The sequence below is a fragment of the Actinoplanes aureus genome, assembly GCF_015704865.1.
GTDB lineage: Bacteria > Actinomycetota > Actinomycetes > Mycobacteriales > Micromonosporaceae > Actinoplanes > Actinoplanes aureus.
Genome location: NZ_JADQTO010000013.1, coordinates 57,672 through 98,636, shown reverse-complemented (window position 1 = coordinate 98,636; position 40,965 = coordinate 57,672). Strand labels below are relative to the sequence as shown.

Below are 40,965 nucleotides of genomic sequence, written 5' to 3'. Positions count from 1 at the left end.
CGCGCGCGGGGCGCCTGCTGGGCGCCCACGGGCGGGCGCGCCCTGTCGGCCCCCACGTCGGTCTCCTCCTGGTGGTCGCCGCGGGCCTCGACGATGTGGTCCATGCCGGCGGCCATCAGCAGGCCGCTCCGGCGGGTACGGTGCAGCAGCACCGCCCCGTGCTGCTCGGCGTCCTGCTCCACCGCCTCGAGCGGGTGTTCGAGGGCGGCCGCGACCCGCGGGTCGTCGGAGACCTTCACCTGCTCCTCGCCGGCTTCCAGACCGGACTGCACGGTGACGCGCACCTGCCGGTCGACCGCCTCCACCTCGTAGACGACGGCGGCGACCGAGCGCTGCGTGAACGAGACGAGCCGCCGGATCAGCTTGCCGTCGATGACGTTGACGACCGTCTGACCCTGCTCGGGGTAGCCGTAGCCGCCCTCCGGGTAGGGCAGCGGCCGCTCCTCGAAGAAGGAGTTGAGATAGGTGCCTGGGATGCCGTACGGCTCGCCCTCGTCGAGGTTGCCGCGCAGGCCGAGATAGCCGTTCGGCAGGGCGAAGACCGACTCGGTCTGTGCGAGCAGGTCCGGGTCCAGGCGGGTCTCCCGCACCTGCCACGGCTCGGCCGGGCAGATCTCCTCACTGATCATGCGGAGACGGTTGCCGGAAACGCCGCGCCTTCAGTACGAGTGGTGGTTCTGCCAGTAGGTCCAGGCGCCGCACGGCGACTTGTAGCGGCCCTTGATGTAGCCGAGTCCCCAGGTGATCTGAGTGGCCGCGTTGATCCGCCAATCCGCACCGGCCGAGGCCATCTTGGTGCCGGGGAAGGCCTGCGGGATGCCGTAGGCGCCGGAGTTCGGGTTCTCGGCCAGGTGGTTCCAGCCGCTCTCGTGATCCCACAGCCGGTCCAGGCAGCCGAACTCGGCGATCGCGAAGCCCTTCTTCAGCATGAGCGCGCAGCCGGTGGCGCGGTTGCCCTTGAACTCGCCGCAGGACTCCGGGATCTTGCCGGTGTAGGGCACCGATCCGGTCGGCTTCGCCTGTTCCGCGACCTTGTCCTTGCGCTTCTGCTCCAGTGCCCGAGCCTGCCCGGCCGCCACCTTGACCTGGCCGGCCGCCTTGACCGCCGCCTGCGCCTCGGCCTGCGCCCGGTACGCCCGGGCCGCGATGTTGCGGTTGTGCCGGTCCTTGAGCAGCGCGTCCTCGACCGCTGCCGCGCTCTGCGTCCGCGGCACGTCCCGCATGTCGCCGAGGTGGACACCGGCGGCCGCTCCAGCCACCAGGAGCGCCGCCGAGGCCACCCGCACACCGAACTTCACCATGCTGTGTATGACGGTCGCGCGGAGCTCCTTGTGTAGAACACCGGGCGCAGTTTTCCGCGCCCGGTGTTCCCTGTCAATGATCGTTGATCTCGATGGAGACGCGGTGCTCGCTGGACTTCCAGTTCGGCACCGGCATTGCACTGAAACCGCCACCACGCTGCCTTGACACGATCTTGACCGTGCCGAGCCGCTGCTGCGCCGCCGGGATGAACACGTCCATTCCGGTCATGAACGTCACCGCGAAGAACTCCGGCAACGGCGCGGTGAGGTCGGTCACGCCGTCGCTGCCGTCGTCGAAGACGAAGACGCCGATGACCCGCTTGTTCCGGGGCGCGTTCGCGCCGTTCAGGATGTTCCTACCGTTGATCCACAGTTCGTCACCCTGGTCGCCCCACCACTCCTTCTGCCGCTGGAAGGTCAGCGCGGTGTGCCGGTCGCTGGTGTCGACGAGCGCGCCGATGCCCTCACCGGGCCGGCTGGTCAGCAGCCGTACGAAGGAGTCCGACCGGAGGAACGGCTCGAAGTAGAAGTGATGGGTCGCCTGCCCGGTCCGGACCAGCGCGAACTCGTACCGCGCGTAGGGCAGGACCGGTAGCGGGCCGAATGAGCCGTCGGCTCGTACCGGCTGCACCCGGGCCGGCCGGCTGGTCAGGCGCCGCCCGGTCAGCGGGCTCACCGGGTACAGCTCGACGACCGCCTCACCCACCCCGGCGTTGCTGGGGAACAGCACCGCCCGGCCGGAGACCCGCACGTCACGTTGCGGCACGATGCTGGTGGTACGCGGCTCCCGGCCGTTCAGGAAGCGGTAGATCTCCCGGAACGACTCCTCCGACGACACGGTCTGGGTGTGCGACTGGTCGGGGAAGTGGACGTTCGTCGCGCCGGCCACCGTACGCGCCGGATCGCCCTCACCCCAGATTGCCAGGGTCGGCACGCCACCCGGCAGAGCGGCGGCCGGCCGCCCGTCGAGGTTGACGTAGTGCGCCACCCGCGCGGCACGGGCCGGCGAGCTGTTCAGGTAGCCCTGGGTCACGAAGGTGCCCAGCGAATGGGCGAGCAGGTCGACCCGGTCCGCGCCGCTGGCGGCCAGCAGCCGGGTGATCCGGGAGTCGAGGTCCGCGTAGACCGAGGTGATGATCGTGGCGATGTTGGGCGAGTCGTACTCGTGCGCCTCGATCACGTCGATCGGGTAGCCGTTGCTCGCCAGGCGCTTGGCCTGCGTGCGGAACTGCATCGCGGATCCGGCGCTGCCATGAATGAAGATGGCCGGGCGCGGTTCGGCGCCGGCCGGCACGGGCTCAGCGGCGGCCGGTGCGGCGAGTCCGGTGGCGGCGAGCGCCACCCCGGTGATCAGTGAGAGCACCCTTCGGCGAGTAATCCACATCGACCCTCCCGATTGACGACGGTAATTTTGCACTCGCAGTGTGGATACTGCCCGGGAGGTCTCCGTCGCACAACGCCGAGGGCGAATGTCGCTTAACATTGCCGCGTCTTTTCCGTGCGGCTGAAACGAGACGTCCATGCGGTGGTTGCGGTTCGGTCCGGCCAAGCGGCAGGTCCAGCAGGATCCGGTCCGGCAGCGGGAGCTGCTGCGTGAGGTCCGGCAGAACTTCGGCGCGCACGTGCAGACCCCGTTCGCCGATCAGGCCGAGGCGGTCGCCCGGCTGATCGCCGGCGACGACGGCCTCGCCGTGGCCGTCACCGTCCTCCGCGAGTTCGCCGACTCGGCCTACGCGCAGATGTACGCCCAGGCCGCCAACCTCCGGCTGGCCATCGACCGCACGAACTACCGACCGCTCTGGCAGACCGCCGGCACGCACCTGCAGTGGCCGCTGTTCGCCCTACCCTGCGGTCTGCACCCGTACATCCAGGTCACCGCCGCGGTCGAGGGTCTCGGCAGCCGGGCCCGCGAGGCCGTGCGGATCACCGACCCGGAGCCACTGCTCGACCAGGTCTTCGAAATCCTCGACCTGACCATCGACGGCTGGGAGTTCGGCCGTGTCCGGGTCGACATCGACGCCGCCACGCTCGCCACCCGCCTCATCGTCACCGCCCGCGAGCTGCGCGCCGCCATGGGCAACCCGCCGCCACTGCCGGTTCCGGTCCGCGAGCTGATGCGCCGCAACAACACCGTCACCGTCCTGGACGCCGCCGGCACCCGCGCGGCCGGCACCCTCAATCCCGGCAAGGAGATGCGGGAGAACCTGCTCGCCTGACTTCGCGCGTCGTTTTCCTTCAGTCCGGTTCCGGCCAGCCGATGTTCGCGACACTCGCCCCGAGGATCGCGCTGTCTACGGAAGGACGCCCCGCTATGACCAAACCCTCCGACCGTGGGGTTCCGGTACGCGGCGACATGTGGCGCCCGGAAGACGAGGTGCTCGACAGTGCCATCCGCAAGTCGATCGACGAGGCGCACCGCGGAGCGCCCGGCACCGGGGGCAGCCCGGTGCTGGTGGCCGGCGCGCTGGTGGTGATGGCCTTCGCGGTCGTCGTGGCGGCCGGCACCGGCAACCCGATGCTCGCGCTCACCGTCGCGGTCCTGGCCGCCGTCGCCGGTCTCGCCTACATCGGACTCAAGGCCGCGCCGCTGCGGGTGGACCGCCTCCAGATCCTCAGCATCATCGGCGGTCCGGGCAACCTGCCCGCCGGCTACGTGGTGCACCCGCTGGCGTGGCAGGCCGGCATGCAGGAGTACATGGCGCCCATCTCGGACCGGTACCTGCGGGCCGCGGTCCGGCTGTGCCGGGACTACCCGGGTTCGGTGTCGGACCTGCTGCGGCTGATCCGGCGGGCGGAGAAGCACTTCATCAACCACCACGACGGCCGGGAACCCACCGACGCGGAGCTGGCCAAGGTGGCGACGCGGATGATGGCGCCCGCGCTCACCTGACCGGTTCGCGGCTGCGCGACGGCGACTGAGTCACAGCAAGGGTTGCGGCAGCCGGCGGACGGTGTGCCCGGCGATCAGCTCCAGCTTGGCCCACGGCTCCCAGTCGCAGTCGAACACGATCTCGGACGGAGTCCACTGCGCGATGACCAGGTCGCCGTTGAACAGCAGCACCCCACGGCAGGTGTAGCGGGTGACGAGGTCGAGGACGGACCGGACCATGAGCTCGGTGTTGCGGGCATCCGTCATCTCGTCGGCCAGGTCGGAGAGGTGGAAGGTGGCGGTGATGCGGTGCTCGAAGCCGAACAGCTCCGCGAGCTTGCTCCACTCCGCGCTCCGCTCCTCGTCCGCGACACGGTGAGCCGTCACGTACATGCCGTGGCAGAACGCCGTCCCGCGATGACCGAAGTCCCCGCGGATCTCCGCCGTGAAGAACGCCTGCACCTCGGCGGTGTCGCAGTCGGCATCGCCGAGCAGGAGGTACTCGATGGCCATGGCGGGTGTCCCCCAGTCGGCCTTGCCGTCATCGGTGCCAGTCTATTGCGGTCCGGCCCGGACCGGCCCTGGGAGCGACGGCCCAAAAAATCTGTGCCGGAGGTACTAGATTTCTTGCTCGTCGGCGGTTAGGGTTTCTCTCGTTGACAGCAGAGATCGTTGAAGACGCAGACGATTGAGCCGAGCGTCAAGCAGGGCCCGGAAACACGTCGTGGCTCGCTCGGCCAGGCAAGTGGCAGGTAAGACCTTGACGTAGTTCCAGGTCAGGGCCACCAGGCGGGGCCAATGCAGGTTCAGGGCTCCGCCTGGTGAAAAGGTTCGCCGCACGTGTGCGGGGCCATGAAGTCGCGTGGGGCTCCGACAACGGCGAGTAACAGGATCAGTTTCGGTAAGCAGAGGAAAGGGAGGGCCCAAACACCGTTGGATCGCCCGCCACCCGACCGCGTTTGAGGTCCTGGGGCGGACACCGCAGTTCCCATCGAACGAGAGGTGGTCTCCGGTCACGCTTATGCGATCCTCGCACCCGAAGCCGTCAATGACGGCCGGTGCGGATACGACAACCCGACGAACCTGTCGGTAGATGGTGTTTCTGACCCGCAAACCCTGGGCCCCGGCGCTTCCGCGCCGGGGCCCTCGTCACGGAGGTGTAGATGACCCAATCCGACGACATGTTCGGCGACGAAGACTATCCCGCCTACACGATGGGCCGTGCCGCGGAAATCGTCGGCACTTCGCAGGAGTTCCTGCGCCGGCTCGATGAGGCGAAACTGTTCACCCCGTTCCGATCCGCCGGCGGGCACCGCCGCTACTCCCGCTACCAGTTGCGCCTCGCCGCGCGGGCCCGGGAGATGGTCGACCAGGGCACCGCCCTGGAATCCGCCTGCCGGATCATCATTCTCGAGGACCAACTCGAGGAAGCCCTCGAGCAGAACCGGAAACTCCAGCGCGAGAAATCAACGGACGCCGTCTGACCCCCGGCAAAGCCACGGTCCTTCTCCATCACGAGGGGGACCGTTCGTCGTACCGGGACACTCATCCCTTGAGGCCGGTATGCGCCAGGCCCTCGATGAACTGGCGCTGGGCGATCACGAAGACGATCAGCACCGGGATCGCGGTCATCGACGCCGCGGACAGCTGCACGTTCCACAACTGCCCCTGATAGGCGTCGGTGAACTGGGTCAGCGCCTGCGGCAGCGTGTACTTCTCCTGCGACGAGATGTAGACGACCGGCTCCAGGTACAGATTCCAGCTGTGCAGGAACGTGAAGATGGCGACCGCGCCCAGGGCCGGCCGGGCCAGCGGCAACGCGATCTTCCGGAAGATCGCCGGTCGGCCCAGGCCGTCCATCCGCGCCGCCTCCTCCAGCTCCCCGGGCAGGGTGATGAAGAACTGCCGCATGATGAACGTCGCGAGCACGCTCGGCGGCCCCAGCATCGGCACCAGGATCAGCGGCCAGTGGGTGTCCACCAGCCCCAGGCTGTTGAAGATCCGGAACAGCGGGACGATCGTCACTTCGCTCGGGATCAGCAGGCCGGTGAGCACGATCAGGAACAGCGCGTTCTGCCCGGGGAAGCGGATGCGCGCGAACGCGTACCCCGCCATGGCGGCCACCGCGAGCGTGCCGGCGGTGACCACCACGGCGATGTAGGCGCTGTTGAAGTACTGCTGGGCGAACGGCTGCATGGTGAACACCTGCCGCCACGGCTCCACCGTCCAGTCGGACGGCCACAGCGACGGCGAGAAGATCTCCGCGTTCGGCTTGAACGAGCTGGTGATCATCCACCAGGTCGGGAAGACGAAGGGCACGCAGAGGACGAGCAGCAGCCCGTACAGGAAGATCTTGCTTCTATGACTCATGGAAGACCCACCTCTTGCGCATCTGCCACTGGAGCACGGTGAGTGCCAGGACGATGAGGAACAGCAGGACGGACAGGGTGGCGCCGTAACCGAAGGCGTGGAACTGGAAGGCCTGCTGGTACAGGTAGTAGACGAGCACCGTGGTGGAGGTGCCCGGGCCGCCCTGGGTGAGGACGCTGATCTGCGCGAAGACCTGCAGTGAGCCGACCACGGTGATGATCGAGGTGAGCAGGATGGTCGGGCTGATCAGCGGCAGGGTGATGCGCCGGAAGACGGTCCAGGCCGACGCGCCGTCGGTGCGGGCGGCCTCGTAGAGCTCCTGCGGGACGCCCTGGAGGGCGGCGAGGAACAGCACCATGTTGAGGCCGACGTTCTTGAAGACCTGTACCACCACGACCGAGGCCATGGCGGTGCCGCCGGAGCGCAGCCAGTTCGGCCCGTCGACGCCGATCGCGTCGAGGAGGCCGTTGATGCCGCCGTTGTCCTGGAGCAGGAAGCCCCACACGATGGTCCAGGCCAGCAGCGACACCACGACCGGCGAGAAGAACAGCACCCGGAAGACCGTGGTGCCACGCAGCTTCTGGTTCAGCAGGACGGCGAGCAGCAGGGCCAGGGCGAGGTTGAACACGACCAGGCCGACGGAGAACAGGCCGGTGGCTCGCAGGACCGCCGGCACGTTCGGGTCGTCGGCGAGTTTGCGGTAGTTCTCGGCGCCGACGAAGGTGAACGTGTCGGCCAGGACGTTCCACTCGTGCAGGCTGTACCAGACCACCAGCACGAGCGGCAGGAAGACGAAGGCGACCGCTCCGGCCAGGGCCGGGGTGATGAAGAGATAGCCGGTGAGCTGGTCGCGGCGGCGGGTGGTCCAGAACGACCGCGGACCGGAGGGGGCGGACCGGGCCTTGGCGGCCCGGTCCATGACGACCGTCATTTGGCGAGCAGCGGCTGGATCGCCGTGCAGACACCACGCAGCACGCCGGGTACGTCGGCGCCCGGCTTCCACATCGGGTCGAGCGCCGAGCGGACCGCCTGGCTGATCTCGGCGCTACCGGTGTGGCTGGGCTTGACCACGCCGTTCGCGATGCCGTCGATCACCACATCCTGCAACTGCTCGGGCTTGAGCAGCGGGTTGGCCTTGGCCAGGGTGCCGGCGTTGAGCTGGGACTGCCGCGGCGGCGGGAAGAACTGGGCGAGCTTCTCGGAGTTGGCCGGGCTGGTGAAGAACTTGACGAACTCCTGCGCGGCGGCGGCGTTCTTGCCCTTCTTCAGTACGCCGAGCCCGCCCTGCCCGATCACCGAGTAGGCACCGCTGGGCCCGGCCGGCAGCGGCACCAGCGTCCAGCCGAACTTGCCGTCCTTCAGCAGGGAGGCCCGCGAGATCTGGGCGATGGTCATGGCCGACTCACCGGCGAAGAAGTCGGCGGCCACGCCGGGGGCGGGCAGCGCCTTGCCGGTGAAGATCGCCTTGTGCAGGAAGGTCATCGCGTCGACCATCGGCTGCTGGTCGAAGCCGCAGGTCTTGCCGTCGGCGGTCCAGGCCTCGGCACCCCAGCCGCGGAAGACGGTGGCCAGGTTGCTCCAGTCCTTGTAGTCGAAGTCGCGGATCACCAGGCCCTGCTTGCCGGTCTTGGCGGCGGTCGCGGCGGCTACGGCGACGGCGTTGTCCCAGGTCCATTTGTCGCCGGTGGGCAGGGTCTGCCCCGCCTGCCGCAGCATGTCGGTGTTGACGAATACGCCGAACGGCGAGGTGGAGAACGGGTAGCCCATGAGCTTGCCGTCCTGCTTCCACAGCGCGGTGGCGGCGGGCGCCAGGTCGGCGGTGTTCTCGATGCTGTCGTCAAGCGCGGTGAGCGCACCGGACGCGACGAAGTCGGGGGCGGAGCCTTCGAGGATCCAGGCGATGTCGGGTGCGTTGCCGCCGGCGATCTGGGTGGTGACCGTGGTGGTGTAGTTCTCCAGGGGCAGCGCCTCGAAGGTGACGGTGACGTCCGGCTCGGTCTTCCGGTAGTCGGCGGCGATCGCGTTGAAGAGCTCGACGTGGGCGGGGTTCGCCGACCAGGTGGTCATCCGCAGGGTGACCGGGCCGCCGGACTCGCTCTCGCCACCGCCGCCGCAGGCGGTCAACGCGCCGAGCAGGGCGATCGCGGCTATCGAAACGGTCTTTCGCATATCTCTCTTCAGATCCTTTCTCAGTAACCGCTGATGTCGGGCCAGCGCAGCTCGACGCCGTCGGCGCTCAGGTGGTCCTGGAACTCGGTGAGAAGGCCGGGGGTGTTGCGTACGGCTCGCGGGGACACGCCGCGGGTGACGCAGAAGGCGGCGAGCGCCCCGGCCACCTCTCCGGCGTTCCACTCGACCGGGTGCAGCCGGTACGAGCCGTTGGTGATGTGGGTGGTGCCGATGTTCTTGCCGGCCGCCAGCAGGTTCTCCACGCGTTGCGGGATCAGCGCGCCGAGCGGGATCTCGAACGGGCAGGAGGCGACGTCGATGTAGTTGTCGCCGCCGGTCGAGGGGTGCAGGTCGATGCGGTACATGCCGACACCGACCGAGTCCGGGTACGAGACGGCGCCCTTGTCACCGCGTACCGCCAGCGACAGATCCTGCTCGACGACGGTGTACTCGGCGCGGATGCGCCGGCCCTCACGGACGTACGGCGCCATGGCCAGCCCGTCGGCGCCGCCGGTGACGTCGCCACGCAGCCGCAGCCCGCGCCAGCCGGTGCCGCCGTCCGGCCGGGGAGCCTCGGTCTGCAGCCAGTAGAGCACCGAGAACGACAGCTCCCGGGCCGCGCGTTCGACAGCCGCCGGGTCTGGCACGTCGACGTACGGCTCCTCGAAGTAGTCGATCATCGGCCAGTTCACCAGGCAGATGTCGCTGGGGTAGAAGCCGTCGGTGAAGTTGCGGCGGGCGGCGATCCGGCGGAAGGTCCACAGGTTTCCGTCGCCGGGATTGACCCGCTGATCGGCGTTGACCAGCCAGGGATCGTCGTCGGGGTTGGGGGTGAACGAGCGGGTCGAGGTCTCCAGGGTTCGCGGGTTCGGCGTCTGCCAGGACAGCATCGGCGCGCCCCAGAACGGTGGCTGATAGGAACGCCAGAAGTCGTAGGTGGCGGGCCGGTCGATGGTGTGATCGCCGTCGAGATGGTCGATCGCGAAGCAGACCGAGAGCGCCTGCGTGTTCGCCGGGTCGCCGGTCTCGGGTGCGCTGGGCTCGCCGGTTTCGCCCTGCGACTCCGCGCCGGTCACGTACTCGGTGCCGGTCATCGGCAGCAGCTCGCCGGTCTCGGTCGCGTCCAGCACGTACGGCGCCGTCAGCACGACCTCCTCGCCGGAGTGCCGCACGATCACCGCGGTGACCCGATCGCCGTCGGTCCGCGCTCCGACCGGAACCGCCGGTTGCAGCACCGTGAGCCGCCCCGACCCGCGGTAGGGGGCCAGCATCGCCTCGATCACGGCCACCGCGACCCGCGGCTCGTGACACAGCCGGCTCACATGCCCGGCGCCCGGATTCAGATCCCGGGTGTTCCGCGCCCGATCGGTCAGCGGGTAGTGCGCACGGTAGTGGTCGCGGATCCCGTTGCGCAGCGCCCGATAGCTGGCGGTGACACCGAACATCTCCACCCAGCTGTGCTCGTCCGGCGGCACGGCCTGGCTGGTCAGCTGGCCGCCGAGCCACGCGTACTGCTCGGTCAGGAGCACCGAGCGCCCGGCCCGCAGCGCGGCCAGGGCCGCCGCCACCCCACCGAGCCCGCCACCGACGACCAGGACGTCGGCATGCAACTCACGCATTGGCCACCGCCAGCGTCGCCCCGGCCACCGGCTCGCACGGCAGCAAGCGCTGGGTCTCCCCACCGGTGCCATCCAAGATCGCGGACAGCACCTCCACCGCCTGCCAGCCCATCTCCCGGCGTGGAATCCGGTATCCGGTGAAGTCCAGGTCGGTACTGGCCGGCCGGGTGGGATCGCCAAGAGCAACCAAAGAAAGATCATCGGGTACGCGCAGAGCACGGCGACCCGCCTCCTCGGCGAGAACCGCCCCGTCTGCGAACTCCTCCACGAAAATCGCCGTCACCCCGTGTTCTCGCAGTTGGTCCATGACGTCCGCGGCCTCGGTGAACCGCACGTGCACGCCGGTGATCCCGGCTTCCCGGACGGCGGTCGTGAAGCCGCGCAGCCGGTCGGCGTGCGACTCGGCTCCCGCCCCCTCACCCACGTACGCGATCCGCCGGTGGCCGAGCTCGACCGCCTTGCGTACCTGCGCCACGGTCGCCGTCGGATAGTCGGCGCCGACATACGGCACCGGCCCGCCCGCGTCGTCGCGGCGGCCCACGCTCACGAACGGCTGCCCCTCGGCGATGAGCCGGGCCAGCTCGTCCGGGTCGAGCCAGCGACCGAGCAGTATGCAGCCGTCGGCCAGCCGCAGCCGGTTGTCCTGGTGAAAGATCCGCCGCCGGCCGTCGACGACCGGTGCGCTGGTGAACAGCAGCAGGTCGCAGCCGATGCGTTCGGCGCACTCCTCGATGCCGACCAGGAACGGGTGGTAGAAGTCGCCGAGCCCGGCCGGGAACACCGGCTCGTAGGTGAACACGCCGAGGAACCGGTTGCGCTGGTCGGCCAGGCGGCGGGCGATCGGATCGGCCACGTACCCGGTCTTGCGGATCGCCTGGAGCACCCGCTCCCGTGTCTCCGGCGCGATGCGGACCGCCGCGTCGTCGCGCTCGTTCAGCACGATCGAGACGGTGGTCTGGCTGACGCCGGTCATCCGGGCGATGTCCTGCTGCGTCACCCGTCTGTTGCTGGATGGCACGTTCGGGTCCCCTCTGTTACGGCGTTAATACGCATTAGCAAGCGGTGGAGCGATCGTGGGGCACCACATCGGCGCACGTCAAGGGCTCGGAGCGAGAAAGCCCAGTACTAATAGGTATTAGTACCTTGACCGGTGCGGTTAACAGTGGCGAAACTTCGATGCATCATCGGCGTCGAGCTGCGTAGAAGATCCCGGTTGGTCCGCTGCGTTGACGCATCCCCGCCCCGGACGGGCCGCCCGTCACGTTCCGTCACTTTCGTCGCCGCTCACGCGGATCCCGTACCCCTCGAAGGAGGCCGCTTCAATGGATCGCCGTTCTTTGCTTCGCGGCGCTGCCGCGCTCGGCGCGGCAGGCGTCGCCGGGCTCAGCGCACCGCGCGCCGCCCAGGCCGCCGGCCCAGCCGGTATGCCCACCTACACCTACCTGCGCGACGCGCTCAAGCTGCCGCTGAGCTACAACCCGACCGGCGAGTTCATCTTCCCGTGCGTCCGCGGCGTCTACGACAAGATCAGCGGAGCTCGCGGCCGCTACTACCTGTACTACGCCCCGCACGAGAAGCCCGGCGGCATCTGCGTGGCCTGGGCGGACTCCCTCGCCGGCCCGTTCACCTCGAACCCCGGCAACCCGATCATCGACAATGTCCTGCCCACCACGACCGTGTCGCACGTGTCCTCACCGCACGTCACCTGGGACGCCGCCACCCGCCAGTTCTTCCTCTACTACCACGGCGAGAACACCACGACGCGGGTCGCGCGCTCCGCCGACGGGATCAACTTCCGGGACGAAACACCCATTTTGAGTACGCGTCTCGTGCCCGGACTGACCGAGACCTCGTACGCCCGCGTCTTCGCCCACGGCGGCCGATACGTCATGGTCTACATGGGTGTGCTGTCCGGCCGCCGGCGCATCTACCACGGCTGGTCCCCGAACGGCTGGGACCAGTGGCAGTTCGCCCAGACCCCGCTGGTCAACCCCGAACCCGACGGCCTGACCGACATCTCCGGCCCGTCGCTGGTGGCCCGAAACGGAACGACGTACGTCGCCTACCACGGCAACGACGGCAAGATGCGCATCACCGAGGTGGGCAACGCCTTCGACCGCGAGAACCATCTGGGCGTCTTCTACTCCCCCGCTGCCAGCGACAACGGCCGCGCAGCCGCACCGTCGTTCGGTACCGACGGCGGCGTGCAGTACATGTTCTACGAGGCCGGGCCCCGGCTGAGCGCCCGCATCTGCATCGCCCGAGCCGCCTGATCTTGTTGCCCCGCGGCGCTACGTTGCCGGTATGGCATCCGCTTCCTACCCGCGCGCCATCGCGATGGCCGCCCTGCAAGCAGCGCTCACCAGCACCTGGATCGCGGCCCGGGAACTGTCACCGCCCCGGCGCCGCCTGGCCCGGCTCGGCATCGTCGCCGCCGTGGGCGGAGTCAGCTACCTGGCTTCGCCCCGTTCGGCCGACCCTGAACCCGAGCTCGTCGTCGGCGCCCGGCCGATGCTGGTCGCCGAGGGCGGGCCGGTGGTCGACCCGGACGCGTTCCCCGAGTTCGCCTTCGACAAGCGCAAGGCCGCACTGACCGCCGCCGTCCTGGGCGCCTCCGCGGCGGCGATGTTCGGCCGCCGGCAGGTGGAGAAGCGGTGGCTGGCCAGGCTCACCCGCAACGGCCATCCGCACCCGACGCGCGCTCTCGCGGTGCGGATGGCCGGGCTGGAGTTCGCAGGGCAGCTGGCGCTGCAACTCGCCGAAGCACGCAAGGCGGCGGCGCAGCGCTGATCCCGGCCAAACACTGCCGCCGCCGTCGGCCCAGCCCGGCGGGCACTGCCGCCGCCGTCGGCCCAGCCGCGCACCGTGGCCGCCGTCAGCCGCAGGCAGGTGGTGTTGGCCGCGCTACGGCTTCCGGGCCACTCCGCACGCCACAGCGAGAGCGCCGAGCTCGGCGGACTCGGGGTCGTGCCGCCACCGGGACGTGGTCACGACCCCCGGATCCAGTAGCTCCAGGCCGTCGAAGAAGCGGGCGAGCAGGGCCGGGCTGCGCAGACAGTACGGATCGCCGGCGTCCCCACGGATGCGGGCGCCCTCGACTCCCCGATCGTTGCCGTCCGTGCCGTCATTGATCACCAGGTAGCTTCCGGACGGCACCGCTGATATCAGCCGATCCACGATCGATCGGGCCTCGCCATCGTCCATCACGTTGCCGAGGATGCCCAGCATCATGACCGCCACCGGCTGGCTGAAGTCCAGCGTCCGAGCCGCCTCGGCGAGGATCTTCTCCGGGTCGCGCACGTCGGCGTTGATGAAGTCGGTGGCTCCCTCCGGGCTGCTGGTGAGCAAGGCCCGTGCATGGGTCAGGACCAGCGGATCGTTGTCGACATAGACGACCCGGGAATCGGCTGCGACCTTCTGCGCCACCTCGTGGGTGTTGTCGGCGGTGGGCAATCCGGTGCCGAGATCCAGGAACTGGCGGACACCGGCCTCGCCGGCGAGGAACCGCACCGCACGGCCCAGGAACGCACGGGACTCCCGCGCGATCAGCGCGATCTCCGGGTAGACGGACCTGACCTGCTCGCCCACGACCCGGTCGATCTCGAAGTTGTCCTTACCGCCCAGCCAGTAATTCCACACCCGCGCGCTGTGCGGTGTGCTGGCGTCGAGTTTGAGGCCGTGGTCGCCGCTCATCAAGGTACCCCTCGGTCACGCCGGTGCAGGGAAGTAAAGGGCAGCTTAGTCTCGATCCGGCATCCCGGCCGCCCCCGTCCACAGTGGATCTTAGACCCGCCGTGCAGCGGCATGCTCAGGCTGGTTTGCCGCGCCGGGCGGGCAGGCCCGAAAGGAGCGCGTCGAGCGTTTCGATGTCGGCCCAGCCGTTGACCGACACGGCGCCGGAGGCGGTGACCGTGACCTCGAGCCGATCGGGGGTGACGGCCACATCGATCGGAACGTCCTCGATGCGATCGCTCAACCGGATGAACCGCTGATTCGTCGACCCGACCCAGGGCCGGTCGTGGTCCAGCAGATCCTGCCGGAACAGGCCGGCGACCAGCAGGTCGGTGGCATCCAGCAGGGCGGCGACGTCGTCGCGGCCGCTCGCGGCCTGCTCCCGCAGCTGGTCGTACTCGTAACCGGTGAACGTCATGACCGAGCGGCCGGCCCGCCGCACGCCGGTGGCGACCGCCGCGAGCCCGGCGGCCTGCTCGAACGGCTCACCGCCGAGCAGGGTGAGCCCCGGCGTGCCGGTGGCGAGCACCCGGGCCACCAGATCCGCGGGCGGAGTCGGGACGCCGCCGCGCACGCCGAACAGGTGTGGGTTGAAGCAGCCCGCACACCGGATGGTGCAGCCCTGCACCCAGATGGCGGTCCGCTCCCCCGGGCCTTCGGCCGTCGTCCGGTCCAGGAAGCGGGCCACCCGCACGAGGGGCGGCTCAGACATCGACGATCCGGCCGTAGGGCGGCGGATCGGTCGGGTTCCGTGGTGGTGGCGGATCGCAGGACAGCCGATCCCGGACCGCGACGAACTCGTGCGGTGCGAACCCGGCCACCGCGGCGAACTCGGTCAAGCTGCTGAAACCGCCCCGCGCCTGCCGCGCCGCGACGATCCGCGCGGCCCGTTCGGCGTTCCAGCCGGGCAGCGCCGCGAACTGCCGCTCATCGGCGGTGTTGACGTCGAGCCGGTCGGGCTCGGGCACGAAGGCCGGCAGCGGGCTGGAGTTGAAGGCCGGGGTGGACGGCGGCACCGAGCCCGACGCCGGGGCGGGCGGCAGCACCGAGCCCGACGCCGGCGCAGGTGGCGAGACCGGATCGGGCGTCGGTTCCGATACCGCGCCGTAGAACTGCTGCGGCGGTGGGACGACGTCCTGCAGCTGCGGCGGCAGCGGAGTCGCGGCCGGTGTGGGTGCGCCGGTCCAGGCGACCGGCTGTGGCCGCGAATACCACGGCACGTGCCCGGCACGCCAGCGCAGCCAGGCCCCGTTGACGACGAACGCGTGACCGATGCTGATCGGCCAGAGCAGGAACATGATCGTGAAGGCGACGTTCTGCTGGGTCGAGTCGTCCGCGCCCTCGCCGCCGACGAAGAAGCAGACGTTGGCGACGACGCTGTAGAAGATGCCGGCGATCCACCACGCCGTCCGCCGCGCGCGGACGCCGACGTAGATGAAGCCGACCGCCGAGAAGCAGCTGAACGGCAGCAGCACGGTCACCAGCCAGGCGCTGTGCGCCAGACGCCAGGACAGCCGCGCCGGGCCGGTCCGCTTGCCCTGCGACGGCGACGGCGAATAACCCGGCTGGGCCGGATGCTGCTGGCCATCCGCAGGCGGGAAGGGCGGCGGCTGCTGGTAGCCGGAAGCAGGTGGGAAGGGCGGCGGCTGCTGATAGCCGGCGGCCGGCGGGAAGGGCGCCTTGTATCCGGCGCCCGGCGGGTAGGGCTGCGAGCCGGGCGGGTGCGGCGGGGATCCGGAATACGGGTCCTGACCTGGATCAGGCGGGGTCCACGTCACGATTCACGTTCCGTTCCTGCGTGGCCTGGGTCTGGCGGTGGTAGTCGTCGGTGAAGGCACTCTGCCGGACCTGCCCACCGATCAGGTCCTCCAGCACAGCGATGTAGTCCAGGCAGCGCTCACCGACGATGTCGACGGTCTCGGCACGCACCTGGCCGTCGGCGCCGACGGTCACGACGATGCGGGGCTTGTCCGTCATGCCCGCTCGCTCTCCACCTCGAAGACCAGGCGCACACTGGCGTCCTGCTCCACCGACTCCGACTCCAGCCGCAGCCCGGCCGCCGGCGCCTGATCGCGCAACCGCTCCAGGACGGCTTGCTGGACGCGTCGCCCATAAGCCCCGTCGACCGTCGTCATCAGCTCCACGGCCCCGGCCTGGTCCACCCCGGTGACATGCGCGGCCCAGATGCCGTCAGCTCCACGGGTGAACGTGGCGGCGCTCTGCGCCCAGGTCGCGGACAGCGTGTCGCCGCTGGTGGTCACGGTCGCCCCGGTGTCACGCAGCGCCGACTCGAGCAGGGTCACGTCACGCATGCGGGTCTGCACCTGGCAGACCAGCCGGCCGTCGGCCTTGCGGCCCGCGGCGGCCTGGACGGCGGCGGCCCCGGCCATCGCCAGCGGCACCAACAGCAGAGAAACGCTCATCCTTCGCACCCCCGGTTCGCTCGAGTGCGCTCACCTTATCGGCAGGGTGCGACACTTCACCCCGGCCGGTTGCTGAAGTCCCAGTCGTCGGTGCCGGTCGCCGATACCGCCCGATTCCGGGCCCATCCGCGCAGCGCGTCGATGCGCTCGGCCTGGGTCACGCTGAGCGGCACGATGCTCATCACCGCGCGTACGAGATCGTCCCGGCGCAGCGGGCGCCGTTCCGAGAACGCGTCGAACAGCCCCGCGACCACCGCCTGCTCGATCTCCGCGCCGGAGTACCCCTCGGTCAGGCCGGCCAGCTCGGCGAGCAGATCGGTGTCGACCGGCAGCTCACCCGCCGCCCGGCGATGCCGCAACGCCCGCGCCAGGTGCACCCGCCACACCGCGATCCGCTCGGACCGGCTCGGCAGATCGACGAAGAACGTCTCGTCGAAGCGCCCCTTACGCAGCAGCTCAGGCGGCAGCCCGTCGAAGTCGTTGGCGGTGGCGATCACGAACACCGGACGCCGTTTCTCCTGCATCCAGGTGAGGAAGGTGCCGAAGACCCGCGCCCCGGTCCCGGAGTCGCCCGCCGCACCACCGGCGAAGCCCTTCTCGATCTCGTCGACCCACAGCACGCACGGCGCGACCGCCTCGGCCGTACGCAACGCGGTCCGCATGTTGTGCTCGCTGGACCCGACCAGCCCGGAGAAGACCCGCCCGATGTCGAAGCGCAGCAGCGGCAGGCTCCAGGCGGTCGCGACGGCCTTCGCGGTCAGCGACTTCCCACAACCGGGAACACCCGTGATCAGTACGCCGCGCGGCGCGGGAAGACCGTACTCGGCGGCCTCGTCCAGCCAGGACCCGTTGCGTTTGACCAGCCAGGCCTTCAGATTCTCCAGCCCACCGACGTCGTCGAGCACGGTCTCGTCGGCCATGAATTCAAGAACACCCGATTTGCGTACGGTCTGGCGCTTCTCGTCGTGCACGATCTCCAGGTCGTCCAGATCCAGCACGGTGTCGTTGACCATGGCCCGGGCGTACGCGTTCTCCGCTTCTTGCATGGTCAGCCCGGCCGCCGCCGTGACGAACCGCTCCCGCCCCGGCTCGTCGAGCTCCACCCGCAGCCGCCCGGACGCCGTGTTGCCGCGGACCATGGCGTCGAGCAGGCCGCGCATCTCCTCCGCGCGCGGCAACGGGAAGTCCACGATCGTGACGTCCTTGCTGAGCTCGACCGGCAGCTCCAGCACCGGCGAGAGCAGCACCAGCGTCCGCGGGCTGCGCCCGGCCCGGAACGCCTGGGCGATGTCGCGCACCAGCCGGACGACCTCGGCGCTCTGCGCGAAGAGCGGATGCAGGTCGCGGAAGACGAAGACGGCCGGCTCGTCGATCCGCTGCACCGACTTCAGCGCGTCGGTGGCCCGCTGGCCGCCGGACCGGGCCTCACCGTTCGGCTGGATCAGTCCCCCGGTCAGCGACCACGTCCAGACGGCGCGCGGTACCCGTACCAGATCGGCGTTTCCGGCGATGCCGGCAAGGTGATGCAGCGCCCGCTGTTCCTCGTAGGTCTCGAGGTAGAGCACCGGGAACCGGGCCTTCAGCAACTGCGCGAACGTCTCCGCGAACGACCTCTCCACCGACGCATCCTACGGCCCGGTCCCGGCCGGGAGTCCGGACCGGGACCGGGTCCGCCGATCAGCTGTAGTTGAGCGAGAAGTTGTTGACCGTGAAGTTGGACTGTCCCGCGGTGCCGCTGATCTCGAAGCCGAACTGTGCCTCGCCGACCGTCACGTCACCCCACCAGCCGTTGGTGCGCAGCCAGTTCAGCATCGACAGGATGTCGATGTTGCCGGAGTTGGTGTTGGTACGGATGAACGAGAAGACCGCGTTCGCGCCGTTCGACCCGCGGTAGACGTTCCAGGTGTGCCCGCCGACCGACAGGTTGCGCACGTTCGGCACCGCGCCGTTGGCGTCGTACTGTTCCGCGATCGGCCCGACCGCGCCGCGCTGGTTCGTCCAGATCATGACTTCGTAGGCGTGGTTGTTCGCCCAGATGTCGTACGTCGTCGAGTAGTCGCCGTCCGCCGGCACCGACACGTTGAACGAGCTGGTCAGTGAGTTGAGCGAGCTCAACGTACGGTTCAGGGTCTTGCCGGTGTTGGGGTACGACTTGACGCCGCTGGTCCGCGGGTGGTTCGCGACCACACCCCAGTTGGTGCCGCTGCGCGCCCAGATCGTCTGCGTGCCGGCGCCCGAGCCCCAGATGTTGTTGTAGAGGATGTAGCCGTTGTTGGTCCAGTTCGCCCACTGCCCCGAGTCGACCCAGACGGCGTCGCTGGGCACACCGTTGGTGGGCGGCTGCGAGCTCGGCGGGTTGGACGTCGGCGTGGTCGGGCCCACCGATCCGGTGCAGGCCGTCCCGTTCAGGGTGAAGGCGGTCGGCACCGGCGTGCTGTTGCCGGACCCGTTGAAGCCGAACGACACGGTCCCGTTGGTGGCCACCGAGCCGTTGTAGCCGGCGTTGCGGGCGGTGACCTGGGATCCGCTCTGGGTCAGGTTCGTGTTCCAGGCCTGGGTCACGGTCTGCCCGGCGGAATACGACCAGGCCAGGGTCCAGGAGCTGAGCGCGTCACCCAGGTTGGTGATGGTCACGTTGGCGCCGAATCCGCCCGGCCACTGGCTGCTCACCGTGTAGGCGACACGGCAGCCCGCGGCCGCGGACGCCGGGAGCGCGGTGATGACACCGGCGCTGGCGGTGAGGGCCGCCGCGGCGGCCACGGAGAGCGCGAGAGTACGTCTGCGCATACCAATCCAATCTCGGAGGGGGATCACACGACGCTCGTCGAAGCGCTTCGACACCGAAGGCTGGGGATTTCACGAACATCGATGCGAGATTGGGCCGATGTTACGACCCGGCACTCCGGCACGGCAACCATCGCAGCACGCGTACGTTGTCCGCATGGCCATCACCGAGACCGATCTCGCCCATCTGCGCCGGTGCGTCGACCTGGCTCGCGAAGCCCTCGAGGACGGCGACGAGCCGTTCGGCTCCGTCCTGGTATCGGCCGGCGGCGACGTGCTGTTCGAGGACCGCAACCGGGTCAAGGACGGCGACGACACGCAGCACCCGGAGTTCGCGATCTCGCGCTGGGCGGCGGCACACCTGAGCCCGCGGGAGCGTGCGGCGGCGACCGTCTACACCTCCGGCGAGCACTGTCCGATGTGCTCGGCGAGCCACGGCTGGGTGGGGCTGGGCCGCATCGTGTACGCGGTGTCCAGCGCTCAGCTGACCAGCTGGCTGACCGACTGGGGTGTCGCCCCGGGGCCGGTGGCGGCCCTGCCGATCGGCGTTGTCGTGCCCGGTGCGGTCACCGACGGGCCGGTCGCGGAGTTCGAGGCGGAGATGCGCGCCCTGCACCGCGCCCGGTTCACTCCGGCCGGCCCCTGAGGTCGTTCAGACCTGCCGCGCCTTCGGCCGCGTGGCGGCGGTGATTCAGCTCCAGCAGCCGGTCGACGATCTCCCGCTGCGCGTCCGGCCCGACGGTGTAGCGGACGTACGTTCCGGACCTGTGGAATCCGTGGTCGAGTCCCTGCTCCAGCAGGTCGTCCCACCCATAGGCCCGGCACGTGGCCACGTCGATCGCCCGGTGCAGTCGCCGCAGCTCCAGGATGTCGTCGTCACGGCAGGCCGGATCGAAGACCAGGTTGTAGGTGGCGGTCAGGCCGGCCCGCCGCCTCAGCATCACCTCGGCCCGGAAGGCGTCGAGTTCCTTGCCCAGGCCCCGCAGCTCCTCGGTCAGCTCCGGCAGCGGCAGCGTCTCGAAGACATCGGCCAGGGTGTATCGCAGATCGGCCTTCATCGAGGACGCTCTGCTCACCGCCCACCAGTAGTGCGGTGCGCTGCTCAGCAGGGCGAGCATGGCGGTGTCGTCGGTGGTGAACACCCCCAGCATGTTGGAGAGGACCTGATCGGTCCGGACCAGCACCGGCATCACCGTCCGGCTCACCAGAGCGATGACGATCACCTGCTCCGACCCGGCGATCGCCCGGATCAGGTTGGGCCGCAGCGCCATGAACTGCCACCACCGCTCGCGGGCCGCCTTGCTGTACGTGTTGGCCAGGCGCTCCGGCTTCACCAGCCGCTCGACCTGGGAGAACAGCTCGGGATAGCTGCGGGCACGCGGCTCGGGCCAATCCCGGAAATTGATGATCCAGCGGCCTGCGAGGCACTGCGGATGCGAGTTGACGTCCTCGCCGATGAGGTATGGGAAGAGCACGTCCCGGTTGCGCGGGTCGGCAGCGATCAGTTCCCGGGCCCGTGACCGCTCGACGGTGAACCCGAGCCCGAGGACGTACACACCGACGAACGCCCGGCCGGCGTTCGCGGCCAGTCGCTCCGGTCTGCCGGCCGCCCGCGACCCCGGATCCAGGGAGGAACCGATGTCCGCGACGACGCGGCCGTCAGCAACGCGCTGCGCATCGGGTCCCAGAGCGGACCGGCTGGTCCACAGCGCGCAGTATTCGAGGGTGGCCGACCGGGACGGCCACGGCGCGCTCTTGACCGACCGCCGGATGGTCACGCCGTCCGCGAGGAGTTGATCCAGTCCCACCTTGCGGCTGTCGCCCTGCGCCAGCGTGTTGGTGGCCAGCAGTCCCGTCTGCCCGGTGCCGTTGAGCAGCTGGTGCGCGCGGAGCACGAAGTAGGCGGCCAGGTCTCCGGTACCACGCACGCCACGGACTCCGTTGCCGAGCAGCTCGACCAGGTAGTCCCGGTAGCTCTCACCCAGTGCGGACTTGAGCTTCAGCCCGCCCAGGAACGGCGGGTTCCCCACGATCGCGTCGAAGCCGCCGTTCTCGAAGACCTCGGGGAAGGTCAGCGGCCAGTGCAGCGGTTTGCGGGCGAAGCCGCCCTCCACCGCGCCGGTGGCCAGCCATCGTTTGAGCCGGCTCCGCGCCGCCTCGTCGTCACCGGAGGCGAGCCGGGCGGCTTCCGCCGCCGCGGCGTCGAGCGCCCGGTCGCCCCTGCGGGCGTTGGCCAGGGCTGCGCCCACGATGAGATCGGCCGGCAGGTGAAGCCGATCGGTTCTGGATTCGACAGCGTCGAGCCGGCTGTGCTTCTCCGCGATCCCGGAAGTCATCTCGGCGATCTCGCGCCGCTCCTCGGCGGCCCGCGCGATGAGGTCGCCGACGCCGCGCAGCCGCACGCGGCCACGGTCGGCCTTGAGGTGCATCGCCTCCAGCTGGTCGAGGGAGGTGATACCCAGCAGCGAATCGCCCGCGACCAGGCGATCGTCGAGGAAGGTGAACGGGCGTACCGCGTCCATCGAGACCAGCCAGAGGGACAGCTTCGCCATCTCCACGGCCATCGGGTTGATGTCCACGCCGTAGAGGCAGTGCTCGATGATCTGCCGCCGCGCCTCGGACACGAGTAGTTCGTCGTCCGGGCGGCCCTCGGCGATCCACGCCTCGATCAGGTGACCGGCGAGGTAGCGGGCCGCGGCTACCAGGAACGCCGCCGAACCCATCGCGATGTCGGCGACCTTCAGCGACAGGATCCCGGCCGCCGACCTGCGCCGCCACCGCGATCGGTCCGCCGTCTGCAACGGTCCCGGCTGGTAGACCAGCGGCTCCAGCGCGTTCTCCACGACCTCTTCGGCGAGGAAGCGGGGCGTGTAGTGGGTGCCGGTGTTGCGGCGCAGCGCGGACTCGGTGACGAAGAGCGCACCCGGAAGGATGACCACCGGAAGATCGCGCAGATCGGTACGGATGAGGCCGTGAAACGGCAGCAGGCGCTCGGACAGCAGGTCGTCCCCGCCGGTCACGGCCAGCAGCTTCGTGCGGGCCTCCTCGACCTCGGCGCCGTCGAGCGGGGTGAGCCGTCTGGCCAGCGCTGCGCCGGCACCGGTGTCGCGGTGCCGTTCGGCGCGATCCTCGAGCTCGCTGAGGCGTACCTCTCCGCCGCCGATCAGACCGACCACGACGTCCCCGGCGCGGAAACCCTCGATGGCCAGCAGGCCTTCGTAGACGTATCCGATCTGCTCGACATCCAGTGTGCGGAAGCTGACCGTGCGGCGCTCCGACGTCTTCGCGCCACGGCCGATCTGGACGTACCGGACCGAGCGCAACATGTGCAGCACGGTGCGGTCGTCCACATTGAGCGGAAGCCACGGCATGCCGTCCGGGTCGAACAGCGACCCGTCGTGGCCGTGCATCGTCAGCCGAGGGTGGTCGACACCCGCGTACACGGCGTTGCCGAGGGCGATGAGCCGCTGCCATGCCGCGGTGCTGTGTTCCAGGTCCTCCTCGCTGCCCTCGGTGACCCGCGCCTCCAATTCGGAGCAGAGCCGGCCCGCTGAGTAGGCGGTCGCGTACAACTCGTTGTCGGCGGGCAGGAGTTTGCGCTCCTCGGCGAAGAGCAGGAAGACGATGCGCATCATCACCGAGACGGCACCGCGGTAGACCTCGTGCGCGTCCACGTCCCGCAGACCGCGACCACCCAGCCGCCGGTCGTTCACGTCGATCCGGCCGAAGGCGGCGACCAGCAACTCGACCGCCTGGCGGACCTGGACGCCGAGGGCTTCGGTGATCTCTTCCTGGTTGTCCAGGCTTTCGCGCAGCAGCGGGACGAGTCTCTGCTCGTCGGGGACGGCGAAGAAACGGCTACGGCGCAGTAACGAGACGAAGGCCCGGACCACGTCACGCTCGGCCGCCTCCGGCCAGGCCACCGCGTCGAACGTCGCCGTGGTGGTGGCACCGCTGCGCGGAGCCCAGACCAGGGTGAAGAAGCGGCCGTCGGTGGCCAGGCCCAGTTCGATCCCGTGATGCCGGCACATCTGGGCGAGCCGGTCGACCGGGGTCGCTGCCCAGGTGCTGCCGGGAATCCGGGACGCCGGGCGGGTTCCGGTGGGAACGATGACGCCGATCACCCGTACCGTATCGGATTTGATCTCTTTGCCTGGCTGGACCAGTGCGAAGCCGGCGGTGAGCATGGTGTCGTGCTCGGCCACCGGCACCGCGAGGCCGTCAAGGCCTTCGCCGTGCAGCGCGTCGCCCCATTCGAGCAGGTCGCCGAGGACGTAGGCCAGCCAGGTGTCGCGGCCGGCGGCCGGATCGGTCCGCCAGTCGGCGTGCCGGGCCCGCAGCCGTTCCCGCGAGGTCTTGTCCAGGGCGTCGAGGGCGGGCCAGGTCTGCCGGAGCACGGGCACGCTGAGGAACGGGCCGCTGACCTCGATGAGGCTGAGCCACTTCTTGTGGTCGTAGTCCGCGGCGCGCCGGGTGCGGTGGGCAGGGCTCATCGGCTGGCCTCGCGCTGGGGCACCACGAAGACGACCGCGACGGGGACGGTGTGCGCTACCGGCTTGCGATAGCGGGCGCCCACGGCGTCGAGCTCGCGCTCGCGGTCCCCGGCGAGGCCGGAAAGACGCTCCGTCCGGCGGGTGCGGTCTCGGCGGTACTGGGCCAGCTCGTCCGTGCGCCTGCTGGCTTCGGCGCGGCGGAACAGCGTCGCCTCGGCCTGCGGGCCGTCGGCGTCGATGGCGCGGCGCAGGCCGGCTTCGAACTGGTCGAAGTCGTGGTTGACGCGGTCACGTTCGGCCTGCCGGCGCTGTTCGAGCCTGCGGTGCAGCACCTCCTCGCGGATGCCGGCTGCCCACTTCACGGCCGCGCCGAGGTCGCCGGCGATGCGCTCCCAGCGTCCGGCGACCCGGCTCCGGACGACATCGGTGGCGGGCACTCCCCTGGTCAGGGCGTGATCCAGGATGCCGCCGAGCGTGGAGGGGTTCTCCACGCGGCGAAAGCGGCCCCGGTCGGGGACCCAGCCGCCGGAGCAGAGGATCTCCTCGTGCAGCCGCACCCCGCCGGCTCCGACGAGCACGAATCGGGAGTAGGCGCCGACCAGCACGTCCTCCACGTCGGGGTCGTCGCTGACCACTGCGGTGACCCGGTGGAGACCGAGGTCCGGATTGGACACCGATGCCCGCAGCAGCCGGGTGGACATGGCTACCAGCGGGTGGTTGAGGTGGGCGAGGACGATCCCGTCGCGGCCTTTGATCACCTCGGCGTCGAAGGTGATCGGCCGGGATCCGGTCAGCGGCGGCACCGTGTAGAGACCCTCGACCAGATGCTTGTCGTCGGTGTGCGGGCGCAGTTTCCGCTGGCGGGCCAGTTCCAGGGCGGTGTCGACGACCCGCTTCACCCGCGGCGGGGAGATGCCCAGTTCCTCGACGGTCCGGTCGAGGTCGGCGCGGAGCCGGCGGACCTGTTCCCGCGTGTCCGGCTCGGTGGGCAGTTCCTCCGCCCGCACCTTCCGGCCGACCTCGTCGAGGTCGAGGCTGACGCGCTCGCCGGCCATCCGACGCCGTACGGCCTCGGAGATGACGGCGTTCACCGCGCCCAGGTCGGCCTCCATCGCCGCGATCTTGGTGGCGATCCGGGAGAGGAACTCGAGGTCGCCCGCGAAGCCGGTGCCGACGAAGTGCCGGATGTCCGGCGCCGTCGTCTGGCCGTAGCGGTCCACCCGGCCGATTCGCTGCTCGAGCTTGTTCGGATTGAACGGGATGTCGTAGTTGACCAGCCGGTGGCAGTGGTTCTGCAGGTCGACACCTTCGCTGGCGGCGTCGGTGGCGAGCAGGATCCGCACCGGATGCTCGGCCGGGTCGGCCTGGAAGGCGAGCCGCAGTTGTTCCCGCTCGCCGGTGGGCGTGCCGCCGTGCAGCGTGGCGACCGCCGGACCGGCCAGGCCGTCCCGGCGCAGCAGGTCGGCGAGCCAGGATTGGGTGTCGCGGTACTCGGTGAAGACCAAGACCCGCTCATTGGTCCAGTGCCTACCGTCCGGCTTGCAGACGCTCTTCAGGTAGTCGATGAGCTTGGCGGCCTTGGCGTCCGGTCGCGCCTGCTGTGCCTGTGCCCAGGTCAGCATGCGTTCGAGCAGCGACTCCTCGTCGTCGGCGGCGACCATCCGTTCGAGGGCGTCGTCCTCGGCCTCGGCGAGTTGCTCGTCGTCGTACGTCGCCAGGTCGTCGACGAAGTCCTCCATCCACTCCGGGATGTCGTCGTCGACGCCGGTCAACGGGCCGGCGCCGGCACGGCCCCGCAGCGTCCGCAGGTAGACGCCGACGGTGTGCGCGAAGGCCGCCGGGCTGGAGAAGAGCCGCTTCTTCAGCAGCAACGTGATCAGGTCGGTGGCCTTGCGGCCGCGCTCGGTTTCGAGCCGTTCGCGGCGCAGCTCGGCGAAGCGGGTGAGCAGCGCGTGGATCTCGCGCTCCTCCGGCGGATATTCGACGGGGATGGCCGACGCCACCCGCTCGACGAAACGGGGCGTGCCGTCGGCGTTCTCGATGTGCCGTTTGAGGCGGCGGACCACGGTTTCCCGGACCGCGGCGGGGTCCGGCTCGACGCTTCGCAGAAACCGCTGGTCATCGATCAGCTCAAGCAGCGCCCGGAACGACTCCGGATAGCCGTTGTGCGGCGTCGCCGACAGGAACAGCCGGTGGGTGAAGTGCGGAGCGATCTTGCGAATCAGCTTGGTCTGCTGCGAATCGACCGCATAGACCTGCCTGGGCGCGGCCGGCGCGACATGGTGCGCCTCATCCAGGATCAAGAGATCGAAGGTACGGGGAACCGCCGGCCCGTCCGCCGGAAGAACCTCGTCGAGGAGCCGCTGAGCCTTCGGGCCCCGCAGCCACGGAAGGCTGACGATGGTCAACGGGTAGACGTGAAAAGGGTTGGCCGAGGAGCCGTGCGTACGGCGGACCGCAGCGGCCCGCTCCGAGTCGACGACGGTGAAGTCGAGGCCGAACTTCTCCAGCATCTCGTCGCGCCACTTGATGGTCAGACCGGCCGGGCAGACGATCATGATGCGGCGAGCGCGGTGGCGCAGCAGGAGTTCCTGGGCCACCAGGCCGGCTTCGATTGTCTTGCCGAGACCGACGTCGTCGGCCAGCAGCAGGTTGACACGGGGTGCGTCGACGGCCCGGGCGACCGGTTCGAGCTGGTAGTCCTCAATGGCCACGCCGGAACGGAACGGCGCTTGCAGGGTCCGAACGTCCGCCGAGGTGACGGCCGACCACCGGACCGCGTCGAGGAAGGCGGCCAGCCGGTGCGGCGGGTCGAACCGGCCGGCCTCGACCGGAGGCAGGGCCCCGGTGGGCAGCACCTGAGCGCCTGCCTCGACCTCCCAGATCACGTCGAGCGTGTCGGCGTACCGGCCGTCCTCGACGCTCTGCAGGCTCACCAGCGTGCTCTTCGCGCCCGGCTCGACGTTGTTGACCACCCACCGCCGGCCGCGTACCGAGACAAGCTGACCGTCCGCCGGCGGCGCCGTCGTCGCGGGCATCGCGCCCCCTCGTCACTTCTCGCTCTCCGATGCCGTGCCAGCACCTTACGCCGCGTGGACCGGCTGACCTGCCACTCCACGCGGCCGCACGACAGAACGGATGCCGGAAGTCGACGGCTCAGGCCGGATCGTCGAAGCCCTCGTCCGCCCTCTCCCGCCGCAGGTGCGCCTCGGCACGCCGGGCCGGCTCGCCCTTCTCCGCCGCCAGCCCCGCATACATCGGCTGCACCTTCTCGTACGGCTGCCCCGGCGGCAGCAACGGAATCCCGGGATCCACTACGGCTTCGATCACCATCGGACGATCAGCCGCGAGCGCCATCTCCCACGCACCTTCCACCTCATCGGGATCCGTGATCCGCATCCCGCGCAGCCCGAGCAGCTCGGCATAGCGCGCATACGGCACATCAGGCAGCTCCTGCGACGTGACGAACCGCGGCTCGCCCTCCGTCTCCCGCTGCTCCCAGCTCACCTCCGCGAGATCCCGGTTGTTCAGCACGCACACCACGAACCGCGGATCCGCCCAATCCCGCCACCGCGCGGCCACCGTGACCAGCTCCGCCATGCCGGCCATCTGCATCGCACCGTCGCCGGCCAGCACCACGACGGGGCGGTGCGGCGCCGCGAGCTTGGCGGCGAGACCGTAGGGAATTCCGCACCCCATCGACGCCAGCGTGCTCGACAGGTGCGCCGGGACGCCGTGCGGCAGTCGCAGGTGCCGGGCGTACCAGTAGACGACCGAGCCGACATCGACCGCGACCTGCGCGTCCGCCGGCAGGTGGCCGGTGAGTGAGCGGATCACCCGCTGCGGATTCAGTGGTTCGGCCTGCGCCGCAGCCCGGGCCGCGCCGATCAGGCGCCAGCGCTGCACCCATTCCTCGACGCGGGCGCCCCAGGCGCCACCCTGCCGGGCAGGCACCAGCGGAAGCAGTTCGCGCAAGGTCTCCACGGCGTCACCCAGCAGAGGGACTTCAACCGGATACCGTACGCCCAGACGGCGCCCATCGATGTCGATCTGCACCGCCCGCGCCTGACCCGGCTTCGGATAGAACTCGGTCCACGGGTCGTTCGTGCCGACCAGCAGCAGGGTGTCGCAGTGCCGCATCAGCTCGGCGCTGGCCGTGGTGCCCAGATGACCCATGACGCCGGTGTGGAACGGCAGGTTCTCGTCGAGTACCGGCTTGCCGAGCAGCGACGCGGTCACGCCCGCCCCGAGCCGGTGCACCAGCTCGACGATCTCGCGCTCCGCGCCGTACGCTCCCTGGCCCACCATGATCGCCACGCGCTCACCGGAACCAAGCAGTTCGGCCGCCTCCCGGAGATCTTCCGGGCGGGGCACCACCCGGGCGGGGCGCAGCCCCGCGCTCGTCGCCAGCACACCGTGCTCATGCGCTTGCGGATCGCTCGCCGGAGCGGTCTGCACGTCGTGCGGCAGGACCACGCAGGTCGGGCTGCGCGTAGCCAGCGCTGTGCGGAACGCGCGGTCGAGCAGCATGGGCACCTGCTCGGGCGTGTGCGCCGCCTGCACGAACTGGGCGCACACGTCCCCGAAGAGCCGCACCAGGTCGATCTCCTGCTGGTACGCGCTACCCAGCACGCTCGACACCTGCTGCCCGACGATCGCCACGACCGGCTTGGAGTCGAGTTTCGCGTCGTAGAGCCCGTTGAGCAGGTGCACCGCACCCGGCCCCTGGGTGGCCAGGCAGACACCGACCCCGCCGGTGTACTTGGCGTGCCCGACCGCCATGAACGCCGCCGCCTCCTCATGCCGGGCCTGCACGAATGCCGGTTTCCCGGCCCGGCGCAGCGCACCGATCACCCCGTCGATGCCGTCCCCGGAGTATCCGAAGACCCGGTCTACGTCCCACGCGGTTAGACGCTCCACCACCACGTCCGACACGGTCCGCTCAGTCACGTCGCCTCCTCAGCCGTCGCCATGGAGGGCTACCCGCTGAGCCAGGCCGTATTCGCCGCCCGGGGCGGCATCTCCGGGTGCGGCCCTCGTGCGGATAAAGATTTGGTTTCCCGACAACCGCCGCCGATATCCAAGATCCGACTGAACCGCCAGGCGCGCGGTGGCGTAGCAAATCCATGTCCGGTGTGATTGATTGACGTTTCCCTCGATGGAAGAAAAACGATCTTCTCGTAGATCGACATTTTCATCATCCACTTCAGCCGGACAGTACACACCGACGCCGCACAGGAGCTGACAACCGACGAGGCTTTCTTGATCAATGCGGAGGACACATGTCCACGGAGACTGGCACTCATTTTCGGCGCGCGCTGGCGAGAGCGGCACTCATGCCGGCCGTCGGCTGGGCTGTTGTCGTGGTGGTACTGCTGGGCGCAGCGTTCAGGGGCGCATCCGCACCGCTTCTCAACCTGGCGATCTTCGCCATTCCAGGCCTCGCCTTCGTGCCGGCCACCTATTTCGTGATCCGGTTACACCGCGCAACGAACCAGGCAGACTTCGACCGCGCCATGCGGCGGGTACTCGTGTCAGCGGCGGTGGGGCTGGCGTTGCTGATCGGCGCCGGTTACACGCTGAGCGGACTGGGTTGATGAGCTATGACGTTCGAAGTTGAACCGCACGCCCTCCGACAGTTCGCCTCGCGGCTACAAGACACGTACGACGACGCCGGGCACGCGAAGATCTACGTCGAGGCACATGGCACATTCAGTCTTCATCAAGGCGGATTGATGGGGTTCGTGCTCAACGAACACGCGAAAATCATGGATGCGCTGCGGGAGATGATCGCGCGGTTGTCCCGCCTGTCGGTCGAATCCGAGGACAATCTGCGCCGGATCGCGCAGATGTACGAGGACACTGATCGAAAGAACGCCGCCTCGTTCGACGCGACCCTGCCATCCTCACCACGGCCGATCATCTTCGAAGGCTGACGGCGGGTACCAGATGGCTGACGCACGCGATTTCCTGCTGCCTCCGGCCGAACCGGAGGACAGCATGGCGAATGGTTTCGCGAATCCGGGTGAATTCTTCAACTACGTCAGCCCGTCGGCCTGGATCGCTGACATCGTCGAGCGCATCTCCGGCTGGAATCCGTTCGACTGGGCAAGCGAGTACTTCACCGGCGAGTGGGGCGAGTTCCACAAGTTCGGAACTACTCTGGCGAACCTTGCGGATTTCATGCAGGAGATCGGCGCCGGCATCCAGGCGAATTTCCTCGAGGCCGACCGCTCCTGGTCCGGCAACGCCGCGGACTCCGCCTTCGCCTATTTCACGAGCCTTGCTGCCGCGGTCAGCAGCCAGCAGTTCGCCCTGAATGAGGCGGCGCACGGTTACCACGAGGCGGCTCGTGGTGTCTGGCAGCTATCCAAGCAACTGGGGAACATACTCCAAGCGATGGCCGACGAGGCGATCCTCGCCGGGCTGACCGCGGTGGCGGGCACCGTCACGATGGCGACGGGCGCCGGAGCGGTGGTCGGCTATTCGATGGCCGCCTACCACGCGATCCAGATACTGAAGCTTGCCGCTCGCGCGTCCAAAATCATAAACACCGCGTTGATCGTGATTTTGTCGCTGTTCGGCGGAGCGGTCGCTTTGACCGGCCAAGGCGGCGACCTGTCAGCCGTCCAGCTTCCGGAAACCAGCTTCGATCTCCCGAGGAGCTAGCGTGAACGAGGTTTCGGTAAGTGAGCAGCTGGAGCAGATGACAAGCCACCCGCGGGTCGCGCGGGCCATTCTGGACGGGCTTCGCCAACTGCGCACCGGCGTTTCCGGGTCCGATTTCGCCGAGCTGGCCCGCGACGTATTGGAGGGCCGTGTGATGCTTCGCGACCTCGGACGCACGGAGGCGTACGGCCCGCAGTTCCGGCAGGCCTTCCACCGCTTCGAGCAATGGGAGGCCGGCCAAGACCCCGAAGAGTTCGGGCGCATGGTCGAACGGACCAGGGCGACGCTCGAAGACGATCCGGTTTAGCGGGCCGGGCCGGGTTTGCGGCCTACCCCGCTGTACTGGTTGACGCCGGCCCGCTCGTCGCCCGGGCCGGGATGCCACTGCCAGCTCGGAACGACCCCCGGCGGCACCAGGTCCAGGCCTTCGAAGAAGCTAGCGATCTCCTCGGGCGTACGCATCAGATAGGGCACCGCCCCCGATTCGTTGTAGGCGTCCTGGGCCTGGTTCAGTGCTTCCTCTTCGGCTGTCCGGACGCCGTCGTTGATGGACAGGTAGCTGCCGGGCGGCAGCCCTGCCATCAGTTGCGCGACGATGTCGCGGGCTTCCGCGGTGGTCGGGATGTGGCCGAGCACGCCGTTCAGGATCAGCGCCACAGGGCGGTCCATTTCGAACTCGCGGGCGGCGAGGGAGACGATCTCCGCCGGTTTCTGCAGATCGCCTTGGAGGTAGATGCCGGACGAGCCGGCGAGCATCCGGCGTCCGTGCTCCACCACGTACGGGTCCTTGTCGATGTAGACGACGCGGGCCTCGGGTGCGGCGCGCTGGGCGATCTGATGGGTGTTGTCGGCCGCGGGCAGGCCGGCGCCGGCGTCCAGGAACTGGCGTATCCCGGCTTCGGTGGCCAGGTAGCGGACGGCACGCGACAGATATCTGCGGGATTCCCGGGCGATCTCGTCGATGCCGGGGAACACAGCGCGGTACTCGTCGCCGGCGGCGCGGTCGACGGGGAAGTTGTCGGTGCCGCCGAGCCAGTAGTTCCAGATGCGGGCCGACTGCGGCACCGAGGTGTCGATCTCCATGAGCACCCTCTCAGAGGCCGAAGGCGAGCAGCACGTTGCCGTGCTCGCTCGGGTAGAACGGGTAGTAGCCGACCTGGACGTAGAGCATGCCGTTGGCGACCACCGCACCGCCGTTGCCGGAGATCGCGCCGCCGAAGCCGGTCCGGCCGTTCACGCCGGCGAACGAGCGGATCGTGTCGTACTCCCACAGCACGGAGCCGGTGCGTGCCGCGTACGCGCGCATCTTGCCGTCGTTGCTGCCCTCGTAGACCACGCCGGGGCTGGTCGTCGCGGCCGGGGTGTGTGCGAGGGCGCAGATGCCGGGGTGGGCGGCGGCGCCGCCGGTCGTGCAGCCGTCGGCCGGGTTGGGGGTCTGCCACAGCACCTGTCCGGTGGCCGGGTCCAGCGCGAACAGGGTGCCGGGCCCGGCGAAGTAGGTGGCCACGTACAGCCGCCGGCCGTCGTAGCTGCTCCCCCACTGGATCCCGGAGATGCCGCCGCTGGGCAGCGGCACGCCGATCTGCCGGCGCCAGGCGACGTCCCCGGTACGGGCGTCGAAGGCGTGGTAGACGCCGCTCTTCTGGCCGACGCCGACGAGCGTACGGCCGCCGACCCGGAACAGGTTGGGCGTGGCGCCGATGTCGTAGTCGAGCGCGGTGCCGTCGCGCAGGCCGGGGCAGTAGCCCTCGGCGTCCGGTTCGTTGCACAGGCTGCGCCACGTGTCCGCCCGGGTGACCTGCTGCTTCCAGCGCACCGAACCGTCGCGGGCGTTCAGGGCGAGCAGCGAGTCGTAGTCACCGGCGCTGCCCGTGTAGTTCTGACCGGTGCCGACGTACAGGGTCCCGCTCGACGGGTCGATGACCGGTGAACTCCAGACACCGGCACCGGACGGCTCGTAGCGGGGTGCGCCGCTGGGCCAGGTGCCGGTCTGCTTCGGCTCGGGGACGGTCCAGTAGCGCCAGGCGAGCCGGCCGGTGTCGGCGTCGAGGGCATCGATGTGCCCGCGGAAGGTGCAGCACGGCGTGTTGGCGTCGCCGGTGTTCTCCGCGCTGGACGCGCCGATGTAGATCTTTCCACGGTAGTAGAGCGGTGAGCTGGTGTGTATGCCCGCCGGGTGTGTCTCGGTGTCGGTGGCCCAGCGCAGGCGACCGGTGCGCTGGTCGAGCGCGTAGACGTACCCCCGGTTGTCGCCGAAGAAGACCTTGCCGCGCGCGACCGCCGGGCCATCAAGCACGATGGCGCCGCCGGCGCCGGGATTCACCGAGGCGAGCGCGAAGGTCCATCGGGTGGCGCCGGTCCGGGCGTCGAGCGCGTAGAACACGCCGTCCGGCCCGCCGAAGAAGATGCCGCCGTCGACGACCGCCGGCTGGCTCTTCACCGGCGCACCGGTCTTGGGGTACGCGAACGCCCATTTCAGCTTCAGTCCGCCGACGGTGGCGGCGGTGATGCGGCGCTCCGCCGCGTTGTGCCGGGAGCCGGTGAGGTCGCCCTGCCAGGTCGGCCAGTCACCGCGCCGGGCCCCGGCGGACGCCGGCACGGTGGCGAGGGCGATCAGGGGGAGAAGCACGCCGAGAAAGGCCGTCACACGTCTGGCAAGAGACATGTCCGCACTTTAAAGGAAGACGGAGATCGATGCCTCAGCCCTTGCGTGCCTGCGTCGCCACGCCCTCGACGAAGTACCGCTGGCACAGGAAGAAGGCAATGATCATCGGTACCGTGGTGATCACGGCACCGGCCAGGACGATCTCCCACCGCGCCTCCCCGGCCTGCCCGAACTGGTCGAGGATCGCCTTCATGCCGCGCGGCATGGTGAACAGCGCCGGATCCCGCAGGTAGATGAGCGGCTTGAGCAGATCCGACCAGCTCGCCCGGAGCTCGAACACGAACGCCACGATCAGCGCGGGCCGGCACAGCGGCACCGCGATGCGCCAGAACAGCCGCCAGTAGCCGGCGCCGTCGACCCGGGCCGCCTCGAACAGTTCCCGGGGCAGGCCGAGGAAGAACTGCCGGATCAGGAAGATGTAGAAGGCGCTGCCGAACAGGTTGCCGGCCCACAGCGGTACCTGCGTGGCGGCGAGGCCGAGCTCGTTCCAGATCAGGTAGGTCGGGATCATGGTCACCGCGCCGGGCAGCATCATGGTGCCGACGACCAGGGCGAAGAGGACGTTGCGACCGGGGAAACGGAAGTACGCGAAACCGAACGCCACGATCGCACTCGAGATGGTCACCGCGGCGGCGGCCGCCAGCGCGACCACGACACTGTTGAACAGCCACGTCCACACCGGCGCCGCCGTCCAGATCGCGGTGTAGTTCTCCGGCGCCCAGTCCGACGGGACCAGCCGGTTGTCGAACACCTGCGGCCGGGGTTTGAGCGAGGCGCTGACCAGCCAGACGAACGGGTACAGGAAGATCACCGCGGCGATGGCCAAGGCGGTCCACAACACCCAGGGATGCGGACGGCGGCGTTTCGCCGGCGGCGCCGCGGGAGGAGCGGCGGTCATCGGCACCTCACTCGTTCTCGTAGTAGACGAACCGCCGGCTGAGCCGCACCTGCACCACCGTGATGACCACGATGATCACGAACAGCAGCCAGGCGAGGGCTGACGCGTACCCCATGTGCAGGAACTGGAAGGCCTGCTGGAACAGGTAGACCACGTAGAACAGGGCGGCGTCGTTGCCGTACGTCTGCTGGTTGGCGCTGCCGTAGAACGCGGTGTAGACCTCGTCGAACGTCTGGAGCGAGGCGATCGTGTTGATGATCAGCGTGAAGAACAGGGCTCCGCTGATCATGGGTACGGTCACCGCCCGGAACGTCGCCCACCGCGACGCCCCGTCCATCTCGGCGGCCTCGTACAGGTCGCGGGGCACGTTCTGCAGTGCGGCCAGGTAGATGATCACCGTGCTGCCCAGGCTCCAGGCGCCGATCAGCACCAGGCCGGGTTTGATCCACGGTCCGTCCACCGTCCAGTTGGGCCCGTCGATGCCGACGCTGCCCAGAGCCGAGTTGACCAGGCCGACCTGACCGTTGAACAACAGCAGGAAGAGCACCCCGACGGCCACCTTCGGGGTGATGGTGGGCAGGTAGAAGATGGTGCGGAAGAACCCCGCCGACCGGCGTCCGACCCGGGCCAGCAGCATGGCCAGGGCGAGCGACACCACCATGGTCACCGGTACGTGCAGCGCCGTGTAGATCAGCGTGTTGGCGATGCTGGAGCGCACCTTCGGGTCGGCCAGCAGTTGCCGGTAGTTCTCCCCGCCGACGAAGTCGGTGCTGGTGAGCACGTCGTAGTCGGTGAACGACAGAACGAGGCTGGCCACCATCGGCCCCGCCATGAACACCGCGAAGCCGATGAGCCACGGCGACAGGAAACCGACGGCGGCCCAGGTCTCCCGCCGCCGCACGGCGACGTTCATCTCAGGATCCGCTGTTGGCCTTGTCCAGCGCGGCCTGAGCCTGCTGCTGGGCCTCGGCCATGGCCTGAGCGGGTTTCTGTTTGCCTTCGAGGACCCGGCTCACCGCGTTCTGCCAGGCGGCTTTGAACTCCTCGCCGGCGGCGAGCGCCGGTTCGGAGAAGCCGGACTCCTGAGCCTTGAGGACGGTCTGCACAGTCGGGTCGGGCTTCACGTGCTCTCGGAAGATCACCTCGTCGGCCTTCTGGTTGCCGGTGAAGACGCCGAGGAACGGCTTGTTCTCCTTCTGGCGTACCTCGGCCCGGGCCTTCGCGGCGGCGATCCAGGTCTCGCTGTCGGTCATCGTCTTGATCCACTTGCAGGCCTGGTCGGCGTGCGGGCTCTTCGCCGGGATGGCCCAGGCGTTGCCGGTGATCCAGTCGACGGGCTGCCCGTCGACACCGCGGAACGGCGCGACGGACACCTTCGCCTTCGGCGAGTTGGCCGCGAGCACGTTGAGGTAGAAGTCCTCCATCACGAAGGCGCCGAGTTGATTGCTCGCGAACTGGTTCTTCGCGCCGAAGAAGTCCCACGAGTCGCGGAACGACTTGAAGTTCGACCAGCCGCCCTGTTCGTTGATCAGGCCGACGGTGTACTCCAGCACCTCGACCACCTTCGGGTCGGTCAGCTGCGCGGTCCGGCCGTCGTCGCTGACCAGCGCGGCACCGTTCGCGCGGGCCCACATCGGCAGGAACTCGGGGATCTTCGGGTCGAACCCGATCCGCTGGAGCTTGCCGCCGCTGACCTTCGTGAGCCGGGACGCGGCCGTCGACAGCGCCTGCCAGTCACCCGTGTCGAACCCGGAAGGATCCAGGTTGACCTCGGCGAACGCGGCGTCGTTGAGCATCAGTACGCGGTTGTTGTAGAAGTCCGGCAGGCCGTAGAGCTGCCCGTTGAGGGTCGCCTCGGTCACCGCCGCCGCACGGAACTGGCTCATGTCGATCTTCTCGCGCTCGACGCAGTCGCCGAGCGGCATGATGGCTTTCTTGGCGGCGTAGGTGCCGAGCAGCCGCCGCTCCATGTAGACCAGATCCGGCGGTGTACCGGAGGCGACCGCGGACAGGAACGCCTGGGCGTCGAAGCTGCCCTCGGACGCCTTCGCCGCGCTGGGTGCGATCGCGGCGTTGGCCTTGTCGAACCGGGTCTTGGCGATCTCGTCGCCGGTGCCGAAACCCATCATCGTGAGCGTCGCCGCGGCGTCGTCGCCGGACCCCGAAGAGGATTTGCCCACCCCACCGCAGCCCGCCGCCAGCACGAGGACCAAGACACCGCTCACCGCAAACCGGATCAATCGGATGAACATCGTTGTTCTCCCATTTGCAGTTGTTCCCGTCGGCAAAGCATAAGTTCGCGTCGATGGGTCTGCATCATTTGTTCACCCCGGAACACCGCGCAGATACGCGGCGATCGCTCCGGCCGAACGCCGGCCCGAGGTGGTCATGACGTTGTGCGCGGCGGCCGGGATGGTCACCGACACCCCGCCGGACATCGCCGCCACCTCGGCACGCCAGCGCGGCGGCGCCACCGGATCGAGTGATCCGCCCAGCACCAGCGGCGCCACCGGCAGGCGGCACAGATCCTGCTCGATCGCGTTGCGTACCGAGTGGCCCACGGTCGCGAGCACCCGCCACGGCTTGGCGTCGGCCACGTCGCGGGCCAGTACCGCCGCCTGCCAGGGCGCTTCGACGAAGAGGTCGACCAGCCAGCGGCCGATCAGCCCCCGCCGCGACCGGGCCGCCGGGTCGGCGGTCGGGCTCGCCAGCACCACGGCGGCCACCAGGTCCGGCCGCAGCACCGCGAGACGGGCGGCCACCTCGGCACCGAACGAGTGCCCGGCGACGCAGACCCGGGACAGGCCGAGCACGTCCAGCCAGGCCGCGAGGTGCTCGGCGTGCCGGCCGACGTCGTACGCGCGGCGCGGCTTGTCGCTCAGCCCGAAACCGGGCAGGTCCGGCACCAGGACCGGATGCCGGCCGGCGAGGGCGTGGGCGGTGGGCATCAGGTAGCGGGTCAGGCCAATACCCATCAAGATCGCGCTTTACATTTTTTGGCGCGCGGTTAGTTTCAGGGGTATGTCGCCGGACTCCTTCCGTCTCGACGAGGCGGTCGCGGATGTTTACGGTGACCTGCGCCTGGCGCCCGTGCTGCGGCGCCTGCTGCGGCACACCGGCCGGTTGACCGGCTCGGTGGCCGGCAGCGTGTCGCTGATCGACGCCGGCCGCGGCTGCTACGTCAAGGCCGCCGAATACGGCGCACACTGCCAGCTCGGCCGGTCGTTCCCGCTCGACGAGGGCGCCACCGGCCGGGCCTTCGCCGGGCGCCGCCCGGTGGTGATCCCGGACTACGGGCAGTTGCGCGCCGGCCATCTCGCCGCGGCGCATCCGGCCCGCAAGGGCCCGGCGGTGGCGGTGCCGATCTGGTGGCGAGGCGACGTGATCGCTGTCAGCGTCGCCTTCTCCCCCGAGGCCGGCACCTTCTCGTCGCGGGGTGTCGACGAGCTGGAGGCACTGACCCAGTCCGCGGCCGCGGCGATCGTCACGTCCGGCCGGCGCGATCCGCCGCTGGCCACGCTGCTGCGGCGAGCCGGTGCCGTGGTCACCGAGGCCGGCGTGGTCCGCCCGGTCGCACCGGAGGTCGCGCGGGTGGCCGCGGACCTGGTCGCACAGGCGAGCCGGACGGCCCATGTCGCGATCGTCTACCGCCAGCAGGGCCTGCGCGTACTGGTGCAGGACGAGACCGGCGAGTCCGGGACCTGGGACGAGCTGCCGCACCTCACCGGCGGCGACATCAGCGTGGAGCAGGTCCGCGGCTGGGGTGTGCTGGTCCGCGCCGACCTGCCGTACTCGGCCCCGGCACCGTTCACGCCGCGCGAGGCCGAGGTGCTCGAACTGCTCCGGCAGGGCCTGACCTATCGGGAGATGGCCGGCCGGCTCGGCCGGTCCGCGAAGACCATCGAGAAACACGTCGCGGCGATCATGCGCAAGACCGGGACCTCCAACCGTACGGCGGCGGTCGTCACCGCCCTGGACAACGACTGGGTGGGGAATCTCCCCCATACCGGGTAACCGGCAAGCGGGTCTTGACTGGCGGCATGCCCGTCGTCCCGATGAAGGACATCCTCGACCGCGCCCTCGCCGAGCGGTACGGGGTGGCCGCCTTCAACATCGTCAACGACCTGACCATCGAGGCCGTACTCGCCGCCGCCGTCGAGGAACAGGCACCGGTCATCCTGCAGACCTCGGTGAAGACCGTCCGCATGTACGGCCGCCCCCAGCTCTACGACATCGTCCACACGTTCGCCGACGACGTGCCCGTGCCGGTCACCCTGCACCTGGACCACTGCCCCGACCGGTCGGTCATCTCCGACTGCCTGCGCGGTGGCTGGAACTCCGTGCTGTTCGACGCGCACGAACTCGACGTGGCCGAGAACCTGCGGCAGACCACCGAGGTGGTGGCCGAGGCCCGCCGGACCGGCGCCCACGTCGAGGGTGAGATCGAGGGCATCCAAGGCGTCGAGGACGACGTCGGCTCCGACGACGCACCGCTGGTGCAGAGCCTTGAGGTGGCGGCCGACTTCATCAAGCACACCGGCGTCGACTGCTTCGCGCCGGCCATCGGCAACGCGCACGGTCAGTACAGGCAGGCCCCGGTACTCGACGCCCAGCGGGTCAGCGATCTGGTCGCGGCCACCGGCATCCCGATGGCACTGCACGGCGGCACCGGGCTCGCCGACGAGCAGTTCACCGACCTGATCGCCCGGGGCTGCGCGAAGGTCAACATCTCGACGGCGCTCAAGGAGTCGTACATGAAGTCCGGCCTGGAGTTCCTCCGCGAGGCAGGCGCTCGTGACAAGTGGGATCCGCCGTCGCTGTTCCGGCACCAGCGGGCCGCGATCGTGGAGATGGCGCGGCGGCACATCCGGCTGTTCGGCGGGTCAGGACGCGCGTGGTGAGCGCCCTCGTCTTCGACTGCGACGGTGTACTCGCCGACACCGAACGGCACGGCCATCTGCCGGCGTTCAACGCCACGTTCCAGCAGTTCGGGCTGCCCGTGCGGTGGAGCGAGGCGGACTACGCCGAGAAGCTGAAGATCGGCGGAGGCAAGGAACGCATGGCCTCGCTGTTCGCCGATCCGGCCTTCGCCGAGGCGGCGGGCGGCTCCGACCGTACCGATCTGTTGCGAACCTGGCACCGTGCCAAGACCGCGGCGTTCACGCGGCTGGTGGCCGAAGGCCGGATTCCGGCCCGTCCGGGCATAGCCCGGATCATCAAGGACGCGCTCCAGGCAGGATGGACGGTCGCGGTCGCCTCGACGTCAGCAGAGGATTCGGTACGCGCGGTGCTAGCGAACGCCGTGGGCGGACCGACCGCCGAGCGAATCCCGGTGTTCGCCGGTGACGTCGTCCCGGCGAAGAAGCCCGATCCCGCGATCTACCAGCTCACCGTCGACCGGCTGGGCCTCGACCCGGCGGACACCCTGGTGGTCGAGGACTCCCGCAACGGGTTGCTCGCCGCCGTGGGCGCCGGACTCGGCTGCCTGGTGACCGTCAACGGCTACACCCGCGACGAGGACTTCAGCGAGGCGCTGCTGGTCGTCTCGGAACTCGGCGACCCCGGCCGCCCCGGCATCGACGTACTGGCCAACCGGAGCAAGGCGCGCCCGGGGCCCTACCTCACGCTCGACGACCTGCGCGCCTGTCTGGAGGCATCGTCATGAGCGGCAACGCACTACCGGGCGCCGAACGGGTGGTCCGCATCATCGCCGAGACCGCGATCGCGAACGAGAAGTACTTCGGCGATCTGGACTCCGTGGTCGGTGACGGCGACTTCGGCTACTCCCTGGCCCGCGGTTTCGAGAAGGTCCTGGAAGGCTGGGACGACATCGACCGCACCGACGCCGGGACGTTCCTGAAGCGCAGCGGCATGATCATCGCCTCGCGGGTGGGCGGCACGTCCGGGCCGCTGTGGGGCACCGCCTTCCTGCGCGCCGGGGCCGTCGCCGGAACCGCGCCGGACCTGACCGGCGAGCAGGTGGTGGCGATGCTGCGCGCCGCCATCGAGGGGATCAAGGCCCGGGGGCGGTCGGACGTCGGCGACAAGACGCTGCTGGACGCGCTCGTACCGATGACCGACCGGCTGGAGCAGGAGTTCTCCGGCGGCGCCGACGCCGAGAAGGCGCTGCGCGCGGCCGCCGTCGCCGCCCGGGAGGCAGCCGACGCGACGGGCGCGATGGTCGCGAAACGGGGACGCGCGTCGTACACCGGCGAGCGCAGCAGAGGCTCGGTCGACGCCGGCGCCGTCGCGGTGGCCGTCCTCACCGAACGGATCAGCGAGACCTGGCAGACGAGAGGAGCGACGTCATGAAGAAGTTCGTCAACGACCCGAAGAACTACGTGGCCGAGATGCTCGAGGGCGTCGCCCTGGCCAACCCCGGCAAGCTCAAGTACGTCCCGGCCTACAACCTGATCATGCGGACCGACGCGCCCCGCGACGACAAGGTCTCCATCGTCCAGGGCTCCGGCTCCGGTCACGAACCGGCGCACGTCATGGCCGTCGGCCGGGGCATGCTCGACGCCGCCTGCCCCGGCGACGTCTTCGCCGCCCCGCCGATGGACTACGTCTACGAGACCGCGAAGCTGCTCGCCTCCGCGAAAGGCGTCCTGCTGCTGGTCAACAACTACACCGGTGACCGGATGGCCTTCGACATGGGCAAGGAGATGGCCGAGGCCGACGGCGTACGCGCGGAGATCCTCACCATCGACGACGACGTGGCCGTACAGGACTCCACCTACACGGTCGGCCGCCGCGGCGTAGCCGGCAATTTCTTCGTCATCAAGGCCGTCGGCGCGGCCTCCGAACAGGGCGCGGACATGGACGAGGTGTTGCGCATCGGCCGCAAGGTGAACGACGTCACCCGCACCATCGGGGTCGCGCTGACCGCCTGCACGCCACCGGCGAAAGGCTCGCCGCTGTTCGAACTCGGCGCCGACGAGATCGAGTTCGGCGTAGGCATCCACGGCGAACC

40 protein-coding genes and 1 pseudogene (1 of these 41 cut by a window edge) are annotated in these 40,965 nt (G+C 69.5%); 15 read left to right on the top strand and 26 right to left on the bottom strand.

The genetic code is table 11. The features are described from left to right. From I4J89_RS26285 to I4J89_RS26275, 3 genes and pseudogenes are all read right to left on the bottom strand, one after another. Window positions 1–629: pseudogene (locus tag I4J89_RS26285) on the bottom strand (family 65 glycosyl hydrolase); the annotation flags it as partial. Between the two features lie 30 nt (window positions 630–659). Continuing rightward, a complete protein-coding gene (locus tag I4J89_RS26280; RefSeq protein ID WP_196416751.1) occupies window positions 660–1,301 on the bottom strand; it encodes an aggregation-promoting factor C-terminal-like domain-containing protein in 642 nt (213 codons plus the stop codon). 73 nt (window positions 1,302–1,374) lie between these two features. Further along, window positions 1,375–2,664 (bottom strand): alpha/beta hydrolase, encoded by a 1,290-nt coding sequence (locus I4J89_RS26275; RefSeq protein WP_309238486.1) that lies wholly within the window; start codon window positions 2,662–2,664, stop codon window positions 1,375–1,377. Window positions 2,665–2,821: 157 nt separating this feature from the next. Here I4J89_RS26275 and I4J89_RS26270 point away from each other — a divergent pair, with 157 nt between their 5' ends. Continuing rightward, entirely contained in the window at window positions 2,822–3,517 is a 696-nt protein-coding gene (locus I4J89_RS26270; protein ID WP_196416749.1) for a hypothetical protein, read from the top strand. A 95-nt stretch (window positions 3,518–3,612) separates the two neighbouring features. Next, window positions 3,613–4,191 (top strand): hypothetical protein, encoded by a 579-nt coding sequence (locus I4J89_RS26265; RefSeq protein ID WP_196416748.1) that lies wholly within the window; start codon window positions 3,613–3,615, stop codon window positions 4,189–4,191. A gap of 30 nt (window positions 4,192–4,221) precedes the next feature. Here the strand turns inward: I4J89_RS26265 and I4J89_RS26260 are convergent, their stop codons facing one another. Further along, window positions 4,222–4,683 (bottom strand): SitI3 family protein, encoded by a 462-nt coding sequence (locus tag I4J89_RS26260; RefSeq protein ID WP_196416747.1) that lies wholly within the window; start codon window positions 4,681–4,683, stop codon window positions 4,222–4,224. Between the two features lie 650 nt (window positions 4,684–5,333). Here I4J89_RS26260 and I4J89_RS26255 point away from each other — a divergent pair. Further along, complete coding sequence (locus I4J89_RS26255) at window positions 5,334–5,654, top strand: MerR family transcriptional regulator (protein ID WP_196416746.1); 321 nt, start codon at window positions 5,334–5,336, stop codon at window positions 5,652–5,654. Window positions 5,655–5,715: 61 nt separating this feature from the next. Here the strand turns inward: I4J89_RS26255 and I4J89_RS26250 are convergent, their stop codons facing one another. The 5 genes from I4J89_RS26250 to I4J89_RS26230 are packed head-to-tail and all read right to left on the bottom strand — an operon-like array spanning window position 5,716 to window position 11,325. Next, window positions 5,716–6,540, bottom strand: coding sequence for a carbohydrate ABC transporter permease (locus tag I4J89_RS26250; RefSeq protein ID WP_196416745.1), 825 nt, complete (start codon window positions 6,538–6,540; stop codon window positions 5,716–5,718). Further along, window positions 6,530–7,471, bottom strand: coding sequence for a carbohydrate ABC transporter permease (locus I4J89_RS26245; protein WP_230859618.1), 942 nt, complete (start codon window positions 7,469–7,471; stop codon window positions 6,530–6,532). The genes I4J89_RS26250 and I4J89_RS26245 overlap by 11 nt, the downstream gene beginning before the upstream one ends. Further along, a complete protein-coding gene (locus I4J89_RS26240) occupies window positions 7,468–8,709 on the bottom strand; it encodes an ABC transporter substrate-binding protein (RefSeq protein ID WP_196416744.1) in 1,242 nt (413 codons plus the stop codon). Before I4J89_RS26240 ends, I4J89_RS26245 begins: the two co-directional genes overlap by 4 nt. A 20-nt stretch (window positions 8,710–8,729) precedes the next feature. Beyond that, entirely contained in the window at window positions 8,730–10,328 is a 1,599-nt protein-coding gene (locus I4J89_RS26235) for an FAD-dependent oxidoreductase (protein ID WP_196416743.1), read from the bottom strand. Then, on the bottom strand, window positions 10,321–11,325 hold the full coding sequence (locus I4J89_RS26230; protein WP_309238485.1) for a LacI family DNA-binding transcriptional regulator: 1,005 nt from the start codon (window positions 11,323–11,325) through the stop codon (window positions 10,321–10,323). The genes I4J89_RS26235 and I4J89_RS26230 overlap by 8 nt, the downstream gene beginning before the upstream one ends. A gap of 325 nt (window positions 11,326–11,650) precedes the next feature. On the opposite strand from I4J89_RS26230, the gene I4J89_RS26225 reads away from it, so the two are divergent. Together I4J89_RS26225 and I4J89_RS26220 are read left to right on the top strand one after the other, a co-directional pair. Further along, the gene (locus I4J89_RS26225) at window positions 11,651–12,601 is read left to right on the top strand and encodes a glycoside hydrolase family protein (RefSeq protein ID WP_196416742.1); all 951 of its coding nucleotides are present in this window, start codon (window positions 11,651–11,653) and stop codon (window positions 12,599–12,601) included. A 31-nt stretch (window positions 12,602–12,632) separates the two neighbouring features. After that, the gene (locus I4J89_RS26220) at window positions 12,633–13,118 is read left to right on the top strand and encodes a hypothetical protein (protein WP_196416741.1); all 486 of its coding nucleotides are present in this window, start codon (window positions 12,633–12,635) and stop codon (window positions 13,116–13,118) included. 114 nt (window positions 13,119–13,232) lie between these two features. On the opposite strand, the gene I4J89_RS26215 is transcribed toward I4J89_RS26220, so the two are convergent. From I4J89_RS26215 to I4J89_RS26185, 7 genes are all read right to left on the bottom strand, one after another. Further along, the gene (locus tag I4J89_RS26215; RefSeq protein ID WP_196416740.1) at window positions 13,233–14,021 is read right to left on the bottom strand and encodes an SAM-dependent methyltransferase; all 789 of its coding nucleotides are present in this window, start codon (window positions 14,019–14,021) and stop codon (window positions 13,233–13,235) included. 115 nt (window positions 14,022–14,136) lie between these two features. After that, window positions 14,137–14,772, bottom strand: a complete 636-nt coding sequence (locus I4J89_RS26210; protein WP_196416739.1) for a 4Fe-4S single cluster domain-containing protein — start codon at window positions 14,770–14,772, stop codon at window positions 14,137–14,139. Continuing rightward, entirely contained in the window at window positions 14,765–15,838 is a 1,074-nt protein-coding gene (locus tag I4J89_RS51605; RefSeq protein WP_196416738.1) for a ComEA family DNA-binding protein, read from the bottom strand. Before I4J89_RS51605 ends, I4J89_RS26210 begins: the two co-directional genes overlap by 8 nt. Further along, complete coding sequence (locus I4J89_RS26200) at window positions 15,819–16,037, bottom strand: DUF2997 domain-containing protein (protein WP_196416737.1); 219 nt, start codon at window positions 16,035–16,037, stop codon at window positions 15,819–15,821. Before I4J89_RS26200 ends, I4J89_RS51605 begins: the two co-directional genes overlap by 20 nt. Next, window positions 16,034–16,483, bottom strand: a complete 450-nt coding sequence (locus tag I4J89_RS26195; RefSeq protein ID WP_196416736.1) for a hypothetical protein — start codon at window positions 16,481–16,483, stop codon at window positions 16,034–16,036. Before I4J89_RS26195 ends, I4J89_RS26200 begins: the two co-directional genes overlap by 4 nt. Before the next feature lie 56 nt (window positions 16,484–16,539). Continuing rightward, window positions 16,540–18,102 (bottom strand): Ycf46 family AAA ATPase, encoded by a 1,563-nt coding sequence (locus tag I4J89_RS26190; protein ID WP_196416735.1) that lies wholly within the window; start codon window positions 18,100–18,102, stop codon window positions 16,540–16,542. A gap of 58 nt (window positions 18,103–18,160) precedes the next feature. Then, window positions 18,161–19,270 carry a glycoside hydrolase family 12 protein gene (locus tag I4J89_RS26185; RefSeq protein ID WP_196416734.1) on the bottom strand — a complete coding sequence of 370 codons (1,110 nt, stop codon included), beginning with the start codon at window positions 19,268–19,270 and terminating at the stop codon, window positions 18,161–18,163. A gap of 154 nt (window positions 19,271–19,424) precedes the next feature. Here I4J89_RS26185 and I4J89_RS26180 point away from each other — a divergent pair, with 154 nt between their 5' ends. Beyond that, on the top strand, window positions 19,425–19,913 hold the full coding sequence (locus I4J89_RS26180; protein ID WP_196416733.1) for a nucleoside deaminase: 489 nt from the start codon (window positions 19,425–19,427) through the stop codon (window positions 19,911–19,913). Here I4J89_RS26180 and I4J89_RS26175 read toward each other — a convergent pair. The 4 genes from I4J89_RS26175 to I4J89_RS26160 all read right to left on the bottom strand — a co-directional run bounded on the left by I4J89_RS26175 (window position 19,894) and on the right by I4J89_RS26160 (window position 28,965). After that, on the bottom strand, window positions 19,894–23,760 hold the full coding sequence (locus I4J89_RS26175) for an Eco57I restriction-modification methylase domain-containing protein (protein WP_196416732.1): 3,867 nt from the start codon (window positions 23,758–23,760) through the stop codon (window positions 19,894–19,896). The genes I4J89_RS26180 and I4J89_RS26175 overlap by 20 nt on opposite strands. Beyond that, window positions 23,757–26,798 carry a DISARM system SNF2-like helicase DrmD gene (gene drmD, locus I4J89_RS26170; RefSeq protein ID WP_196416731.1) on the bottom strand — a complete coding sequence of 1,014 codons (3,042 nt, stop codon included), beginning with the start codon at window positions 26,796–26,798 and terminating at the stop codon, window positions 23,757–23,759. Before drmD ends, I4J89_RS26175 begins: the two co-directional genes overlap by 4 nt. A 118-nt stretch (window positions 26,799–26,916) precedes the next feature. Continuing rightward, complete coding sequence (locus tag I4J89_RS26165; protein WP_196416730.1) at window positions 26,917–28,710, bottom strand: thiamine pyrophosphate-requiring protein; 1,794 nt, start codon at window positions 28,708–28,710, stop codon at window positions 26,917–26,919. Window positions 28,711–28,719: 9 nt separating this feature from the next. Continuing rightward, complete coding sequence (locus tag I4J89_RS26160) at window positions 28,720–28,965, bottom strand: hypothetical protein (protein WP_196416729.1); 246 nt, start codon at window positions 28,963–28,965, stop codon at window positions 28,720–28,722. Between the two features lie 77 nt (window positions 28,966–29,042). Between I4J89_RS26160 and I4J89_RS26155 the strand changes: the two genes are divergently transcribed. From I4J89_RS26155 to I4J89_RS26140, 4 genes are read left to right on the top strand one after another with little or no spacing between them, the layout of a single operon-like run. Continuing rightward, window positions 29,043–29,357, top strand: a complete 315-nt coding sequence (locus I4J89_RS26155; RefSeq protein WP_196416728.1) for a hypothetical protein — start codon at window positions 29,043–29,045, stop codon at window positions 29,355–29,357. 6 nt (window positions 29,358–29,363) lie between these two features. Further along, window positions 29,364–29,696: a type VII secretion target gene (locus I4J89_RS26150; protein ID WP_196416727.1), complete on the top strand. Its 333-nt coding sequence runs from the start codon at window positions 29,364–29,366 to the stop codon at window positions 29,694–29,696. 13 nt (window positions 29,697–29,709) lie between these two features. Further along, window positions 29,710–30,429, top strand: a complete 720-nt coding sequence (locus tag I4J89_RS26145) for a hypothetical protein (RefSeq protein WP_196416726.1) — start codon at window positions 29,710–29,712, stop codon at window positions 30,427–30,429. 1 nt (window position 30,430) lies between these two features. Then, window positions 30,431–30,736, top strand: a complete 306-nt coding sequence (locus I4J89_RS26140) for a hypothetical protein (RefSeq protein WP_196416725.1) — start codon at window positions 30,431–30,433, stop codon at window positions 30,734–30,736. Here I4J89_RS26140 and I4J89_RS26135 read toward each other — a convergent pair. From I4J89_RS26135 to I4J89_RS26110, 6 genes are all read right to left on the bottom strand, one after another. After that, complete coding sequence (locus I4J89_RS26135) at window positions 30,733–31,512, bottom strand: SAM-dependent methyltransferase (RefSeq protein WP_196416724.1); 780 nt, start codon at window positions 31,510–31,512, stop codon at window positions 30,733–30,735. The two genes, I4J89_RS26140 and I4J89_RS26135, sit on opposite strands and share 4 nt — an antisense overlap. Before the next feature lie 10 nt (window positions 31,513–31,522). After that, window positions 31,523–33,094 (bottom strand): outer membrane protein assembly factor BamB family protein, encoded by a 1,572-nt coding sequence (locus I4J89_RS26130; protein WP_196416723.1) that lies wholly within the window; start codon window positions 33,092–33,094, stop codon window positions 31,523–31,525. A 34-nt stretch (window positions 33,095–33,128) separates the two neighbouring features. After that, window positions 33,129–33,992, bottom strand: a complete 864-nt coding sequence (locus I4J89_RS26125) for a carbohydrate ABC transporter permease (RefSeq protein WP_196416722.1) — start codon at window positions 33,990–33,992, stop codon at window positions 33,129–33,131. A gap of 7 nt (window positions 33,993–33,999) precedes the next feature. Next, window positions 34,000–34,905 (bottom strand): carbohydrate ABC transporter permease, encoded by a 906-nt coding sequence (locus tag I4J89_RS26120; protein WP_196416721.1) that lies wholly within the window; start codon window positions 34,903–34,905, stop codon window positions 34,000–34,002. 1 nt (window position 34,906) lies between these two features. After that, window positions 34,907–36,244 (bottom strand): extracellular solute-binding protein, encoded by a 1,338-nt coding sequence (locus I4J89_RS26115; RefSeq protein WP_196416720.1) that lies wholly within the window; start codon window positions 36,242–36,244, stop codon window positions 34,907–34,909. A gap of 72 nt (window positions 36,245–36,316) precedes the next feature. Next, a complete protein-coding gene (locus tag I4J89_RS26110; RefSeq protein ID WP_196416719.1) occupies window positions 36,317–36,967 on the bottom strand; it encodes an alpha/beta fold hydrolase in 651 nt (216 codons plus the stop codon). A 46-nt stretch (window positions 36,968–37,013) separates the two neighbouring features. Here I4J89_RS26110 and I4J89_RS26105 point away from each other — a divergent pair, with 46 nt between their 5' ends. The 5 genes in view from I4J89_RS26105 to dhaK are tightly spaced (at most 26 nt apart) and all read left to right on the top strand, a layout consistent with a single transcriptional unit that may run on beyond the window. After that, window positions 37,014–38,006, top strand: coding sequence for a GAF domain-containing protein (locus I4J89_RS26105; RefSeq protein ID WP_196416718.1), 993 nt, complete (start codon window positions 37,014–37,016; stop codon window positions 38,004–38,006). Window positions 38,007–38,032: 26 nt separating this feature from the next. Continuing rightward, a complete protein-coding gene (locus tag I4J89_RS26100; RefSeq protein WP_196416717.1) occupies window positions 38,033–38,893 on the top strand; it encodes a class II fructose-bisphosphate aldolase in 861 nt (286 codons plus the stop codon). After that, entirely contained in the window at window positions 38,890–39,657 is a 768-nt protein-coding gene (locus I4J89_RS26095; RefSeq protein ID WP_196416716.1) for an HAD-IA family hydrolase, read from the top strand. The genes I4J89_RS26100 and I4J89_RS26095 overlap by 4 nt, the downstream gene beginning before the upstream one ends. Then, complete coding sequence (gene dhaL / locus I4J89_RS26090) at window positions 39,654–40,304, top strand: dihydroxyacetone kinase subunit DhaL (RefSeq protein ID WP_196416715.1); 651 nt, start codon at window positions 39,654–39,656, stop codon at window positions 40,302–40,304. The genes I4J89_RS26095 and dhaL overlap by 4 nt, the downstream gene beginning before the upstream one ends. After that, window positions 40,301–40,965, top strand: partial view of a dihydroxyacetone kinase subunit DhaK gene (dhaK, locus tag I4J89_RS26085; protein ID WP_196416714.1) — the 5' portion only. It continues 331 nt past the right edge of the window; only the first 665 of its 996 coding nucleotides appear in the window; the start codon lies at window positions 40,301–40,303; its stop codon lies off the right edge, out of view. Before dhaL ends, dhaK begins: the two co-directional genes overlap by 4 nt.

Excerpts from the sequence above, each read along its gene's own strand:
- I4J89_RS26220 (WP_196416741.1), top strand. The coding sequence starts at position 12,633 with ATGGCATCCGCTTCCTACCCGCGCGCCATCGCGATGGCCGCCCTGCAA.
- I4J89_RS26210 (WP_196416739.1), bottom strand. The coding sequence starts at position 14,772 with ATGTCTGAGCCGCCCCTCGTGCGGGTGGCCCGCTTCCTGGACCGGACG.
- I4J89_RS26215 (WP_196416740.1), bottom strand. The coding sequence starts at position 14,021 with ATGAGCGGCGACCACGGCCTCAAACTCGACGCCAGCACACCGCACAGC.
- I4J89_RS26280 (WP_196416751.1), bottom strand. The coding sequence starts at position 1,301 with ATGGTGAAGTTCGGTGTGCGGGTGGCCTCGGCGGCGCTCCTGGTGGCT.
- I4J89_RS26145 (WP_196416726.1), top strand. The coding sequence starts at position 29,710 with ATGGCTGACGCACGCGATTTCCTGCTGCCTCCGGCCGAACCGGAGGAC.
- I4J89_RS26255 (WP_196416746.1), top strand. The coding sequence starts at position 5,334 with ATGACCCAATCCGACGACATGTTCGGCGACGAAGACTATCCCGCCTAC.
- I4J89_RS26265 (WP_196416748.1), top strand. The coding sequence starts at position 3,613 with ATGACCAAACCCTCCGACCGTGGGGTTCCGGTACGCGGCGACATGTGG.
- I4J89_RS26270 (WP_196416749.1), top strand. The coding sequence starts at position 2,822 with ATGCGGTGGTTGCGGTTCGGTCCGGCCAAGCGGCAGGTCCAGCAGGAT.
- I4J89_RS26125 (WP_196416722.1), bottom strand. The coding sequence starts at position 33,992 with ATGACCGCCGCTCCTCCCGCGGCGCCGCCGGCGAAACGCCGCCGTCCG.
- I4J89_RS26155 (WP_196416728.1), top strand. The coding sequence starts at position 29,043 with ATGTCCACGGAGACTGGCACTCATTTTCGGCGCGCGCTGGCGAGAGCG.
- I4J89_RS26235 (WP_196416743.1), bottom strand. The coding sequence starts at position 10,328 with ATGCGTGAGTTGCATGCCGACGTCCTGGTCGTCGGTGGCGGGCTCGGT.
- dhaL (WP_196416715.1), top strand. The coding sequence starts at position 39,654 with ATGAGCGGCAACGCACTACCGGGCGCCGAACGGGTGGTCCGCATCATC.
- I4J89_RS26185 (WP_196416734.1), bottom strand. The coding sequence starts at position 19,270 with ATGCGCAGACGTACTCTCGCGCTCTCCGTGGCCGCCGCGGCGGCCCTC.
- I4J89_RS26250 (WP_196416745.1), bottom strand. The coding sequence starts at position 6,540 with ATGAGTCATAGAAGCAAGATCTTCCTGTACGGGCTGCTGCTCGTCCTC.
- I4J89_RS26175 (WP_196416732.1), bottom strand. The coding sequence starts at position 23,760 with ATGAGCCCTGCCCACCGCACCCGGCGCGCCGCGGACTACGACCACAAG.
- I4J89_RS26195 (WP_196416736.1), bottom strand. The coding sequence starts at position 16,483 with ATGAGCGTTTCTCTGCTGTTGGTGCCGCTGGCGATGGCCGGGGCCGCC.
- I4J89_RS26225 (WP_196416742.1), top strand. The coding sequence starts at position 11,651 with ATGGATCGCCGTTCTTTGCTTCGCGGCGCTGCCGCGCTCGGCGCGGCA.
- I4J89_RS26110 (WP_196416719.1), bottom strand. The coding sequence starts at position 36,967 with ATGGGTATTGGCCTGACCCGCTACCTGATGCCCACCGCCCACGCCCTC.
- drmD (WP_196416731.1), bottom strand. The coding sequence starts at position 26,798 with ATGCCCGCGACGACGGCGCCGCCGGCGGACGGTCAGCTTGTCTCGGTA.
- I4J89_RS26105 (WP_196416718.1), top strand. The coding sequence starts at position 37,014 with ATGTCGCCGGACTCCTTCCGTCTCGACGAGGCGGTCGCGGATGTTTAC.
- I4J89_RS26240 (WP_196416744.1), bottom strand. The coding sequence starts at position 8,709 with ATGCGAAAGACCGTTTCGATAGCCGCGATCGCCCTGCTCGGCGCGTTG.
- I4J89_RS26115 (WP_196416720.1), bottom strand. The coding sequence starts at position 36,244 with ATGTTCATCCGATTGATCCGGTTTGCGGTGAGCGGTGTCTTGGTCCTC.
- I4J89_RS26130 (WP_196416723.1), bottom strand. The coding sequence starts at position 33,094 with ATGTCTCTTGCCAGACGTGTGACGGCCTTTCTCGGCGTGCTTCTCCCC.
- I4J89_RS26120 (WP_196416721.1), bottom strand. The coding sequence starts at position 34,905 with ATGAACGTCGCCGTGCGGCGGCGGGAGACCTGGGCCGCCGTCGGTTTC.
- I4J89_RS26245 (WP_230859618.1), bottom strand. The coding sequence starts at position 7,471 with ATGACGGTCGTCATGGACCGGGCCGCCAAGGCCCGGTCCGCCCCCTCC.
- I4J89_RS26150 (WP_196416727.1), top strand. The coding sequence starts at position 29,364 with ATGACGTTCGAAGTTGAACCGCACGCCCTCCGACAGTTCGCCTCGCGG.
- I4J89_RS26260 (WP_196416747.1), bottom strand. The coding sequence starts at position 4,683 with ATGGCCATCGAGTACCTCCTGCTCGGCGATGCCGACTGCGACACCGCC.
- I4J89_RS26180 (WP_196416733.1), top strand. The coding sequence starts at position 19,425 with ATGGCCATCACCGAGACCGATCTCGCCCATCTGCGCCGGTGCGTCGAC.
- I4J89_RS26200 (WP_196416737.1), bottom strand. The coding sequence starts at position 16,037 with ATGACGGACAAGCCCCGCATCGTCGTGACCGTCGGCGCCGACGGCCAG.
- I4J89_RS26135 (WP_196416724.1), bottom strand. The coding sequence starts at position 31,512 with ATGGAGATCGACACCTCGGTGCCGCAGTCGGCCCGCATCTGGAACTAC.
- I4J89_RS26100 (WP_196416717.1), top strand. The coding sequence starts at position 38,033 with ATGCCCGTCGTCCCGATGAAGGACATCCTCGACCGCGCCCTCGCCGAG.